The 57671-nt window shown below is 69.6% G+C and carries 35 protein-coding genes and 5 pseudogenes (1 of these 40 running past the window's edge); 19 read left to right on the top strand and 21 right to left on the bottom strand.

Features of this window, described 5'->3' with window-relative positions; genetic code table 11:
• Positions 1 to 269, bottom strand: the 5' end (the start) of a protein-coding gene (locus AB0I22_RS28980; RefSeq protein ID WP_363133897.1) for a TetR/AcrR family transcriptional regulator. Its footprint begins 328 nt before the window's first position; the window shows 269 of its 597 coding nt (coding positions 1–269); its start codon is at positions 267 to 269; its stop codon lies beyond the left edge, outside the window.
• A gap of 85 nt (positions 270 to 354) precedes the next feature.
• Between AB0I22_RS28980 and AB0I22_RS28975 the strand changes: the two genes are divergently transcribed.
• Positions 355 to 1671, top strand: a complete 1317-nt coding sequence (locus tag AB0I22_RS28975) for an MFS transporter (RefSeq protein ID WP_363133896.1) — start codon at positions 355 to 357, stop codon at positions 1669 to 1671.
• Positions 1668 to 2702, top strand: a complete 1035-nt coding sequence (locus tag AB0I22_RS28970; protein WP_363133895.1) for a pyridoxamine 5'-phosphate oxidase family protein — start codon at positions 1668 to 1670, stop codon at positions 2700 to 2702. The genes AB0I22_RS28975 and AB0I22_RS28970 overlap by 4 nt, the downstream gene beginning before the upstream one ends.
• On the opposite strand, the gene AB0I22_RS28965 is transcribed toward AB0I22_RS28970, so the two are convergent.
• Entirely contained in the window at positions 2644 to 3867 is a 1224-nt protein-coding gene (locus tag AB0I22_RS28965) for a LysR substrate-binding domain-containing protein (RefSeq protein WP_363133894.1), read from the bottom strand. The two genes, AB0I22_RS28970 and AB0I22_RS28965, sit on opposite strands and share 59 nt — an antisense overlap.
• A gap of 312 nt (positions 3868 to 4179) precedes the next feature.
• Here AB0I22_RS28965 and AB0I22_RS28960 point away from each other — a divergent pair, with 312 nt between their 5' ends.
• From AB0I22_RS28960 to AB0I22_RS28935, 6 genes are all read left to right on the top strand, one after another.
• Positions 4180 to 5094, top strand: a complete 915-nt coding sequence (locus AB0I22_RS28960) for a diiron oxygenase (RefSeq protein ID WP_363133893.1) — start codon at positions 4180 to 4182, stop codon at positions 5092 to 5094.
• A 187-nt stretch (positions 5095 to 5281) separates the two neighbouring features.
• Positions 5282 to 6136: a hypothetical protein gene (locus AB0I22_RS28955; RefSeq protein ID WP_363133892.1), complete on the top strand. Its 855-nt coding sequence runs from the start codon at positions 5282 to 5284 to the stop codon at positions 6134 to 6136.
• A complete protein-coding gene (gene acpS / locus AB0I22_RS28950) occupies positions 6118 to 6657 on the top strand; it encodes a holo-ACP synthase (protein ID WP_363133891.1) in 540 nt (179 codons plus the stop codon). Before AB0I22_RS28955 ends, acpS begins: the two co-directional genes overlap by 19 nt.
• 106 nt (positions 6658 to 6763) lie before the next feature.
• The gene (locus tag AB0I22_RS28945) at positions 6764 to 7006 is read left to right on the top strand and encodes an acyl carrier protein (protein WP_363133890.1); all 243 of its coding nucleotides are present in this window, start codon (positions 6764 to 6766) and stop codon (positions 7004 to 7006) included.
• A 16-nt stretch (positions 7007 to 7022) separates the two neighbouring features.
• Positions 7023 to 7472, top strand: a complete 450-nt coding sequence (locus tag AB0I22_RS28940) for a MaoC family dehydratase (RefSeq protein WP_363133889.1) — start codon at positions 7023 to 7025, stop codon at positions 7470 to 7472.
• 67 nt (positions 7473 to 7539) lie between these two features.
• Positions 7540 to 8361 carry an SAM-dependent methyltransferase gene (locus AB0I22_RS28935; RefSeq protein ID WP_363133888.1) on the top strand — a complete coding sequence of 274 codons (822 nt, stop codon included), beginning with the start codon at positions 7540 to 7542 and terminating at the stop codon, positions 8359 to 8361.
• Positions 8362 to 8523: 162 nt separating this feature from the next.
• Here the strand turns inward: AB0I22_RS28935 and AB0I22_RS28930 are convergent, their stop codons facing one another.
• A complete protein-coding gene (locus AB0I22_RS28930; RefSeq protein WP_363133887.1) occupies positions 8524 to 9618 on the bottom strand; it encodes a helix-turn-helix domain-containing protein in 1095 nt (364 codons plus the stop codon).
• Between the two features lie 298 nt (positions 9619 to 9916).
• On the opposite strand from AB0I22_RS28930, the gene AB0I22_RS28925 reads away from it, so the two are divergent.
• The 3 genes from AB0I22_RS28925 to AB0I22_RS28915 all read left to right on the top strand — a co-directional run bounded on the left by AB0I22_RS28925 (position 9917) and on the right by AB0I22_RS28915 (position 17934).
• On the top strand, positions 9917 to 10612 hold the full coding sequence (locus AB0I22_RS28925; protein ID WP_363133886.1) for a hypothetical protein: 696 nt from the start codon (positions 9917 to 9919) through the stop codon (positions 10610 to 10612).
• A 65-nt stretch (positions 10613 to 10677) separates the two neighbouring features.
• Positions 10678 to 12747 carry an SPFH domain-containing protein gene (locus tag AB0I22_RS28920; protein WP_363133885.1) on the top strand — a complete coding sequence of 690 codons (2070 nt, stop codon included), beginning with the start codon at positions 10678 to 10680 and terminating at the stop codon, positions 12745 to 12747.
• 213 nt (positions 12748 to 12960) lie between these two features.
• Entirely contained in the window at positions 12961 to 17934 is a 4974-nt protein-coding gene (locus AB0I22_RS28915) for a DNA repair ATPase (protein ID WP_363133959.1), read from the top strand.
• Positions 17935 to 17978: 44 nt separating this feature from the next.
• Here AB0I22_RS28915 and AB0I22_RS28910 read toward each other — a convergent pair whose 3' ends face one another.
• From AB0I22_RS28910 to AB0I22_RS28895, 4 genes are all read right to left on the bottom strand, one after another.
• Positions 17979 to 18605 (bottom strand): hypothetical protein, encoded by a 627-nt coding sequence (locus AB0I22_RS28910; RefSeq protein ID WP_363133884.1) that lies wholly within the window; start codon positions 18603 to 18605, stop codon positions 17979 to 17981.
• Positions 18606 to 19001: 396 nt separating this feature from the next.
• Positions 19002 to 19664 carry a response regulator transcription factor gene (locus tag AB0I22_RS28905; protein ID WP_363133883.1) on the bottom strand — a complete coding sequence of 221 codons (663 nt, stop codon included), beginning with the start codon at positions 19662 to 19664 and terminating at the stop codon, positions 19002 to 19004.
• Positions 19661 to 20755 (bottom strand): histidine kinase, encoded by a 1095-nt coding sequence (locus AB0I22_RS28900; protein ID WP_363133882.1) that lies wholly within the window; start codon positions 20753 to 20755, stop codon positions 19661 to 19663. Before AB0I22_RS28900 ends, AB0I22_RS28905 begins: the two co-directional genes overlap by 4 nt.
• 140 nt (positions 20756 to 20895) lie before the next feature.
• Positions 20896 to 21525, bottom strand: a complete 630-nt coding sequence (locus AB0I22_RS28895) for a DUF1453 domain-containing protein (RefSeq protein WP_363133881.1) — start codon at positions 21523 to 21525, stop codon at positions 20896 to 20898.
• A gap of 1466 nt (positions 21526 to 22991) precedes the next feature.
• Here AB0I22_RS28895 and AB0I22_RS28890 point away from each other — a divergent pair.
• The gene (locus tag AB0I22_RS28890) at positions 22992 to 25583 is read left to right on the top strand and encodes a 2Fe-2S iron-sulfur cluster-binding protein (protein ID WP_363133880.1); all 2592 of its coding nucleotides are present in this window, start codon (positions 22992 to 22994) and stop codon (positions 25581 to 25583) included.
• A 5-nt stretch (positions 25584 to 25588) separates the two neighbouring features.
• On the opposite strand, the pseudogene AB0I22_RS28885 reads toward AB0I22_RS28890, so the two are convergent.
• The 7 genes and pseudogenes from AB0I22_RS28885 to AB0I22_RS28855 all read right to left on the bottom strand — a co-directional run.
• Positions 25589 to 25792, bottom strand: a pseudogene (locus tag AB0I22_RS28885) (hypothetical protein); the annotation flags it as partial.
• Between the two features lie 512 nt (positions 25793 to 26304).
• Positions 26305 to 28446, bottom strand: a complete 2142-nt coding sequence (locus AB0I22_RS28880) for a hypothetical protein (protein WP_363133879.1) — start codon at positions 28444 to 28446, stop codon at positions 26305 to 26307.
• Positions 28447 to 28526: 80 nt separating this feature from the next.
• Positions 28527 to 29216: an ABC transporter ATP-binding protein gene (locus AB0I22_RS28875; protein WP_363133958.1), complete on the bottom strand. Its 690-nt coding sequence runs from the start codon at positions 29214 to 29216 to the stop codon at positions 28527 to 28529.
• Between the two features lie 403 nt (positions 29217 to 29619).
• Positions 29620 to 30630, bottom strand: a complete 1011-nt coding sequence (locus AB0I22_RS28870; RefSeq protein WP_363133878.1) for an AraC family transcriptional regulator — start codon at positions 30628 to 30630, stop codon at positions 29620 to 29622.
• A 39-nt stretch (positions 30631 to 30669) separates the two neighbouring features.
• Complete coding sequence (locus tag AB0I22_RS28865; protein ID WP_363133877.1) at positions 30670 to 31521, bottom strand: NmrA family NAD(P)-binding protein; 852 nt, start codon at positions 31519 to 31521, stop codon at positions 30670 to 30672.
• Between the two features lie 185 nt (positions 31522 to 31706).
• Positions 31707 to 33014, bottom strand: coding sequence for a lanthionine synthetase C family protein (locus AB0I22_RS28860; RefSeq protein WP_363133876.1), 1308 nt, complete (start codon positions 33012 to 33014; stop codon positions 31707 to 31709).
• Positions 33011 to 36391, bottom strand: a complete 3381-nt coding sequence (locus tag AB0I22_RS28855) for a lantibiotic dehydratase (protein ID WP_363133875.1) — start codon at positions 36389 to 36391, stop codon at positions 33011 to 33013. The genes AB0I22_RS28860 and AB0I22_RS28855 overlap by 4 nt, the downstream gene beginning before the upstream one ends.
• 194 nt (positions 36392 to 36585) lie before the next feature.
• On the opposite strand from AB0I22_RS28855, the gene AB0I22_RS28850 reads away from it, so the two are divergent.
• Complete coding sequence (locus AB0I22_RS28850; RefSeq protein ID WP_363133874.1) at positions 36586 to 36729, top strand: hypothetical protein; 144 nt, start codon at positions 36586 to 36588, stop codon at positions 36727 to 36729.
• Positions 36730 to 37315: 586 nt separating this feature from the next.
• Here AB0I22_RS28850 and AB0I22_RS28845 read toward each other — a convergent pair.
• From AB0I22_RS28845 to AB0I22_RS28820, 6 genes and pseudogenes are all read right to left on the bottom strand, one after another.
• Positions 37316 to 37777, bottom strand: coding sequence for an SRPBCC family protein (locus AB0I22_RS28845; protein WP_363133873.1), 462 nt, complete (start codon positions 37775 to 37777; stop codon positions 37316 to 37318).
• 241 nt (positions 37778 to 38018) lie between these two features.
• A pseudogene (locus AB0I22_RS28840) lies at positions 38019 to 38488 on the bottom strand (transposase); the annotation flags it as partial.
• 94 nt (positions 38489 to 38582) lie between these two features.
• On the bottom strand, positions 38583 to 39908 hold the full coding sequence (locus AB0I22_RS28835) for a threonine/serine exporter family protein (protein ID WP_363133872.1): 1326 nt from the start codon (positions 39906 to 39908) through the stop codon (positions 38583 to 38585).
• Entirely contained in the window at positions 39905 to 41155 is a 1251-nt protein-coding gene (locus AB0I22_RS28830; protein ID WP_363133871.1) for an amidohydrolase family protein, read from the bottom strand. Before AB0I22_RS28830 ends, AB0I22_RS28835 begins: the two co-directional genes overlap by 4 nt.
• A 317-nt stretch (positions 41156 to 41472) precedes the next feature.
• The gene (locus AB0I22_RS28825) at positions 41473 to 41922 is read right to left on the bottom strand and encodes a hypothetical protein (protein WP_363133870.1); all 450 of its coding nucleotides are present in this window, start codon (positions 41920 to 41922) and stop codon (positions 41473 to 41475) included.
• Between the two features lie 716 nt (positions 41923 to 42638).
• Entirely contained in the window at positions 42639 to 45512 is a 2874-nt protein-coding gene (locus AB0I22_RS28820; protein ID WP_363133869.1) for an FG-GAP-like repeat-containing protein, read from the bottom strand.
• Positions 45513 to 46299: 787 nt separating this feature from the next.
• Here AB0I22_RS28820 and AB0I22_RS28815 point away from each other — a divergent pair.
• On the top strand, positions 46300 to 52734 hold the full coding sequence (locus AB0I22_RS28815) for a polymorphic toxin-type HINT domain-containing protein (RefSeq protein ID WP_363133868.1): 6435 nt from the start codon (positions 46300 to 46302) through the stop codon (positions 52732 to 52734).
• On the top strand, positions 52734 to 53135 hold the full coding sequence (locus AB0I22_RS28810; RefSeq protein WP_363133867.1) for a hypothetical protein: 402 nt from the start codon (positions 52734 to 52736) through the stop codon (positions 53133 to 53135). The genes AB0I22_RS28815 and AB0I22_RS28810 overlap by 1 nt, the downstream gene beginning before the upstream one ends.
• A gap of 93 nt (positions 53136 to 53228) precedes the next feature.
• Here the strand turns inward: AB0I22_RS28810 and AB0I22_RS28805 are convergent.
• A pseudogene (locus AB0I22_RS28805) lies at positions 53229 to 54368 on the bottom strand (tyrosine-type recombinase/integrase); the annotation flags it as partial.
• 58 nt (positions 54369 to 54426) lie between these two features.
• Here AB0I22_RS28805 and AB0I22_RS28800 point away from each other — a divergent pair.
• The 4 genes and pseudogenes from AB0I22_RS28800 to AB0I22_RS28785 all read left to right on the top strand — a co-directional run.
• Positions 54427 to 54912 (top strand): hypothetical protein, encoded by a 486-nt coding sequence (locus AB0I22_RS28800; RefSeq protein ID WP_363133957.1) that lies wholly within the window; start codon positions 54427 to 54429, stop codon positions 54910 to 54912.
• 2 nt (positions 54913 to 54914) lie between these two features.
• Positions 54915 to 55385: pseudogene (locus AB0I22_RS28795) on the top strand (NUDIX domain-containing protein).
• A gap of 130 nt (positions 55386 to 55515) precedes the next feature.
• Entirely contained in the window at positions 55516 to 55938 is a 423-nt protein-coding gene (locus AB0I22_RS28790; RefSeq protein ID WP_363133866.1) for a hypothetical protein, read from the top strand.
• A gap of 559 nt (positions 55939 to 56497) precedes the next feature.
• Positions 56498 to 57671, top strand: a pseudogene (locus tag AB0I22_RS28785) (IS1380 family transposase); the annotation flags it as partial.

Genomic DNA, 57671 nt, shown 5'->3' with positions numbered 1-57671 from the left:
ACCCGCTCCCGCCCGGCCTCCGTCGCCGCGAGCCGGCCCGAGAGCCAGAGGTGGATGCGGTCGCTGCGGTCCTGGAGCGCCGCTTCGACGAGGCCGTCCTTGGAGCCGAAGTTGCGGTAGATCGTCAGCTTCGAGGCCCCGGCGTGCTGGGCGATCTCGTCGACGCCGACGTCGTGCACGCCCCGCTCGTAGAACAGCTGGACAGCGCTGGCCAGCACGCGGGCGCGGGTGGCGCGCGGGTCGATGGTGGCTCCTGCCTTCACTGGCATACGGACATTCTAGGCGAGGACCGGACGAGAAGGTAACGTACCGTCTCACTTCCCAGAGATGGTCCCGTGCGGTATCTTCTCCCGTATGACGCCTCGCCTACCGGTTCCCGTCCGGCGGCTGTGGGCGGCGGTTCTCTGCGGATACATGGCGCTCGGCGCCACCCTCCAGTCGCTGCCGTCCTACGTCGTCCAGCACTTCCACGGCGGTCCGCTGATCGCCGGTACGGTCGTGGGCATCGCCTTCCTGGCCACCGCCTGCGCTCGGCCCTTCGCCGGCCGGCTCGCCGACGCCGGATTCGCCCGCCCGGTCGTGGCGACCGGCGGTGTGCTCGGCGCGATCGGCGGCGCGGGCCACCTCATCGCCCCCAACCCGGGGAGCCTCATCGCGGCCCGGCTGATCATGGGCGTGGGCGAGGCGGCGCTGTTCTCGGGCGCCATTCCCTGGGTGCTCGCCGACACCCCGCCGCAGCGCCGCGGCCGGGTCGCGGGCTGGTTCGGCCTGTCGATGTGGGGCGGGCTGGCGCTCGGCCCCGTCGTCGCCGTGGGCCTCAACCACCTGAGCGGGTACCGCGGCGTGTGGTGGGGCGTGATCGTGCTGGGCATCGCCTCTGCCGTCCTCGTGCTCACCACCTCCGGCGACAACCGCAACGACGACGGGCTCTCCCCGCTGCCGAAGGGCTTCCGCGAGATCGTGCCCGTCGGCGCCTCGCTGCCGGGTCTGGCCTTCGGCCTCTCCAGCTACGGGTACGGCACCGTCAACGCCCTGCTCGTCCTGCATCTGCACCACGACGGCATCGGCGGCGACAGCGCGGCCCTCGCCGTGTTCGCCGCCGGATTCCTGCTCGCCCGCGCCCTCGGCTCGCCGCTGGTCGACCGCAAGGGCGGCGTGCAGGTGGCGCTCGGCTCCCTCGTCGTGGAAGCCGTCGGCCTGCTGCTCATCGCGGGGACGGGGAACGAGGCGCTGGCGCTCGTCGGCACCGTGCTCACCGGCGCGGGCGTCGCCCTCATGTACCCGGCCACGGTCGCGATGACCCTGCACCGCACCGGAGCGCTGCGGCCGGGCACCTCGGTCGGCGTGATGACCTCGTACTGGGACCTCGGCATCATGGCCGCCGGGCCGGTCGGCGGGCTGATCGCCGCCGACACCGGATACACCACGGCCTTCGCGGTCGCCGCCGCCACGACCGCGCTGAGCCTGCTGGTGGTCGCGACCGTACTGCGCCGCCCGACGCCGGCCGCCCGGCCCGCCGGACAGTCCACCGGGGCATCCACTGGACAGTCCGCCGGGCGGCAGTCAACTGAGCCCTCCGCCGGGCAGGCCGCGCGTGACGGGAAGCGTCCGAGTGGGGGCGACGCGAAGGCGGAGGCGGGCGCGCCGACTTCGGGCCGGGGCCCGGCGTGAGTCCCGCGCCCCGGGGCCGTACGACCTCCCGCGACGCCGTCTACCACGAGGGCGAACGGGCCGTTCAGCGCGCCGCCGGGGTCGAGGCGGAGGCCGAGCGGGTCTCCGTGATCCTCGGTACGCGCGTCGAGTTGATGGCCCAGGCGTTCCTGTCGTCCGTGTCCTGCGTCGCGTTGGGCGCGGCCGACGCGGAGGGTCGGATGTGGGCATCGGTGCTGCTGGGGGAGCCGGGGTTCGTACGCGCCTCGCCGGGCTCGGTGCGCATCGTCGGACGGGCAGGGGCGGACGCCGTCGACCCGGACGCCCTTGACCCGGACGCCCTTGACCCGGACGGCCGCGACACAGGCGCGCCCGGCACCGTCACCCCGAGCGCCAACGCCCCGAGCACTGTCACCCCGAGCACGGGCGACCTGGGCGTCGACGACCCCATCGGACCCCGCCGCCCCGGCGACCGCGTCGGCCTGATCGCCATGGACTTCACCCGGAGACGCCGGCTGCGCGTCAACGGCCGGGTCCGCTCCTGGGGCCCGGGGCTGATCGAACTGGGCGTGGACGAGGCGTACGGGAACTGCCCCCGCTTCATCCACCGCCGCCGGCTCGACCCCGGGCTCCTCTCCCATGGCCGGGAAAGCTCCGTCCACACCGAACTGGGCTACTGGGACACGGAGTTGATCGGCCGGTCCGACACCCTGTTCATCGCGACGAAGCACCCGGAAGCGGGGGCGGACGTCTCCCACCGGGGCGGCCCGCCCGGCTTCCTGCGCGTCGCCGGGCCGAACCGCGTCCAACTCCCGGACTACGCGGGCAACGCCATGTTCAACACCCTCGGGAACCTGTGGAGCGACCCGCGCGTCGGCCTGGTCCTCCGCGACTTCGGCACGGGTGACACGGTCCACCTCACCGGCCGCGCCGCCATCGAACACGAACCTCCGCGCACGGTCTGGGGGTTGGAGGTGGAGCGGGTCGTCGACATCACCGTCGATCGGGTGGTACGGACCCGGAGCGCACGGGCTTCCAGCGCACCGTGGTGAACGTACCGCCGATGGGCGGCCCGGCGCGTCCGGAGTCACGCGCGGCGCTCTTGCGTACGGCGGCTTCCGGCGTTCCCCTGCGTACGGCGGCCTCTGACGTGCTCTTGCGCGCGGCGGCGTCCGAAGCGACTGTCCGTACAGCTGTCTCAGGGGCGCCCTTGCGCACGGCGGAATCCGGCCCGTCGGCCTTCGGCGCGGCCCCCTCCGACACGGCGGTATCCGACGCGCTGGCACCCGGTGCGGCGGAGTCCGCCGTGATCGGGTGCAGCGGGTCGAACACGGGCCCGCCCTCCGTCCGCGAGCGGGCCAGGGCCACGAACCGCGGGGTGAGGGGGTGCGGGCGCACCGCGTCCCAGCAGAGCAGGACCGGCAGCGGCGGCGCGTCCATGACCGGCCGGTACACCACCCAGGGGTGCGGGTGCAGACAGGGCGTCAACGCGCTGGACAGCCCTATCCCGCGCCCGGCGGCGATGGCCTCCAGCCACTCCTCCAGGTTGTGCACGCCGATCACCGGCCGGGTGGCGCTCTCGCTGTCCTTCCAGATGGTGCGCACCGTGGTGCCCGAGATGATGTTGAGTACGAGCGGGTCGTGCCGGATGTCGTCCAGCGTCACCTCGCGCAGCACCGCCGCCGGGTGCCCTTTGGGCAGGGCGGCGACGCGGGACTCCTCGTACAGCAGCACATGTTTGATGCTCGGGTCGGACAGCGTGCCCCGCAGGATCGCGGCGTGGCTGCGGCCGTCCTCCAGGCCGGCGTACGGAACGTCGTCGATGCGGCGCAACTCCACCCGCGCGCCCGGGTTCTGCTCCTCGAACTCCTTGATCAGCGGCGCGGTGTCCCGGCCCAGCGCGTTCCAGGAGAAGCCGACGCGCAGCGTCGAGTGGCGGGAGGCGGTGGCCTTGACGGCGTCGTCGGCGGCTGCCACGGCGCGCGCCGCGTAGGGCAGGAATCGCTCGCCCGCCGCCGATAACGAAACGCCATTATGTCCGCGTTCGATCAGTTTTTGACCGACGATGTGTTCCATTTGCGCAATAGTCCGGCTGAGCGCCGACTGAGAGGCCCAGAGCGCCTCGGCGGCCCCCCGGAAACTGCGGTGCTCGACCAGCGTGAGAAAAGATCGTAAGTGCCTTAGTTCAAGATCAGAACTTCCGCTGAGCTTCGCCATCTTTCGTCTCCCCCGTCTTTCACCTGGGCCGATGCGTCTCGCGCATCACCCTTGCGATCTTGGCACTTCCCGGGTCCGACTCGTCGTGTCTAGTGTGTGGCGCATGGCCGGACAGCCATTAGGACAGGCCTTCCCCACCACGCCTGCAAGGTACTCCCCATAGGTAAGTGCCGCCACCACACATGTATGTCCGCGTTGCGAAGATCGCGTTAAGGGTAATCCGGTTGCCCGGACGCATGCCCAGGTCCGGCCGTCTCCATGCGTTTCTGTTCCGGCATTCGCCGCCGAGTGGCACAGCAAAGGAGAGAGTGTATGGCAGCCGTCGACACCCTGGCCACGGAGAGGTTCGAGAAAATCCTGGCCCGGCTTCAGGAAAAGGCCATTCAGGATTACTACAACCCCTATAAGACATTCGCCTGGCCCGATACGCTGCCCACCGATGCGCCGTGGATGACGCGCGAGCTGACCAGCACCCACGGCACGGCGGCCCGCGAGGAGCTGAACGACGCCCAGTTGACGGAGCTGAGCCGCTGGGAGAGCGTGAACTTCTACAGCCTGAACGTGCACGGCATTCGCGAGCTGCTCACCGAAGTGGTCAACCGCATCCATATGCCGGGCTTCGAGGTGCCCTCGGACTTCTTCCACCACTTCATCGGCGAAGAGAACGAACACATGTGGTTCTTCGCCGAATTCTGCCTGCGCTACGGCGGAAAGCTCTACCCGTCGGCGGTTCCGTTCAAGGCGGCCGGCGGCGGTGCCGGCGACAGCGAAGTGGACGTCGACGTGGAACACTTCCTGGTGTTCTCGCGCATTCTCCTCTTCGAGGAGATCGTCGACCACTACAACTCGACCATGGCGGACGACGAACTCCTCCACGACACGATCCGCCAGGTCAACCGGATACACCACCGGGACGAATCCCGGCACATCGCATTCGGCCGTGAACTGGTCTCGCTGCTCTACGAACCGCTGCGCGAACGGCTGGACGCGGAACAGCGCCGCGAGATCGCGGACTACCTGAAGCGCTATATCGCCTACAGCCTCCAGTCCTTCTACAACCCGCAGGTGTACAAGGACGCCGGTATCGGCGATCCGCTGGGATTCCGCAGGCGAGTCCTGGAGGACCCCGCACGCCGGGCCCACGAGCGACGGGCCGTGCGCAAGCCGATGGGCTTCTTCGCGAAGGCCGGGATATTCGCGGACGAGGAGCTTCCGCTCGTCGCCTGACGCGCATTCGACCGACTTCCGACCGACTTCCGGTCGACCTCGGGCCGACTTCCGGCCAAACTTCCGGCCGCCGACGTCCGGCCCAACTCCCCTCCACCTTCCGGTCCGACGCGATAAACAGGCTTCCGCTTCCTGCCGAACAGAAACACACGAAAAGCACGTCCGCGACAAGGAAAGAGGTGATCTCATGTCCTCGACCGCCCCGACGCAACGACCGGCCCCCGGCCTCGCCGCCCTGGGCCCGGAGGCCACCCAGCTCCTGAACCTCCTGGACGAGACCTTCCGGGGGTGGGGCGAACGGCGCGGCGCGCTGCCGCTCACGATGCCGCCGCTGCTGCCGGTCGCCGACCTGGCCGCCCTCGACTTTTACGAGAACTTTCCACAACTCGCCGTCGTGGCCTCGACCTTGGACGTCGACGACCCCGCCGGTCGCGCGGCCGAGGCCCGTACGGGCTCCTACGCGCCCGACAGCCTGCGGCCCGCCGCCCTCGCCCTGCCGTCGGCGGCCTGCTACGGCGTCTTCCTGCACCACGCCGGCCAGTCGGTCGACGGCGCGCGGACGGTGACGGTACTGGGCCGCTGCTACCGCAACGAGGACCGGTACGAGGGGCTGCGCCGGCTGCTGGGCTTCCACATGCGGGAGATCGTGGCTCTAGGCACGCACGAGCACACCCAGCACCACCTCGCCGTCTACGGGCAGCAGGTGCGGGACTTCGCCGAGGCCGCCGGGCTCCCGGTGGAGAAGGAGGTCGCCTCCGATCCCTTCTACGACAAGGGCGGCTCCCGCGCGGTGCTCCAGCAACTCGCCCCCGTCAAGCACGAGTTCGTGTACGCGGAGACCGCCATCGCGTCGGTCAACGTGCACCGCAACTTCTTCGGGGAGCGGTGCGGCATCCGGATCGGGGAGACGGACGAACCGGTCTTCACGAGCTGTGTGGCCTTCGGCCTGGAGCGCTGGATCTTCGCCCTGGAGCACCGGTACGCCGGCGACTGGGACAAGGCGTTCTCGGCCGTCGAGGACGCGTGCGCGGCCGTCACGTGACGACCGCCGCGCCACGGGCCGCCGCCCCCGCCGCGACGCCGCCCCACCCGGAAGCGCGAGCCCGTCCCGAATCGGTCGCCGAACCGGCCGCCGAAGCGAGAAAGACTCCCGAAACGGCCCCCGGCGTCCTCGGCGGGCTCGCCCTGCGCACAGGCGTGGACATCCTCCCCGTCAGCCGCGTCGAGGGCATGGTGCGCGGCTCCGGCGAGCGCTTCCTCGGTACGCTCCTCACCCCGGGCGAACTGCGCGACTGCGCCACCGACCACGGCACCTTCCTGCCCGCCGTGGCCGGCCGGCTCGCCGCCAAGGAAGCCGTCTTCAAGACGTTCCACACCCCCCTCAGCAGCCTCCCCTGGCTCTCCATCGAGATCCGCAAGGCCCCCGGCGGCTGGCCCGAGGCCGTGCTGCACGGCGCGGCGCGACGGCTCGCCGACGCGGCCGGGCTGGCGGACCTGAGCCTGAGCATCAGCCACGACGGCGGGTTCGCCTTCGCCGTCGCGGTGGCGACCGTACGCCGCTGACGCTGACGCTGACGCTGACGCTGACGCTGACGCCCACGAACCGCACCGCAGCACCGCAGCACCGCAGCACCGAAACCGAAGCGACCTCACGAAGGGACACCCCGACATGGCCCGCCCCATTGACCAGGTCAAGGCATGGATTCTCAAGCGCCACCCGGAGCGCGGTGAGATCGCGTCCGATCTCGACCTCATCGACAACCGGTTGATCGACTCCCTGGCCTTCGCCGAGTTCCTCTTCCTCCTGGAGGAGGTCGGCGGGCAGCCCATCGACCGCGACAACCTCGTCGTCGACGACTTCCGCACGCTGGACCGGATCGAAGCGAAGTACCTCGGCGCGACGGTCAGCTGAGCGGAGGCGAGGAGAGATGCTGCGATACGTCGAGGACTACGAAGAAGGACGGGCGTACGAGCTCGGCACGTACAAGGTCACCGAGCAGGAGATCGTCGAGTTCGGGCGGAAGTTCGACCCCCAGCCGTACCACGTCGACGCGGCGCTGGGGCAGGACTCGCTCTTCCACGGCCTGGTGGCCAGCGGCTGGCACACCTGCGCCATGTTCATGCGGCTCTACGTGGACGCGCTGCTGCCCGGCGCGGCGGTCGAGGGCTCGCCGGGCGTCGACGAGCTCCGCTGGCTGCGGCCGACCCGCCCCGGCGACGTGCTGACCGGGCGGCTCACCGTCACCGGCATCACCCCGTCGATGACCCGCCCGGACTGCGCGACCCTGCACAAGCGGGGTGAACTCACCGACGCCGAGGGGCTGCCCGTCATGCGGCTGACGCTCTACAGCATGTTCCGCCGCCGGCCGCGCGAGTGAGCGCGCCGAGCCCGCTCCCTTCGCCCAGCCCACGCCCGTGACACCGGAGTACGGAGGAAGACGAGAGATGGAAGCTGTTTCGCACACCTCGCAGTGGACCGCGGCGGCCCGCGCCCTGGAGACCGAACGGGACGACGCGCTGTTCCGCGACGACCTGGCCCGCCCGCTCGCCTCGGAGACCGGGTTCGACCTGTTGAAGAAGTACGGCGGGGGCGGCCTCGCGGACTTCGTGTCCATCCGCACCAAGTACCTGGACGACGCCATCGCCACCCATGTGCGCGACGGCGGGATACGCCAGGTCGTTCTCATCGCCGCCGGTATGGACGCGCGGGCCTTCCGGCTCACCTGGCCCACCGACGCGGTCGTCTACGAGGTGGACCACTCGGCGCTCTTCGAGGTCAAGGAGCGGCGGCTGGCCGAGGTGGACGCCAAGCCGTCCGTGGACCGGCGGGTGGTGGGCGCCGACCTCACCAAGCCGTGGCTGTCGTCCCTGTACGAGGCCGGGTTCGACCCCGAGAAGCCGACCCTGTGGGTGGCCGAGGCGCTGCTGTTCTTCCTCACCGACGACCAGGTGCGCTCGCTGCTCGACCTCCTCGCGGAGGGCTCCGCGCCGGGCAGCCACGTGGCGCTGGACGTATTGAGCGAGTCCTTGCTGAAGAACATCGGTACCCAGCTCTTCTTGGGCGCCCTGAAGGCGGACGGCATCCCCTGGCTCTTCGGCACGGATGACCCCGAGGGCTATTTCGCGCTGTCCGGCTGGCAGGTGAACCGGCTGAACGAGCCGGGCGAGGAGGGCATCGGCAAGGGCCGCTGGCCGTACGAGGTGTTCCCGCGCGAGGTTCCGAACATCCCCCGCAACTGGCTGCTGCACGCCGAGTACCAGGGCTGAGCAGCTCTCCCCCCGAGGCCGGCCGTGGCACGCCCCTTCCCCCGTCGCCGCGGCCGGCCCCGGCACGCGCCCGTACGCCCGGCCCCGGCGCGTACGGGCGTCCGCACGTCCCCGGCCCCGGCCCGTAAGCCCCGCCCATAAAGCCACCTACAGCCTCCCGCCCTACAACTCCCGCGTGGGCCAGTCCAGCAGCCGGGCGCCGATGACCGCCGTCTGCAAGGTGTAGCGGTGCATCGGGTCGGCGGGGTCGGACCCCGTCAGCTCGTGGATGCGCTTGAGGCGGTAGGTGAAGGCCCGGACGCTCAGGGCCAGCCGGCGGGCGGCCTCCGCCGCGACGCAGCCGGAGTCGAAGTAGGCGTCGAGCGTAGCCAGCAGCGGCTCCGGCCCGCCGCGGGCCTGCCGCAGCGGGGCCAGTGTGGAGCGCACCAGGTCGGTGAGGGCCTGCCGGTCGCGGGTCAGGACGGGGAAGACGAGGAGGTCGGCGGCGCGCAGGACCGGGGCGTCGAGGGCCATCTTCGAGGCGAGGTCCAGTGCGCCCAGCGCCTCCTCGTAGGAGTGCACGACGCCGCCCGCGCCCTCGTGGGGGCGGCCGATGGCCACCTGGCCGCCGTCGGTGGCGGCGTGCGCCTGCTTGGTGAAGTAGCGGAGCACGTCGTCCTCGTCGCCCGGCGCCACGCAGATCAGCCGGCCGTCCTTGGTGGTCAGCAGGATGCGGCGTTCGCTGAACCGGCCGTTGAGCGCCGTCTCCACCCGCCGCATCGCCGGGTGCGCGTCGTCGTACGGCTCCGGGCCCGTCGCGACGGCGACGGCGTGGGCGTGGGCGAGGCGCAGCCCGAACCGCTCGGCGCGCCCGGAGAGGCGGCCCAGGTCGCTGCGCCCGTACAGCAGGTCGTCGATGAACTCGCGGCGCGCGGCCTCTTCCTGCCGTACGGCCAGCCGCTGCGCGCGCTCGTACCCCTCGGCGAAGGCGTCGATCGCCTGCTCGGTCACGGCAAGGACGGACTCGGCGGTGGCGCGCAGGCCGCGTGTTCCGGTGGGGCCGGTGGTGGCGGGCAGTTCGGACCACAGGGCGCGGGTGGCGGCGAGGTGGCCGACGACGAGGGTGCGCAGCCCGTGGCCGCTCTCCCCGGCGCGTTCGCCGAGGGTGCGGCGCGATTCCAGTTCGGCGCGGTTGAGCCGTCGGCCGGTCGCCGACACCTCGGTGAGCAGCTCGGCGTAGCCGGCCAGGTAGTCCTCGGTCGGCTCCGGCTTTGTCACGTGGTCTCTCCACCTCTTAACGCGCCCTTGACGGTTTCTTAGCGCGTGGTTTCCAGGGTGGCAGACGCGCGAAGGGGCCAGCACCCGGCATCAGGGAACCATAAAGATTGCCGGAACCCGGCAATGCACACACCCGTTCCCGTCTGCCAATATGCATATAGGGGGAACAACGGGGGACGGCCCCGGTGCCAGGTTCCGGAAACGGACCTGGCGCCGAGGCCCGCCGCGACGCCGTCCCCGCCCAGCGGAGGAACTCCTCGGGAGTTCACGAGAGAACAGAACGAAGGGACGGCGCCCGGTGGACGACTTCCTCGCGGCCGCGCTCGGCTTCCCGGCCGTCGTGTTCAGCTTCGCGCTGGTGGTCGTCGTCGCGTACTGGCTGCTCGTCCTCGTCGGCGGCGTCGACTCCGACGGCCACGGCCACCACGACCTCTCCGACGGCCACGGAGACGCCTCCGCCGACGGACACGCCGACGGCTCGGGTCCGGGCGGGCTCACGGGCCTCGTCGCCGCGGCCGGGCTCGGGGGCGTGCCGGTCACCGTCGTCCTGTCGCTGCTGACCGCCTTCGCCTGGTTCCTCGCCCTCGCCGGAACGGTCCTGCTGGAGAAGACCGACGCCCAGGGGCTGACGCGTACGCTCCTGGGCGCGGGCGTCCTGGCCGGCGCCGTCGTGGGCTCCTGGGCCGTCACCTGGGTGCTCCTACGGCCGCTGCGCCGCCTCTTCCCCGACGAACGGCCGCCCTCGCGCCTGGACTTCGTGGGCCGGATCTGCGTGGTGCGCACCGGCCGGGTGGACAGCGGGTTCGGGCAGGCCGAGGTGGCCGCCGAGGACGGCTCGACCGCGATCATCCAGGTGCGTACGGACGAGTCCGGGCTCGCCGCGGGCGCGACGGCGCTGATCTTCGACTACGACGCCGACGGCGAGTTCTTCCGGATCGGGGCCTTCGAGGTGCCGTTCGGCAAAGCGCTCGACCCCGGCAGTCCGGCGTACTGACCGGCCCGGTCCCCCTTTTTATACAGACTTCCCTTTACCGCAACTGATTCGACAGAGGTTCCGCCATGGATACCACCGCCATCGGGATAGGCGTGCTCGTCGCCGTCCTGCTGATCGTCGCCCTCGGGGTGCTGTTCACCGTCAGCCGACTGTTCCGCAAGGTCGAGCAGGGCAGGGCGCTGATCATCTCCAAGACGAAACGGGTCGACGTCACCTTCACCGGCGCCGTGGTGCTGCCGGTGCTGCACAAGGCCGAGTACATGGACATCTCGGTGAAGACCATCGAGATCCGGCGCACCGGCCGCGAGGGCCTGATCTGCCAGGACAACATCCGCGCCGACATCCACATCAATTTCTTCGTGCGCGTCAACAAGACCGTCGAGGACGTCGTCAAGGTGGCCCAGGCCATCGGTACCCAGCGCGCCAGCGACCCGCGCACGCTTCAGGAGTTCTTCGCGGCGAAGTTCTCCGAGGCGCTCAAGACGGTCGGCAAGCAGCTGGACTTCGTCGACCTCTACACCAAGCGCGAGGAGTTCCGGGACCGCATCATCGCGGTCATCGGCACCGACCTCAACGGCTACCACCTCGAAGACGCGGCGATCGACTTCCTTGAGCAGACGCCGATGGCGCAGCTCGACTCCGCGAACATCCTGGACGCCCAGGGCATCCGCAAGATCACCGAGCTGACGGCGATCGAGCACGTGCGCACCAACGAGTACCAGCGCACGGAGGAGAAGGAGATCACCCGGCAGAACGTCGAGGCCCGCGAGGCGGTGCTGGAGCTGGAGCGCCGCCAGGCGGACGCCGAGATCAAGCAGACCCGCGAGATCGAGACCGTACGGGCCAAGGAAGAGGCCGAGACGGCGCGGGTGCAGGCCGAGGAGCGGCTGCGGTCGCACAGCGCGCACATCAAGACCGAGGAAGCGCTCGGCATCCAGGGCGAGAACCGCGACCGCGAGGTCGCCGTGGCGCAGAAGAACCGCGAGCGCGTCATCGCCATCGAGAACGAGCGCATCGAGAAGGACCGGCTGCTGGAGGTCATCGCCCGGGAGCGGGAGACGCAGCTGCGGCGCATCGCCGCCGACAAGGAGGTCGAGGCCGAGAAGCGGGAGATCGCGGACGTCGTCCGGGAGCGGATCGCGGTCGAGAAGACCGTCGCCGCCCAGGAGGAGGAGATCAAGAAGCTCCGTACGGTCGAGGAGGCCGAGCGGGAGCGCCAGGCGCTGATCATCCGGGCCGAGGCCGAGGCGCAGGAGCGGCTGGTCAAGGACATCAAGGCGGCCGAGGCCGCCGAGCAGGCGGCCGGTCACCGGGCCGCCGAGACGCTGGCCCTGGCCGAGGCCCGGCGCAAGGCCGCCGACCTCGACGCGCAGGCCGCCGTGCAGCTGGCGGAGGGCAAGCGGGCGGACGCCGCGGCCGTCGGGCTCGCCGAGGCGGAGGTGCGCGAGCGCAACGCCGAGGCCATCGCGAAGGTCGGCCGCGCCGAGGCGGAAGTGTCCAAGGAGAAGGCGTTCGCGAGCGCCGAGGGGCTGAAGCAGAAGCTGAAGGCCGAGGCCGAGGGGCTCACGGAGAAGGCGGCGGCGATGGCCGCGCTGGACGCGGCGAGCCGCGGGCACGAGGAGTTCCGGCTCCGTCTGGAGGCCGAGAAGGACATCCGGCTGGCCGGCATCGACGTGCACCGGCAGGTCGCCGAGGCGCAGGCCACGGTGCTCGCCACCGGCCTGGAGAACGCGAAGATCGACATCGTCGGCGGGGAGAGCGTCTTCTTCGACCGCCTCGTGAACTCCATCGCCCTGGGCAAGGGCGTGGACGCCTTCGTCGGCAACTCCGAAGCGGTCCGCACCATGGCCGGCCCGTGGCTGGACAAGGACGGTTCGACCTTCACGCAGGACCTCGGCGCGATGCTGAGCGGCCTGGGCGCGGACGGCGTGCGCGATCTGACGATCGCCGGGGCGCTGACCAAGCTCATCGCGGGCGGCGGCCCCCAGGCGGGCGCCCTCAAGGGCCTGCTGGAGTCCGCGAAGGCGGGCGGCCTCGCCGATGTGAAGCTCACGGACCTGGCGGGTCCGGCGCGGCTCAATGGCGGACAGCCGGGCGGCGCGCAGCTCAACGGCGCGGCGGCCGGGGCGAAGTAGCCCCCGATCGCGGGCCGGGCCCGCCGCGCCCCAGGGGCGGCGGCCCGGCCCGCGCGTGGCCGAGGCGGAACGGAACGACGGGCCCAGGCCCGCCGCGCACAGCGGAAGTACCAGGGAGTTGGGGTGGACGTGAACACCGAGGGCCGGGACGGGCGCGCGGAGCGTGAGGACGGCGCGGGGGCGGCCGGTGGGCTCGACGCCGGTACGTACGAGGTGCTGCGCGACCGGCTGGCCGCGCAGGCCGCCGAGCTGGCCCGCGGCGCGGAGGCGCTGAACGCGCGGCGCGTGGAGACCTTCGGCTCCACCGAGCTGCGGCTCCTCGGCACCGAGCAGGTGCGCACCGAGCAGCGGTGCGTACCGTGCGACGTCGCCGCCGTCGGCGGGCGGCTCCTCCTCGGCTACACCACTCCGGACGGCGCGGGCACCGAGACCGCCGTCGAGGACGTCTTCGCGCTGCACACCCTGCGCCGTGAGGGCGACGGCGTCGCCCTCGAAGAGGCCGACGAGCAGGACCTCCCCGAACTGCTCCACGACTCCGCGTTCCGGCGGGAGTTCGGCGAGCTGCACCGCTACTACCGCGCCGCCGCCCTCCGCCGCCTGCGGCGCGTCGACGGCAAGCTCCTCGCCGTCTTCCGCACCGGCCCGAACCCCGGCGACCTGCGCGTCCTGCGCTGGCAGCTCGCCGCCGACGGCACGCCGCGCTACCTCGACGCGCGCGGCGAGCGCGACCACGCCCTCCCGCAGTCCCAGGACATCGAGTGGACCGCCACCACCCGCGACGACCACGTACTCGGCCGCCACCCGCACGTGGCGGTCGGCGGCGGGATCTACGTCTCCACCGTCGGCGGCGCCCTCACCGTCAAGACCGAGAACACCACCGAGTCCGCCGAGGGCCTCTACAGCGAGCCCGTCGAGGAGCCGCTCCAGTCGCTGGCCGACGCGGACATCGAGCACGCCCGCATCGGCCCGCTCGTGCTGCTGCGCGTACGCCCGTACAACGAGAGCGTTCAGCGCCACCTCGTGTACAACGCCACCACGCGCACCGTCGTACGGCTCGACGGCATCGGCCAGGCGTGCCTGCGCCTCCCCGACGACCAGGGCGTCATCTTCCCCGGCGGCTACTGCCTGGCCACCGGCGCGTCCCGCACCTTCGACGCCCTCGACACCGACGGCCTCGGCTTCGAGGGGGCCACCCCCTCGCCCAACGGCGAGGACGTCCTCTACGCCTTCCGCGACCCCGCCGACGGCCGCACCCTGCTGCTGTCCTACAACCTCATCCGCAAGGAGGTCGCCACCCCGCTGCTCTGCCACGGCTACGCGCTCTTCGACGACGGCACGCTGATCGCGCTGCGCGCCGGCTCCGACGGGCCGTCCCGCGTGCACGCCGTGCAGACCTGGCAGAGCCCGTACGTCTCCGAGACGTACGCCGCCGGGGCCGCGGGCACCGGGCCGCTGGAGCGGGTGGGCAACGCCGACCTGGTGCGCGGCGTCTCCGAGCTGCTGACCGTGGCGCGGACGGCCGCCGAGCCCACCGGCACGCGCGCCGGGTTCGAGGCCATCACCGACGCCTGCTCCCGGCTCACCGACCGCTTCCACTGGCTCGCCGACGACGCGCTGGGCGGCCTCCAGGAGCCCCTGGAGCGGGTGCGGGGCACCGCGGAGCAGGTGCTGGCGGAGTTCGACACCGTACAGAACCTCACCCAGCAGGCCGCCGACGCGCTCGGCGAGGCCGCGGCGCACCTCGCCTCGCTGGTGCGGCGCATCCGTGGCGAGGCGCCCCGCAGCGCCGACGCCTGGGTCGGGCAGCTCACCGAACTCCGGGGCTCCCAGGGCCGGTTGGAGACCCTGCGCGAGCTGCGGTACGCGGACGTCGAGCGGATCGACGCGCTGGCCGCCGAGGTGGCGGACGACATCGACGCCACCGCGCAGCGCGCCGTGGACTTCCTCCAGCAGGACGACGCGTTCGACGGGTACCAGGAGGACGTCGAGCGGCTGACCGCCGACGCGGAGGCCATCACCACCGTCGCCGGGGCCGCCCCGGTCGGCGAGCGCCTCGACGAGCGCACCGAGGGCCTCCAGATCCTCACCGAGGTCGTCGCGGGCCTCGACATCGGCGACGCGACCGTACGCACCTCCATCCTGGAGCGGATCGCCGAGGTGCTCGGCGGCGTCAACCGCGCCCGCGCCACCCTCGCCGCGCGCCGCCGCGAACTCCTCGACCACGAGGGGCGCGCCGAGTTCGCCGCCGAGTTCGCGCTGCTCGGGCAGGCCGTCACGGGCGCGCTGGCCGCCGCCGACACCCCCGAGGCGTGTGAGGAGCAACTGGCGCGCCTGCTCCTCCAGTTGGAGAACCTGGAAGCAAGGTTCGCCGAGTCCGACGACTTCCTCACCGAGCTGTCCGCCAAGCGCACCGACGTCTACGAGGCGTTCTCCTCCCGCAAGCAGACCCTCCAGGACGCCCGCGCCCGGCACGCCGAACGCCTCGCCGACTCCGCGAACCGGGTCCTGGAGACCATCAACCGGCGGGCCGCCACCCTCGCCGACCTCGACGCGGTCAACACCTACTTCGCGTCCGACCCCATGGTCGCCAAGGTCCGCCGCACCGCCGACGAACTGCGCGAACTCGGCGACGGCGTACGGGCCGACGAGCTCGACGGCCGGCTGAAGGCCGCCCGCCAGGAGGCCGGACGCGCCCTGCGCGACCGCGCCGACCTGTACCTCGACGGCGGCGAGACGATCCGGCTCGGCCGCCACCGCTTCGCCGTCAACACCCAGGCCCTCGACCTGACCCTCGTTCCGCACGGCGACACCCTCGCCTTCGCGCTGACCGGCACCGACTACCGCGCGCCGGTCACCGACCCCGGCTTCGCGGACACCCGCCCGTACTGGGACCAGCTCCTCCCCTCGGAGTCCGCCGACGTCTACCGCGCCGAACACCTCGCCGCGAAGATCCTCGCCGACCACGACCCGGCCACCCTGTACGGCGCGGGCCCCGACGAGCTGGCCGCCCTGGTGCGGACCGCCGCCGACGCCGCGTACGACGAGGGGTACGAGCGCGGCGTCCACGACCACGACGCCACCGCGATCCTCGGCGCGCTGCTCGCCCTGCACGCGGACGCGGGGCTGCTGCGCTACCCGGCGGCCGACCGCGCCGCCGCCCAGATCTTCTGGACGCACGGCCTGGACGGCGCGGCGCGCGAGCACTGGACGCTGCGCGTACGGTCGCTGGCGCGGGCCCGGGAGACGTTCGGGCTGGCCCCGGCCATCGCCGACCTGACGGCGGAACTGGCGGCGCAGGTCGACGCGTTCGGAGGGCGGGTCGATGCGTCGGTCGATGCGCACGGAGGGCAGGAAGAGGTTTCCGGCGCGCTCGCCGCCGAATACCTCTTCGAGGAGCTGGCGGCCGGGCCGGAAGGATTCGCGGCGTCCGGCGAGGCGCGGGCCCTGCTGGAGAAGTTCCGCAGGGCGAGCGGCGGCCCGGCGTACGACGAGGAGCTGCGGGCGCTGGCCGTCGCGCCCCTCGACGCCGCGCCCCTCGATGTCGTCTCGCTGGACGCCGCCTCGCTCGGCGCCGCGTCCCTCGACGCCCGGCGTCAGCTCGTAGCGGCGTGGCTGGGCTCGTACCTGGCCGGGAGCGGGGAGGACGTGCCGCCCGGCGTCGTGGCCGAGGCCGTGGCCATCGAGCTCTGCCCCGACGCGGCCCGCTACGACTCCGACGCCCGGCTCACGGCGCGGGTCGACGGCCTGCTCGGCGCCCACCCCCGGATCACCGGCCGCGGCCTCGACCTCCGCATCGACGAACTCCTCGCCCGTACCCGGGCGTTCCGCGACGAGCGGGTGCCCGGCTTCCGCGCGTACCAGCAGCGCCGCAACCGGCTCGTCGAGGCCGAGCGGTCCCGGCTGCGGGTGGACGAGTTCCGCCCCAAGGTGATGAGCGCCTTCGTCCGCAACCGCCTGCTGGACGAGGTCTACCTGCCGCTGATCGGCGGAAACCTCGCCAAGCAGCTCGGCGCGGCGGGCGACGCGAAGCGCACCGACAACAGCGGCCTGCTGCTGCTCATCTCCCCGCCGGGATACGGCAAGACGACCCTCATGGAGTACGTCGCCGACCGCCTCGGCCTGGCCCTCGTCAAGGTCAACGGCCCGTCCCTGGGGCACTCCGTCGCCTCGCTGGACCCGGCGCAGGCGCCCGACGCGACCGCGCGGCAGGAGGTCGAGAAGATCAACTTCGCGCTGGAGGCGGGCAGCAACACCCTCCTCTACCTGGACGATATCCAGCACACCTCGCCCGAACTGCTCCAGAAGTTCATCTCACTGTGCGACGCCCAGCGCCGCGTCGAAGGCGTCTGGAACGGCCGCACGCGCACCTACGACCTGCGCGGCAAGCGGTTCGCGGTGTGCATGGCCGGCAACCCCTACACCGAGTCCGGCGGGCTCTTCCGCATCCCCGACATGCTCGCCAACCGCGCCGACGTATGGAACCTCGGCGACGTGCTGTCCGGCAAGGACGACGTCTTCGCCCTCAGCTTCGTCGAGAACGCCCTGACCTCCAACCCGGTCCTGGCCCCCCTCGCGGCCCGCGAGCGGTCCGACCTCGACCTGCTGATCCGGCTGGCCCAGGGCGACACGGGGGTACGGCCCGACCGGCTGTCCCACCCGTACGCGCCGGCCGAGCTGGACCGCGTCCTCGCCGTACTGCGCCACCTGCTCACCGCCCGGCGCACGGTCCTCGCCGTCAACACCGCGTACATCGCGTCGGCGGCCCGTACGGACGCCAGCCGCACCGAGCCGCCGTTCCAGCTCCAGGGCTCGTACCGCAACATGAACAAGATCGTGGAGCGGATCGCGCCCGTCATGAACGACGCCGAACTGACCGCCGTCATCGACGACCACTACTCCGGCGAGGCCCAGACCCTGACCACCGGCGCCGAGGCGAACCTGTTGAAACTCGCCGAGCTGCGCGGCACCCTCGGCCCCGAACAGGCGGCGCGCTGGGCGGAGATCAAGACCTCGTACGTCCGTACGCAGGCCCTCGGCGGCGCGGACGAGGACCCGCGGGTCCGTACCCTCGCTGCGCTGGGGCTGCTCGCCGACCGCATCGCGGCGGTGGAGTCCGCGATCGTACGCGCGGCCGTTCCCCCGGCGGCGAGGCACCGGGGGAACGGGGCGGGGGAGCAGGGGGCGTAGGGGGCGTAGGGAGGGCCCTGGCAGGGGCCCCGGCCGGCCGCTCGTCACGGCTTGGCGTAGGCGAGGGGCTGGACGGGCTCCGCGGCGGGAGCGGCAGGGGCGGCGGCCTCCATGGCGGCCATCTTGGCGGCGACGCGGGCCCGGACCTTCTTGACGTAGCGGGCCGTGAAGATAGCGGGGACGACGAACCCGGCGGCCTTGCAGAAGATCTGGAGGGCGGACCCGGCGCCGAGCGCGGAGCAGGTGAACTCGCCGGCGGCGGAAAGGGTGAAGCCGACCGTCCACACCATGGTGATGACCGTGTTGATGCGGATGAAGTGCGGGGCGTTCCAGACCTCCTTGGGAGCGCTGCGGCGGGCGATCCCCAGCGTGAAGGGGTTCCGCAGGGCCAGGCTCGCCCAGCCGATGAGCGCCAGCCAGGCCGAGGAGATCGCGCTGTCGTGCTCATGGATCGAGGAGTGCGGGTGGGTGAAGGCGAGGACGGTCAGGCCCAGGGCGTAGAGGAGGGTTCCGAAGTCGAGGATCTGCGCGCTCGCTTCCACACCGGCCCGGCGCGCCTGCACCACCAGGTAGAGCGAGAAGACCAGGGCTGAAAGGGCGCCCAACTGCCAGTTGAAGACGGAGACACCGGCGTAGACGAGCCACGGGGCGAAATTGCGGAGATAGTTCATGAGAACGGGATTTCCTCTCGCGGGGCGGGGCGGGGGCCGGACCGGATACGGAGTGGTTTCTGATTTCCGCTGTTCCGGCTTTTCCTCTGCGGCGATCTCAAAATTACGGAAGCGGGGAAGAACTGTCGTGGGGTCAGCGCCGTATCTTGCGGGTGGAGAAGGCTCTCCACCCGACGTACACCGGGACCGGGACCGGGACCGGGACCGGGATCGGGATCGGGATCGGGATCGGGGCTGAGACCGGAGACGGGGCATGCGAAGAGAGCCGCACCGTCACGGGGACGGGCGGCTCTGGGGCGGTGCTGCGGGCGGGGCCGACGGGGCGGGGCCGGGGGAGTGGGGGCCGGTGGGGGCGGAGGAGTGGAGACCGGCGGGGGCGGGGCTGACGGGGACGCGTCAGCCTTGTCGCGGGGCCCCTTCGGACGGCAGAACGCTCAGCGCGTAGCGCACGGCTTCGGCGCGGGAGTGCAGGTCAGCCTTGGCGAAGAGGTTGTTGATGTGCGTCTTGACGGTGGCCTCGCTGATGACGAGGCGTGCGGCGATCTCGGGGTTGCGCAGCCCGTCGCCGATCAGGCGCAGCACCTCCCGCTCGCGCGCGGTGAGCATGGCGGCCTGCTCGGCGGCGGGCTTGGGCCGCCGGGTGGCGAGGGTGAGCAGCCGGCGCTGCACCTCGGGCGCGAGAACGGCCTGGCCGTGGCTGGCGCTCCGTACGGACTGGAGGATGGTGTCCCGGCCCGCGTCCTTGGTCAGATAGCCGCCGGCGCCGGCCTGTAGCGCGGCCAGAATCGATTCGTCGTCCTCGAAGGTGGTCAGGACGACCACCGTCGACTGCGGATTGGCGGCACGGATGCGTCCGGTGGCCTCGACGCCGTCCATGACCGGCATGTTGAGGTCCATGAGGACGACGTCGGGCCGGTGCTCGGCGACGGCCGCCACCGCCTCCTCGCCGTTGGTCGCCGTCGCCACCACGTCCACGTCGTCGTCGAGGTCGAGCATGACCGCCAACGCCTCGCGGACGGCCGTCTGATCGTCCACGACCACCAACTTGATACTGCTCACCTGGGCACCTCCAGCTTTACGGTCCACCCGCCCTGTGCGGTGTCCTCGATGTTGGGTCCGGCGCGGAGGGTACCGCCCACCAGGGCGGCGCGCTCGCGCATGCCGACCAGCCCCATCCCGGTGCCCTCGGTGCCGGCGCGCGGTACGGGGGCGCTCGCCGGCTCGTTGACGACGGTGAGGGAGACCGCGTCGGCGGTGAATTCGAGCGTCATCGAGCGGGGGGCTCCGGGCGCGTACTTCAAGGCGTTGGTCAGGGCTTCCTGCGCCACGCGCAGCGCCGTCTGCGCGGTTTCGACGGATACGGGCGCGGGCTCGCCGAGAACGTCGAAGGCGACCCCCTCGCCCTCGGCCATCAGCCGCAGGGCCTCCTCCAGCGGGAGGGTGTCCTCGCGCAGGGCGTGCACGGCGTGCCGGGTCTCGGCGATGCTGTCGACGGCCAGCGCCCTGGCCCGGCGGACGGCCACGAGGGCTTCCTCGGTGCGTTCCTTCTGGCTGAGGGCGTCGGCCATGTCGAGCTGGAGGGCGATGCCGGAGAGGGAGTGGCCGAGCACGTCGTGGATCTCGCGGGCTATGCGGCCCCGCTCCATGAGCTTGGCCATACGGGCCTCGGACTCGGTGGCGCGCTGCGCCTCGGCCGCCGCGAGCTGGGCGCTCTCCAGCGCTTCCCGCCGGTCCCGTTTCGAGATGCCCATATAGACGGGCAGGCCCACGGAGAGGGCCAGCCACCAGGGCCAGTAGTCGGGCGACGGGGAGAGCCGCTCGGCGATCCACACCGTCGCCGCGGCGCTGAACGCCCCCGCCAACGCCACACCGACGGCGGCGCGCCGGGAGGCCAGCTTCGCGCCCGCGGTGGCGGCGGCGGAGTAGGCGTAGAAGGGGGCCATGGTGCTGTGCGCGAGGGGGAGGAGCACGGCCGCCAGTACGGCGTACGTGCCCGCGAGCGCGACCTGCGCCCGCTGCGACAGCCGGGACCAGGAGAAGATCGCGGCGATGGAACACACCGCCACCACGACGAAGAGCGCGATGGCGAGGGGCGGGGCGACGAGGTGCACGCCGGGCATCTGGATCGCGGTCAGGATGGTCGCGGTCACGGCGGCGAAGGGCTGGGCGAGGTCGTCGCCGTTACGGGAGCCGAAACGAGAGCTGAAACGAGTGCTGAATCGGGAGCCGGATCGGGGACTCTTGGTCTCTGATCCGGTGCCGGTGGATGACACGAGGTGAACTCCCGACCTCAGCTGCGGCGGTGGTCTTGGCGGGAGTCGGCATCCCGAAGCGCGTCAAGCATAGAGGCGCGCCCTGAACCGCGCCCTGAACCGCGCCCTGAACCGCGGCCTTCGGAAGCGCCGCCGGACACCCCGCTGCCCGCGAAACGCTCCTGAAGGCTGTCGATGAAGGGCGAGGAGGTGTGCGGCTGCCCGTCCTTGCCGGCGGCCCACACGACACGGCTGTCGGTACGCACGGCCCGCCCCAGCACGACAAGGCCCTCGGCGAGCATGCCCACGCCCACCGTCAGCAGCAGACTGTTGCTCGCCGCGTCGGACATGTGCGAGTCGACGGCCCCGAGCACGAGGTTCGCCCCGATCTTCACCACGATATTCAGCACCCACAGCGCCACGGTCACCCAGGTGTAGCGCATGAACACCAGACCGTCCTGATTGGACAGCCGAATACTCATGCCGCGCAGCACCCCGAGAAGAATGCTGACCCCGGTAGTGGCGACCAGGAACACGATGGCGACCATATCGAGGTGGTGCCCCGACAAGTTGGACACCCCGACCAGCGAGAGCACGGCGGGAAGAATCAGCATCCGCTTGGCTTCGGCCGGCTCCCCCATCATCCGGCGAACCATGACGTAGCACACAGCGGCAATAATCAGAACTATCTCAACGGGCCCACTCATGGCGGTGCCTCCCAATGCGATCGATCTCCGTCAGCGACTCCTCAAAGCTAGATTTCAGCCCCTTCTTTTACGTGGGGCGGCTGCCGTAAATGCGGGTGGAGAAATCTCTCCACCCGGGGTGGGGGGAGGGGAGGGGTGCTGCTGGGTGGGGCGGTATTGCGCCCGGCCGGGTGCGGGTCTCGTCTCGGACCCTCCGGGTCCAAGGCGCCACCAGCGGGAGGGGAGGGGGCCGGGCTGCTGTCGGTTCGCGGCCCGTCGCCGTGCGCGTGGCTGAGGTCAGGGATGGCTCGCTGCGCTTTGCCTGCTGGTTGCTGCCGCGAAGTGGTCTCGGTGGGGTTTTCGGGTGGGGGCTGGGGGTGGGTTGCGGCCCAATGATCCGGCAGGGGTGGGGAGTGGGTGGCCTGGGTCCGTTCGCTGACCGTCGCCCGGTTCGGGTCGAGGTCAGGGAGGGCTCCGCTGCGCTGCGCGGCCGGACGCTGCCCCGTCGAGGGGTCTCGTTGGCTACCGGCAAGTAGGTAGGAGTTTCCATCAGGCAAAAGCGCCATACCGGGCGCGGAATCGGATGGAAACCCCAACCGGTTGCCCATTCAACCTGCCAGGCCGGGCATATCGGGCGCGCAGGCGTCGGAGGGGAGTTTCCACACCCTCACACCCCTCCCCTGCCTGCGGAAACCCTCCCCGGACAGCAACCACGACCAAGGCGCAGCGCAGCGAGCCGCACCCCCTGCCCATTGCCGTGGATCACAGGCCCAAGCCAAGAACTCACCCGCACCCGAAGACCCCTGCACCAACCCCATCGCGGCAGCAACCAGCGGGCAAAGCGCAGCAAGCCCTCCCTGACCCCAGCCGAGAACCCGCCCGCAGTCAGCGAACCGAGAGCAGCCCGGCCCCCTCCCCTCCCGCTGGTGGCGCCTTGGACCCGGAGGGTCCGAGACGAAACAAGCACCCACCCACCGGCAATACCGCCCCATCCAGCACCACACGCCCCACCCAGCAGCACCCCTCCCACCACCCCACCCCCCCACCACCAGAACTCCCCGCCCCCCGACCGGACCCGGGCTCGTCGACCGTAGGCCGGGAAAAGGTGAGCAACGGTGGCGCGAGGGCTCGCCGCGCCGGCTCCGGGCGTACCACCCGCAGCCGTCATGGCTGTTCGAGCTATTGCGGCCGACGCTGCGCGTAGGCCATGGCGACCTGCCCTCGGGCGGGCCAAAAGCGAGTACCGAATGATGCGAGTAATTGCTCATAATTATGCCCTGAGCTGCGGTGGAAGTGCCGGGACAGTAGCGCGCGGGCACCAGCCCCAGCCGATGTGCGCCTCGTCGCACAAGACCCGCACCCGCACCAGTACCCGCGCCCGCGCCGTCCCCGTCGGCATCCCGCAAGCTCTCCGCCCACCCACCCGACCCGAGTGAGCGAGCCCGATCATGGCGATTCAGAAACCCGATCCCGCGATTCCGACCCACGCCCCCACCGCTACCCCCACCCCCACCACACCCCCGCACCGCATCACTACCGCCGACGAACTGGAAGCGATCGTCGGGCGGGTGCCGGACATGGCGCGGTTGAAGGAGGTCGACGCACTCGACGACGGTTGTCGGCGCGTACTCGCCGCCTCCCCGATCGCGGGCTTCGGCTATCGCGACCGGCAAGGGCGCCCGCATACGACGATCGTCGGCGGCGCACCAGGGTTCGTCAGCGTCGAGTCGCCGCAGCGGATATCCCTCAACCTCCGGGGCCTCCCCTCCGACGACCAGGACCCCGACCCCGCTGCCAACAGCCCTGTCCCCACCCCCACCCCCACCCCCACCCCCACCCCCGCCCCCGGCAGCGGCGCGTCCTTCGTCTTCTTCCTCCCCGGCGTCGGCGAGACGCTGCGCCTCAACGGTTCCGTATCGACGTGCACCGCCGACAGGCTCGTCATCACCGTCGAAGAGGCGTACGTCCACTGCGCCAAGTCCGTCCTCCGCTCCGGCCTGTGGCGGAACCCGCGTCCGACACCCGCCGCCGAGCCGCCCCCGCAAACCACACCGGCAGCACCAACAGCACCAACAAACGCCCCCACCAAGGAGAACGCCCCACTGACCGACCCCGCCGTCGAAACCCTCCTGGCCTCCGCGCCCTTCCTCGTCGTGTCCTCCTGGGGCACCGGCGGGACGAGCGACACCAGCCCCCGGGGCGACACCCCCGGATTCGCGCACATCCTGGACGGCTCGACCCTGGCCATTCCCGACCGCAAGGGCAATCAGCGCACCGACACCTTCCACAACCTGCTGGCGGACGAGACCGTCTCGGTGGTGGTGCTCGTTCCCGGCCGTTCCGACGTGCTGCACCTGAGCGGCACCGCGTACCTGACCGATGAGCCGTCGCTGCTCGAACGGCTGACGTCCAGTGGCCAAGCCCCGCACGCGGCACTGCTCGTGAACGTCCAGCACGCGCACGTACAGGTGAACGACGCGCTCGAAGCGGCGCAGGTCTGGGAACGTTCCGCGCACGTGGACAGGGCCACGGTCCCCGACCTCATGGGCCTCGCCGCGCAGCACCTGGCCGCCAACCAGAGCGGCGGCGCGAAGGGGACGGTGGCGCGGCTGTTGGGGAAGCCGCTCCTCGCGTTCCCGAACCTGACCCGCCGCATGATCGACCTCGGCTACCGCCGGCAGCTCCGCGACGAGGGGCTCGCCGAAACAGACCAGGGGCAACCAAGCCGCCCCGCGCGCCCGAGCCTTCGGGCCGCCGCGCTCCTCGGCCACCTCCCGCCCGCCCTGGGCCAGGGCGTCCAGCGGCTGAGCCGCGCCCTGTCCGACTCGCTGGCGCGCCTGGCCGACACGCTGGAGGAGGCGGCCCAAGCCAACAGCGCACCGGGCGCAACAGGCACATCGGCCACACCCCGTACACCGAGCACACCGGCGACGAGCCTGAAGACCACCCCACGACACCCCAGGGACGTACGCGTCACCGACGTCATACGCGAGACCGCCGACGCCGTCACGCTGGTCCTGGAGGACGCGACCGGGGCGCCGTTCGAGTTCAAGCCGGGCCAGTACTTCACAGTGGGAGTCCCGGACGTTACGGGCGTGAGCCCCGCCAGCCGTTACGTACGGCGCTCGTACTCGGCATCCTCGGCCCCTGGATCGACCCGCCTCACCCTCACGGTCAAGCGCGTACAGGGCGGCCTGTGCTCGGTCCATCTCAATGAGGCCGCCAAGGTCGGCGACCGGTTCCAACTGCACGGCCCCTCGGGCGACTTCTGCGTGGCGAACCCGGGGTCGGTCGGCCCCGAACTCGTACTCCTCGCAGGCGGCAGCGGCATCACCCCGGTGATGAGCATCATCCGCACCGTACTGGCCACCACCGCGGCCACCCGCCTGACCCTGCTCTACGGCAACCGCGCCGAACCCGACATCATCTTCGCCGAGTCGCTGGCAGCCCTGCGCGCCGAGCACCCCGACAGGCTCACGGTCCGCCACGTACTCGCGGACCCGCCCGAGTCATGGACGGGCGGCACCGGGCTCCTGACCCCGGAGACCCTCCGCCGGGAACTGACCGCCCTGGCCCCGTCCCCGCAGGCCCACTTCTTCACCTGCGGCCCCGAGCCGATGCTGGCGGGCGTACGCGAGACCCTCGCCGCGCTCGGCGTGACACCGGACCGTACGCACGAAGAACGCTTCGCCCAGCCTCCCGCGGCAGCCGAACCGGCGGCCTCCGGCACCGACCACGCCGCCGAGCCCCCCCAACCCACCATGACCGTCCGAAACGGCCCCGAAAACCTCGGCACGGCCGATGCAGCCCCCGGCCAGTCGCTCCTGGAAGCGGGCCTGGACGCCGACCTGCCGATGCCGTTCTCGTGCACGGCCGGCAACTGCGGTGAATGCCGGGTGAAGCTCCTCAGCGGCGACGTGGAAATGTCCCAGCCCAACTGCCTGACCAAGCAGCAACGAGCCCAGGGCTACGTCCTGACCTGCGTATCCCGCTCCCTCGCCCCCACCACCATCGACATCAGCGACCCGGGACCCGCCTGAGGCGGTCACCCGCCGAGCACGACGGTTTCCCCCGAACCCGAACCCATGAACCGCCCCTCCTCAGCAATCCCACACCCCCACCCCCTGTCCCAGACCCCGTTCCGACTACCGCCCCAACTACCGTTCCGAAACTGCTGCGGACTCACCCCCCGAATCCGCTTGAAGGCCGCGCTCAGCGCGAAGGCCCCGCTGTAGCCGACGCGCCGAGCCGCCGTCTCCGGCACCCCATCGAGCGCGCCGCTCCAAGAGGACTTGTCTCCCACACAAAAGGCCGCTCCGCCTTCCCGTTCCCGGCCCGCACACCCCGCCGCCCGCCTTGCCGGTGCTGCCGATGACGAGTGTCTTCTCCGCGTTCTGAGTTATGAGCACAGTCAATTCCGCGCCGTAGAGCTAGAACATGGCCATAAAGCTCAACCCCATACGCACGCGTCTATGCGTGCGTCTCTGCGTACGTCGCGTACGTGTACGCGCTCGTCCAGAATGCCGCCGAGGGCCGGGCGTAGCGTCCAGGAACGTGCTCGGCACCTGTCAACGTGCGTGCACGCGTCCACGCCGCGACGGCGTCGGCGGCACGGGCCCGTGATCGGGAACCGTCCGGCACCAACGCTGTCCTGATGACTTTCCGTGGCCAGGGAGCGAGCCCCGAGCCCCGCACCTCACTGTCATGCATTGGCGCTTCGCCAGATACCTTCCGTGCACTGCTCATAGGTGAGCGATTTCCCTATTCGCCATGAGGCTGCCACTGGATGGACTGGCGAATTGCCGCGCGGGACCCCCACCACCACGTGAGGATGGACAGAACACCCAGAGCTGCCGCGGTGCCGGTGAGCATGCCGCTGGACAGTTCAATTCCATCAGCTGGCTTCTCCTGTGGTACTGCCAGCCATACTGCGGCGATGACGCTGGTGACGATCGCCGCGATCAATGGGGCGAGCAACCCCCAGGCCGCTGTCGAGTAGTAGATCTTCCGTTTCCCGGTGAGCACACTCAGCGGTGCAATCATGCGGCTGAACCGGAGAAACTCGGCGAGGTTGGCGAGTGCGACAGCCAGAGCGAGGATCAGTACACCCGGAACGCCGAGGAACATCACCCACCTGCCGTGAGCTGCTGAGAGGTTGGCGCCGATCAGCCAGCTCGCCCCGGGAGGATCGACGCTGGCTGTAGCAGCCGGCAACTCGTTCCGAAGCAATTGCTTGATTTGGTCTACGGGCAAGCTCTTGCCGTCAGCGGAGAACAGAAGGAAAGTGCCCTCCTTGCCGGCTGTCTTGTCCGAGAGCACCGTACCCTGCCGCACGTCGAAGCGGCCTGCGACGGGGCTGGTCCAGCGAACGGCTTCTGCTATCCGCTTGTCTGCGCCGTTCGACGTCGCTCTGGTGGTGCCCGAGGCACAGGGCAGTTTGACCGCCTGCAAGGCATGACACGGGCCTTGTAGTAGGACTGGGTCGTTGGAGCGCGGGTCTCTCGGTTGCTGCAAGGAAAGCGTTACGGCGATCGGTGGAAGGCGGTGGAGTACGGTCGATATCTGATTCCAAGTCAACCGGTCCGGACGTATATCCAATATCAGCACGGTGGTGCCGACTCGATTGGCCGTGGCCTGGGCGGCCCGGGCGGTCTCGCCGAACTGGAGTGAGGTTAGCTGTAATTGGCTCACCACCACCATGGCTATCCCTACACCCGCGACCAGGCGAGCTGTGACGCCTGGGTGGGTCGCAGCGTGCCGGCCGGCAACGAGTGTTCCGACACTGCCTGTGCGCCTTGTCGACTGTGCAAGTCGCCCTCCAATGGCGGCTGTGGCGACGGCTACGGCGCACGGTAGCGTTACCAGCACTGCAACCACACCTGTGTTGTAGAGCTTCATCCTGAGGTCGGAATGCTGAGCAGGATCCAGTTGAGCCGGGCCCCAAACGGTCGCGAAGACCAGCAATGGGGAGGCTAGGGCCGCCCAGCGGATGGCTTGACTGCTGCGGGCAGCCAGTCGGGTAGATCTCGTCTTCCGCCCTCTGCCTGTGCGGTGCAGCAGGCATACGAACAACAGGAGGGCAATGGCTGCCGCGACGCCGGTGAGCACCAACGCCCACCACCAGCGTTGCAGGTCTGCCGAGGAAATCCAGTAGTCGATCCAAGGGAGTCGGACATCCCCGGTGAACGCCACCAGGAGACCAGGGAACGTTCCTAGAACTGCACCAGCGCATACCGGAATTGCCGATTCACCGATGTTCAGCCATGCCCGGGCGCCCCAGCCGCCGCCGAGGGCACTGACCAAGGCCGTGCGTTTGTCCCTGCCGGTCGACCCCATCCGCACAGCAACCAGGGCTAGTACGCCGGCCGGCAGCAAGATCAGATATAGCGCGGGAAGGAGGCGTCCGCGGTCCTTGATGAACAGCAGATCACCGGAGGGAGCCGACTTCGGTCCACCGAAGCCGACAACCGGCAGCGCCGACTTCTTGTTCAGTCGCCCGTCACGAGGGTTGACGTAGGCATAGCGCTCACCTGGACTGGCCAGCCCCTCATCGCGGATCGAGCCGGCCACTCTGCCGAAACGGTCCGCCGCTCCCTCGGCCTTGAGAGTGCGTAACAACGCCGGCGAGAGCACAGCCTCGCCTGGAGCGGGCCAACGGTCGATCCCCGGAGGCAGCGGCGCCTTGTTCGACAGCGGACGGAGGTAGACGACGCTGTGCTGAAGGTCGTCCACTACGTCGAAGCCATTGATCGCCAAGGCAACCGGTTCACGACCGGGGAAGGCCTCCTGGTACTGAAGGCCCCGGGCCTCCGACCGCGAGTGGATGCCGTCGTAGGCAGCGTAGACCGCTGCAACGGATGAAAGTCCCAGAGCCAGGGTCGCTGCCGCCAAAAGTAACGCCACCGTGCGAATTTGACCGCCGCCGACTCGCCGACCCGACGCCCGGCCCATTCGCCAAAGCTGTCGCCGAAGGCTGGATCTGCTCATGCCTGAGCCCCCATGCCGCGCTGCACGAGTGTGGCGCCTACGAGTTCCCAGCACTGATCTGCCCGATCAGCGACTATCGCGTCATGTGTGACGACTACCAGCGCGCACCCCCAGCGCTTTGGTACAGAGAAGAGCAGATCCGCAACGCTGTCCCGGGCAACCGAGTCGAGTGCCCCGGTCGGCTCGTCGGCCAGGAGCACGGTCGGCTCATTGACCAGCGCTCGTGCGACGGCTGCACGCTGGCGTTCGCCGCCGGAGAGGCGCCCGGTCGGTACCCCCTGATACGGCACTCCAAGTTCCTCCAGCAAAGCCTCGGAGCGTGCGTAAGCTTGCTGTGCGTCGATCCCGCCGAGCAGTGCCGCCAATGCGACGTTCTCTACAGGAGTCAGCTCCGGCAGTAGTTCCCCGAACTGGAAAACCACTCCGATGTGACTGCTCCGATGCCGCTCCAGCCGCCGTTGCCTCATGCGGGAAAGATTGGCGCCGGCCACTTCCACCGACCCGGCGGACGGGCGAATGAGCCCCAGAGCGCAACTGAGCAGGGTGCTCTTGCCACTACCGCTCGGCCCCACTACAGCCACGGACTCGCCGGCAGAAACCTGAAGGTTCACAGCCTCCAACAGCACCCGGTCAGCGACCTCATATCCGAGGCCATGAATCGCCAACGCCGGTCTGTCCCCTGACATCTTGCCCATCTCCTGGCCCACCGCACCTTCCCCGCTTGTTCATCCGGCCCGAAACGCGAGTGGAGGGGCGGCAGCTGCGCCACCGCCCCTCCACCGTTCTGATTCTCAGTTGAATCAATCCGGCGGCAGGGATTTCAAGCCGCCAGACGACGCTCTACTGCCGGTAGGCCCAGCTGCCGCACTTGTCATCGTTGTCCGGAACCCAGTTGCAGGACCGGAGCTGGGTGACGGTGCTTCCCACGCCGCTGTACTGGGTCGTACCCGGGCCGCTCGCGTTCCACAGGTGATACGTGTCGCCGCCGCCGGCGGCACGCTTGTAGTCCGCGTGGGACCTGCCGTTGGCCTTCTGGTTCTGCGCGACCTTGGTGTTGGTCCCGTACGAGTAGGTGTAGGCCGCACGCCGTCAGCCGAGCACGACGGTCTGTCCCGATGCGGTGAATTGCTTGGCAGACTGCGCATGACTGCCCTTGCGGTACTGCTGCGGACTCACCCCCCGAATCCGCTTGAAGGCCGCGCTCAGCGCGAAGGCCCCGCTGTAGCCGACGCGCCGAGCCGCCGTCTCAATCGTCGTCTCCGGCTCGCGCAGCAGATCGGCGGCGAGGGAGACCCGCCAGTCGGCGAGGTAGGCCATGGGCGGGCGGCCGACCAACTGAGTGAAACGGCGCGCGAGCCCGGCGCGGGAGACACCGACGGAGTCCGCGAGCGAGGCCACCGTCCATGCGGTGGCGGGCTGTTCGTGCAGCAACCGCAGCGCCGGCCCGACGACAGGATCGGCCTGCGCGCTGTACCAACCGGGCGCCCCCGAACCCGGCGCGGCCAGCCAGGCGCGCAGCACATCGACGAGCAGGAGGTCCAGCAGCCGGTCGAGCACCAGCCCCTGACCGATCTCGTCCTTGCCGATCTCATCGGCGAGAAGCCGCACCAACGGACTGTCCCCTGAGCCCGCCCCCGCCCCCGTTCCCGCAGGCCGTACGAGCAGCGCGGGCAGCGTGCCCAGCAACCGCCGCCCGACCTCGCCGGGCGCCTGGTACGTACCGCTGAGCATGACGGACGACCCCGCCCGCTCCTCCTCTCCCCAGGTCCGTACGCCCAGCGCCGTACTCTCCGTGACGTCCTTCCCATCCACCACGGTGCTGCACCGCTGATCAGGCCCGACGACGATCTGTACGGGCGTCCCAGGCCGGTCGGCGATGGTGTAGGCGTCGGGCCCCCGCAGCAGAGCGACGTCACCGGGGCGCAGCAACTGGGGCGGGGCGTGCTCCGGGGACACCCACGCGTCGCCGCGCACCATGGTCACCACGGAGATCGGTGCGCCGTCCTCGATCCGGATGGACCACGGCGGATTGAGGACCGTCTTCATCATGAACGCGTCGCGGGCTTTGGGTCCGTCGAGCAGGCAGGCCATCGTGTCCACGTCTGCACCTTAGGCATGGGTACGGAGCGGCGGCGGCCGTCATCGTCGCGGGGAGGACCAGGCTCCGCCGGCCGCCGCGTCGCGCGCGTAGTCGGAGAAGTCGCGGGGCGCGCGCCCCAGTACCTCCTCGACGCCGTGCACGAGGTGAGCGTTACGAGCGTCGGTGATCAATGCGAACAGGTCGGCGAACTCGGCAGGGGCCCCGTTCTCCGCCAGGGCGGCGCGGTACTCGTCGAGCGTGACCGGGACGTAGTCGATCCGCCGGCCCGTGGCCTTCGACAATTCGTCGGCCACATCCCGGAAACTCAGCAGCCGGGGCCCGGACAACTCATACGTTTTGCCGACGTGCCGCCCGGTATCGGTGAGCGCGGCCACCACCACGTCGGCGATGTCGTCGGCGTCCACGAACGGTTCGACGGCCTCTCCGGTCGGCAGCACGATCTCGCCGCCGAGCACCGCGTCCAGGAAGAAGCCCTCGTCGAAGTTCTGGTTGAACCAGCCGGCCCGTACGACCGTCCAGTCCGCACCGGACTCCTTGAGCCTCTCCTCACTGACCTGGGCACCCTCCTCGCCCCGCCCGGAAAGCAGCACCAACCGCCGCGCTCCCCGTTCCACCGCGACCCGCGAGAACTCCCCGACGGCCTCGGCCGCCCCCGGAAAGCCGAGGTCCGGGAAGTACGTCACGTAAACGCTCCGCACGCCTTCCAGCGCGGGGCCCCAGGAGGACGGGTCCTCCCACACGAAAGGCCGATCCGCCCTCCGGCTCCCGATCCGCACCTCGCACCCCCGGGCGACCAGCTGCTCCGCGACCCGCCGCCCGGTCTTGCCGGTACCGCCGATGACGAGTGTCTTTCCCTCAACTGCCGGTGTGTTCTCCGCGTTCTGATTCATGAGCCCAGTCAATTCCACCCCGCTGAGCCGGAACATGGCCGCGAAGCTCAATCCCATACGCGTACGTCCACACCCTTGGCGGCCTCCGTGCTCGCGGACCAGGGGGTGTTACTGGCGGTAGCGGAGGGATGTGGCCCCATCGACTGCCTTCCCGGACCCGCGTCCCCCCGGCGACCCGCGCCGCGTCAGCGGAGCAGCAGAGCGGCATCCCACGGCAGCGCGCCGACGGGTGCGGACGGGTTCTGGGCGAAGTGGAGTGCGAGGGCGACGCCTGCCGCCCCGTCGAGGAACCCGGGCCGGTGCACCGTGGCGGGGCCGACGGGAGCGGCCGCCGGCCATAGGAATGGGTGGTCCGGGTCGGCGGCCCGTACCAGGGCGTCGGTCAACTCGCCGACCCGGTCTGCCAGTTCCTCGCCGCCGGGTTCGCGGGCCATCAGGGTGACCACGGTGGTCAGCCCCGCCACACCGTGGCAGAGGGTGGCGTCGCCGTAGCCGAGCGCCCCGAGCGGCTGGTCGCAGGCGGCGGTGATGGCTGCCACTGCCTGCTGGTTCCACTCGGGCTCGGCCAGGGCGAGGGCGGCCAGTTGGAGGGAACGGGCGACGCCGGGCGTCCCGTAGCACCACCCGGCGCGGACCTTGCCCAGGTCGGGGCGGTCTCCGGCGGCCGCCGCCAGTTCCGCGTTGAGGGTGACGATGTTCGGCCAGCCGGTGCCGTCCGCGCTGCGGCGGGCGAGCAGCCATTCGGCGATGTCGCGGATGGCCCGCTCCTGGCCGGGGACTCGTACGCCCGCGTCGTAGGCCACGGACAGCAGGGCGAGCGGCCCGGGGATGCCGTGCGCGAGACCGGTGTTGAAGTGGCCCCCGGGGATGCCGTCCGGTTCGCTGATCAGGATCGGGTCGGCGGTCCACCAGCCGGGCACGCTCCGTCCGTCGGCGTTGGTGACGGGGCGGGTGAGAGCGACGAGGTGGGCGAGGACGAGTTCCGTGGTGGCGCGGTGTTCGGGTCCGGCGGCGAGCAGCACCCTGCCCAGTCCGGAGAGCCCGGCTATGACGTCGTAGCCGGCCATACGGGCCCCCGCCGTCCCGGCCGCGATCCGGGGCGCGTCCTGATCGACCAGCTTCCGGGCGACCACCGCGACCTGCTCGTCGAGCTTGGTGAGGAGCCCCGCGTACTCGCCCGGCCTGGTGACGGCGGTCCGGGCGGCGAACGCGACGGCGGGCAGGCCCAGATACAGACCTTCGTGCGCGGGCCTGCGCACCGCGGTGACCGCCGCTGACAGGTGGGCGTACGCCGTACGCGCGTACTCGGGCGAGCCGTGGGCCAGTGCCGCGAAGAGGAGGCCGACTCCGGCGTGTCCGTCCGCGAGGGACTGCGGGTGCCACAGCGAGCGCGTCTCGTCCAGCTCGGGGTGCTCGGAGGCCGTCACCTGCGCCGCGAGCGCCGCCGGATCGGAGAGTCGCTGTGCGAGGAGTGCGACGACGTCGTCCGTCATGAACGTGCCCTTTCCCGGTCGAGGTGCGCCTGGACGGCGCCGCGGGCCACGGCGAGCGCCTGGGCCTCGGCCGTGCGGTCGGCGCCGAGCCGACGGTTGCAGTGCATGTGGACCAGGGAGGCGAGGACCGTGTCGGGGGAGACGCTCAGGGTGCCCCGCTCCTCCGCTTCCCGTACGAGACGCCCGAATCGCCGCGGCGCCGCCCCGTAGGACGCGCCCGATGTGTCCGTTGAGCCCGGTGCATTCGATAGGTCCAATGGGTCCAATGGGTCCGGGGCGCCGTCGGGCGTGATCCGTGCGAGTGCGGCGGCGCGCCGCGCGGCGAACGCCTTGTGATGCTTTTCGCGCTTGGGGTAGGTGGCGGTGAGCCAGTGCCGCCAGTCGCCGCCGTAGCCGTGGTGGAAGGACCGGACGAGGTGCGCCACGTCGTGCGCCGCCGACAGGATGCGGTCGTCTGCCGGGGCGGCGAGCCGCTCCAGGACCAGCAGGCTGTCCGCGTGGAACACCTCCTCGGCCGCGTTCAGGAGTGCCGTACCGCCGTAGCGTTCCGTCTCGGGGGCGTAGCTGTCGATCCGCAGGCCTCGCGCGAGCCCGGCGTCGGCCAACTCCGCGGCCAGGTCGTGCAGTCGGGGCAGAACGAGTCCGTTGAGCAGTTCCGGTTTCCCGTGCAGCCGTAGCCGCAGATGGGGGTGCGGGTCCGCGTACCGGATGAAGAACCAGCGGTCGACGCCGCCCGGCGTGTCCGGCGACGTCTCCGGCGACATCTCCGGCGACGTGTCCGCCGATGCGGACAGCGATGAGGACAGCGATGAGGACGGTGATCCGGCCAGCGATGAAGGCAGCTCGGTGAGGAAGCGCCGGAGCGGCCCGGTCAGGAGTTCGTCCTGGCGCTCGGCGGAGGAGTAGAGCGTCGCGTAGAGCCAGGGGCCTCCGGGCGGGATCTCGCCGGTTCCGTGGCGGACGGTCGCTCCGGAGGCGCGGGCGATCGTGGCGGCCTTGGCTGGTCGGCGCACGGCGCCCTGAGCTCGACACGGCGTCAGTGTCACGACGGCCTCGACGTCGTGGGCCCCGCCCGGACCGTGCAGCCAGCCGCCGTCCACGTCCTGTCCGGTGGGCGGTTCGTGGACCAGGGCGACGCCCCGACGTTCGCACTCGCGCCGCAGGATCTCCCGGTGCGCGGGGACGGTGAGGTTGAGGGGGATGCGGTGATCGCCGAGGGCGAGCTGGACGTGGTCCGGTACGCCCCACAGCGCGCGCCATTCGTCGAGCGGCGGGTTCGTGGCGTCGAGGCGCCAGCGGGCCGGACTCAGGACCGTGCGGCCGGTACGTACGGCGGGCAGGAACGGCAGGTCGTCGGCGGCGCCCCAGTCCCACATGCGCCACTGCCTGCGGCCGAACGCGGCGGCCTCGATGAGGAAGCGCACGGCGTTGGGCGCGGCCAGCTCGCGGTTGAGTACGTGGAGCGCGGAGGGCGTCACTTCGCGGCCGAGCGCGGCCGAGGCGATCCGGAAGCCCTCGGAGTCGGCCGATACCAGAACGTCGTCGAGCGTGAGGTCCGTGACGCCGGGCGCGGCCGGTCCGGGGTGGGCCCCGACGACGAGCCGGCCGTCCAGCCAGCTCGGCACCTGGGCCACGTTGGCGTGCCGATGGTGCGCCGCCTGGTGGTGGACCTGGACGGGCAGCCGTCCGGTGCCCTCCCGGGCGGCCCGTACGGTCCGGCGCAACGCCTCGGCCTGTGCGGGCGGCAAGAGGTGGGCGAACCGGCCCATGAGCCCGCCGGAAGCGGTGGCCGCTCCGTTCAGGGCCAGGGTGAAGTCGCCCCGGTCCACGGCGGTCGCCGACTCCGCGGCGATCTGCACGGTGAGCTCCAGCGGAGGCGGCACCGTGGTGTCGGTGTCGGAGGTGTCGGCGGTGTCGCGGTCGGCGTCCTCGAACCTGCTCAGCCACTCCTCGCCGAGGACCGCCTCCCGTACGCCGCGCGCCTGCGCTTCGGCGGCGAGCCCGAGGAGCAGGCGCTGCCGTGCCGCGCCGATGGGGAGCGGGTCGGGGGCGGGCCGGTGGCTCGGCGGCAGCCGGTAGCCGGCCGGGGCGCCGAGGCCGATGTCCGGATCGAGGAGTTCCTTGACGGGTACGAAGCGCCCGAGTCCGTAGCGCTCCACGAACTCCTGGTGGTACGCGCTGAGCCGGCCCGGCCCCGGGGGCGAGAGCCGCCACAGCGCGGCGGCGGCCTGCTCGATCTCGCGCGCGACGTCCCGCGACAGTACGACGGTCCCGTCGAGGCGCAGGTCGACCTGGAAGGAGTGGGCGGGCGCCGTCGGCGACGCGGCGGCGCTTCCGGACTGGATGGACGCGGCCGTCCCAAGAGCCGTGCGCCAGGCGGGGGTTCCGGCCCCGAGAGGGGTGTCGCCGTAGTCGGCGAGGGCCGAGCGCAGCGCGGCGACCTGCCCGGCGGCGACCTGCCCGGCGGCGGCCTGTCCGGCGGCGGCCTGTCCGGCGGCGGCCTGTCCGGCGGCGGCCTGTCCGGCGGCGGTCGAACCGGCCGGGAGGAGTCGCTCGACGTGCGCCAGCGGGTCGGTGGTGTCCAGGGGCGGTCGCAGATCCGTCAGCAGTACTTCGGCCGCGATGAGTTGGGCGATGAGGCCGCGTACGGCCCCGTCGGGCGCCCCGGGGAAGTCCGCTTCGACGTGCCGGACGAGTTCGCCGTACGGGAGCGGGCGGGCGGTCGCCTCGACCGCGGACCGTACGACCGGGGTGTACTTGAGGGTTCGCGTCTTCGGGAGGCCGTCGTCGGCCGGGGAGTCGCCTGAGGCGGCGGACTGGAGACGGGCGCCGTCGGGGGCGAACGGCAGCACCAGGCGCCCGCCCCGTACGAAGCAGAGCCCGTTCGCCACGATGCTCAGCCCCGGGAGCACCGCGGGGTCACGTTCCCACGCGGCGACCCGCTGGGAGAGCCAACTCGCGTCGGGCCGGGCCGCCTTGTGCCCCTCGCCGGTCAGTTCGCCCTTGGTGGTGTCGCCGAAGGAGCCCCACAGGACGCCCGCCATGAGACCGAACGGCGTGGGACGGGACGCGGCCCTGAGCCGGTAGCGCGTCACGGCCCGCAGCGCTTTGCGCAGGTCCGAGGCCGCCACCGTACGCCCCGAGAGCGCGGCGTCGGCGGTGCGGGCGAGCGAGGGGCTGGAGACCTCGACCGCTTCCCTGAACCGGTCGTCGGCGAGCGCCCCGACCAGGCGGGCGCGGAGCACCTCAGGGCTCTGCGCGTTGTTCTCGGTGTCCCACCAGGTCGCGCGTACCTCGTCCCGCGCGAGCAGCGGCGCCCGCAGGAGCATTCCGTCCGCGCAGCGGAACAGCGGTTCCGCGCTCTGGCCACCCCGCATGCCTTAACACCCCATTACTGGCTGCACTGTGAAACAAACTGAGGAGCTCTTCGTCGGTCGGATCGCCGAGTAATGCGGTCACAGTAACCGTGCAAGCTCTTTCCCAACACCCCTTGACTCCGTTGGCCGTTCATACCTAGATTCCGCCATGGCCGCCAAAGGGCGGCGTACTTGACAGGCAGGGAGGAATTCTTATGCCCGAGAACCTGGTCCAGGACCTCTTCGACATCGACCTCACCGAGACGGCCATCCAGGACATCGCGCCCGGGTCCGGGGAGATGGCCATATCCGCCGAAGGCACCTGCTTCCGCACCTGCACGACCTGCGCCCTCTGCTGACGCGGGCAGTTTGAAGGGCCGGCCCCGGCGGTGTCACCCGCCGCCGGGGCCGGCCTTGCCGTGCTTCACCGGGCAGCGTTTCTCGGGAGCCCATGGAATCCCGTTTACCAGACCTTTGAATCGCCTTTGAATTCCGACCGGTGGTCGCGGCAGATGAATTGACCCCCCGCCCGCATTGACGTGCTCAATTCAATATTCGGTTTTCTCTCGGTCGAGCTGCCCACCGGTACATCGCACAAACCTGCCCCGCACCGCAATTTCCACGCTTCTCCCGTCGCGGGGACGCGGGGAGCGGAAACCGCTGCGGCGCGGCTCGCCCGTACGGCCCGACCGCTGCGGATACGACCGATTCCTGAACGAGATCATCAAGCGGCCGTCCCGGATGCGCCGGGTACCGGTCCGCCGCTGTGCGACTACAGCGCGGCCGCAGCGGACTCCGGTGCATGGGGGGGCTCCGGTGCGTGGGGGACACATCCACGCCCCAGCGCGACCGCACACGAAGCCGCGGGTTCGGGACGAAGTCCCCGGCGGCGGCGCCGGATTCGACCGCCACAGGGCGTCGGTGCTGCAGTGCTGGGGCAGGCGCCTACGCAGGGCCTTCCGCGGTGCGGCGGAGGCGTTCGAGCCAGGAGTCGAGGGACTGACCGAGCGCCTTCCGCAGGTTCTCCGTGTCGGCATCGACCGGGGCGCCCGCCCAGGACTCCTCGTTGCGCACCTGCGTTTCGTCGCCGTGGGCCTCGAAACGCCACTCGTGGATGGCGGTGATGCCGTGGGCGGTACCGCCCCACAGGATGCGCTCGGGGGCCTCGACGGCGTAGACGGTGGAGCCGATGGTCAGGCCGGCGCTGGTCCAGTGGAAGGTGCTGCCGGGTGCCACGGGGCCGTCGATCCGGGCGGATCCGATGTCGGTCTGCCAGCGAGGCCAGGCGTCGATGTCGGTGTGCAGCTGCCATACCCGCTTGATGGGGGCGGCGATGCGGATGCTGTGCCGGGAGATCACCGGGGCGGTCTCGTCGATACCGCTGGGGGTGGGCTCGGAGTGGGTCATGACTCCTCCTCGGTACTGAAAGTTGGAACCTTAGAGATAAGGTAACGCATTCATTAGAAGCTGTAACACCATCGAAAGGGGGCGTCAAAGGGTCCCCGGCGACTTCGGGCTTCGGGCTGCGCCCCGTCCCGGGCCGGCCTTTGGCGTCAGGCCGCCTCAGCAGGGCTGGACTGCGCGGGAGCGGAACCTTCTGGGCGATGAGCCACGACGCGTGCGTGTGGCGCAGGTCGTGGATGCGCGGCTTTGTGGCGATGCCGCGCCACCCTTCAGGCGGTTGATGCAGCGTTCGACGGTGTTGCGCTGCTTGTCCGCCTCACGGTCGAAGGCCGGTGGTCCGCCGCCCGCCTGTCCGCGCTGCCGCCGGTTGGCCTGCTGGTCGGCCTGCTGGTCGGCGCGTTCCGGGAGCACCGCGCGGATGTCGCGTCTGCGCAGGTGGCCGCGGACCGCGTGGGAGGAGTACGCCTTGTCGCCCAGGCCCAGGCCCAGGCCCAGGACCAGGACCAGGACCAGGACCAGGACCAGGACCAGGACCAGGTCCGGTCTGGTGCGGGGCCGTCCAGAAGGGCGAGGAACGCGCAGGCGGGCCCTGACGTCCGTGAAGGCGGGTGCGTCGCCGGCCTGACCGGCGGTGAGGACGAACGCCAGTGGTCGGCACCGGCCGTCGGCCGCGAGGTGGATCTTCGTGGTCAGTCCACCGCGGGACCGGCCGATGGCGTGATCGTCCGGCTCGCTGGCCGGCGACCCCTTTTTTTGCGGGCTCCGGCCGCGTCCGCAGTGGCGCGTCCGGAGCCGGTACTCGTAGGGGTTAGCGATCCTGCGCCCCTCGCGACATGCCCGGACGCCGGGCGGCTGGGGTGGCTGTCCGGTGGCGGAGTGCTGAGCGGACGGTGTCGGAGGTGAGGGTGGCGAAGAGGATGCCGACGGCCAGGGCGACGATGACCATGCCGGCGATGCCGATCTCGGTGACGGCGTTCAGGTGGTCGCCGGGTTCGCCGAGCTCGACGGCGCCCTGCAAGCCCAGGGCGCCAGGGACGACGATCCAGAGCACGGGGACGAACCCGGCGTACGACGGCAGGGCGCCCGGGACGTGGTCGAGGACGCCGGCGGCGATGACGGTGGCGACTCCGGCGGCGAACCCGCCCAGGATCGGCCCGCCGAGGTCGGTGGCGAAGAACTGGACGGTGAAGGTGGTGTAGGCCACGAGCATCAGGGCGGGCAGGGCTCTGGCCGGTGCCGATTCGGTGAGGAGGGACCCGGCGCAGAAGACGGCGACGCCGAGCCATGGGGCCCAGTCCAGGGTGGTGCCGGTGTGGTGGGGTGCGTCAGGGACGAGCCGGGAGGCGGCGTAGGCGCCGAAGGCGAGCAAGATCATGCGCTGCACGCCGACGGCCAACCGGGCTGTGCCGGAGATCGCCTGCCCGACGGACAGATCGATCACGGCGTAGGTCATGGCGGCGGCGGGCAGCAGCGATGCCAGCGGCGCGATCATGGCCAGGGCGGGGTTCATCCCGATGCGAGGGGCGGCCAGATCGGCCACGGCGGTGACGGCGAACGCGGCGACCACCGGGAACAGGGCCGCACCGGCACGGTTGCGGGCCACCACGCTGTTGGCCCCGCCGACGATCACGGCCAAGCCTGCGGCGAGGACGAGGCCCCACCACGTGGGTTTGAGCAGCATGCCGAATCCGAGGCCGAACAGCGCATGGCCGGCCAGCGTGGCCGCGGTCCCGTAACGGGGCGGGGAGTCCCGCATCGCCTTCAACCGGCGCAGCCCCTCCTCGGGACCGGTGCGGCCGGCTGCCACCGCGTCGAGGAGAGACTGCAGTTCCTGAAGCTGGTCCATGCGCAGCGAGCCGGCCCCGGCCGCGGAGTTGTCGGCGTCGAAGAAGGCGGTGGTCCCGTCGGCGCGATGGACGAGCACCCCAGCGGGCATGGTGTACACCCGGGTACCGGGCAGGCCCAGGGCCGTAGCGATCCGCTGCATGCGCACGGTGACGTGGAAACTCGGCACGCCGGCGTCGGCCTGGGCCACCGCGGCGTCCTCGACGAACTCCAGCGCCGCACGCGGTGCACCGGTCTCCTGACCGGCGGCCGGTGCACCGTCGGCACCGCGTCCGGCTCGGAACCTCATTCGCCGAGGAGGTTCTTGAACACCTGCCCGTCCTTCACGATGACCGCCAGGTTCCGTTCGGGGTCGGTGAGGATGGACGGGTCCTCCAGCGGGTCGCCGTCGACGAGCAGTACGTCGGCCAGCGCTCCGGGCTCGATCACCCCGAGGGCACCGGGGTAGGGATTGCGCGGTCCGGCCAGGGCCAGCATCCTCCCGTTGTTCCCGGTCGCCTGGCGCAGGATCTCGGCCGGGCTGAACCACTGCGTCCGGTGCACGAACTCCTCGTTGATCTTCGCGAGGGTGTCCGGCGCGCTGATGATGTCCGATCCGAAGCCGATGCGCTCGAATCCCGTCTCCTTCGCCAGCTTGAACAGCGTGTCCAGCCCTTCGCGGGCCTGGGTGAACTTCTTCTTCAGCGAGGGATCCAGGCCGTGCGGGTCGTTGACGTAGACGCTGACCTGCGGGCTCAGCCAGGTGCCGCGGTCCTTCATCAGCCGCAAGGTCTCGGGGTCGATCAGGTTGGCGTGCTCGATGGTGCGCACCCCGGCCTCGACGGCACGGCGGATACCGGAGGGGTTGTAGACGTGGGTGGCCACGTAGGTGTTCCAGTCGTCGGCCACCTTCACCGCCGCCCCGATCTCCTCGGCGGTGAACTCGGTGATGTCCAGCGGGTCCCGCTCGGAGGCACAGCCGCCGCTCACGGCCAGCTTGATCTGGGAGGCGCCGCGCCCCAGGACGTAGCGCGCCGCCTGCAGCATCTCCGGCACACCGTCGACCACCAGCAGATGCCCGTCCCTCTGCATGTTGTCGCGATGCCCTCCCACCAGGCGGGATGGTTCGGCCGCCGGGGTGAAGTCCCCGTGCCCGGAGGTCTGGGAGATGATCGGCCCGGACGGGAAGATCCGGGGCCCCTCGGTCATGCCGGCGTCGATCGCCTTCTTCAGAGAGAAGGTGTTGCCGCCGGTGTCCCGGATCGTGGTGTAGCCGCGCGACAGGTAGAGCTTCGCCATGGAAGCGCCGTACAGCGCGTGGTAGGCCAGGTCCGTGTTGGCCGCCTCCGCGAGCGTGGGCTGCAGCATGACGTGCGCGTGGGCGTCGATGAACCCCGGCGTCAGCGTCCGCCCGCCCGCATCGATGACCAGGGCGTCGGACGGCACGTCGCCGCAATCGCCGACCGCGGCGATCTTCCCGTCAGCGATCAGCACACGGGTCGGACCGGTCACCTCGTCCGAACGGCCGTCGAATACCCGGGCGTCGGTGAACAGCACCGCCCGCCGGGAAGGGACCGTCCCGCCAGTGGCAGGCGCCGTTTCCGGTGCTGAATCGGGAGCACTCATGAAAGTCTGCCTTCACGGTCGCAGGGCCACAGCACAGTGCCCACCGTGCTCCCGACGTGGTCCAACCGCCTGGTCACAGGCGCAAACGAGTGACCTGACCGCCTCACGCCGCCCCTGGGCTCCACCCCGGACGGCGCGCAGCCGCATCGGGGCGTGCCCGCCACCACCGCGCGCTGATCCTTGCTCGGGTCCTCCGGTCCGGGGGTGAACGGCACCAGGGCGCTTACGGCCAGCCGCACCCCGTCTGCCTAGGCGACCGGGCCGGGCTCAGTGGCGGGCTGCCAGGTGTGCCCGCTCTCGCCGACGAGTGCGGTCTTCGACGGGGACGAGGACAGGGACAGGGGCGCGGTCACGGGCGTGGCCTGCGTCTTGAAGGACTGGTCCAGTAACGACAGGCCCCAGCAGACCAGGGACGCGGAGGTCACGATCGCCAATATGCCCAGCGTGACGCCGGCTTGGGCCATACCGCCCCCGACTGCCCCGCCGCGTCGCACGCGGTACAGCCCATTGGCGCCCGCGACGATGGCGCCGATCCCCACGAGCGGGGCCACGAACACGAGCGGGATGACCCTGTACCAGGGCACCACCAGCAGAAGACCCAACAGGGCACAGGAGACGATGCCCATGCACAGCGCGACCGACCCGGTCCGCTCTGCGGGCGTAGCGGTATCGGGGCTGGTCAGCTGATCGGCGCTCATGCCGACGACGCTAATCGGAAGCCGGGCACCATGCCTGAGACCACGTACTCAAGGGAGACTGAGTATCCGAGAGGCAGGCAACCCGTCGTCTTGCGGGTTCAACGAAAAACCGCCCCTGACCTGATTTCGCAGGTCAGGGGCGGTTTCCCTAGAGCGGTAGCGGTGGGATTTGAACCCGTCAAGATGATGCTTCTCACCTGCGGTTTTTCCTGAGAAGCAGACAAAGGGGGTCGTTTGGATCCCTCTGAGTCCGGCTCGATCCGCCTGGATCGGGTCTCATGCTGCACGTGCAACACGGATGATCAAGCCTCCACCAATCACGATGAGGGCACCGACCGGGCCCGCAGCACGTCCAGGTTCGTAATGGCCTCGCCCCCGTCGGCAAGCATCACCACGAGATCCCGTCATGATCCGGCCCGGGGCGTGGCCCATCCCGCGCGGCCTCAAAAGGGCAATGTCACGGAGTACGCATCGGTCAGCCAAGTTGCATCGGTGAGATCAGCCAGCAACGGCGATCCAGCATGTCCAATCACCCTCGCCCCGTCAGCGGACACCACGAGCCTGGGACGAGAACCGACACCCTTCGCGCAGAAAGTGCCTTCCTCTGGCGACGATCAAACCCCTGGACAGGGTTCACCGTCCCAGTTCAGGAAGGCACTTTCGCGTATCGGGCCAGCATCCGGGCCAGCGCCAACCGAAACGCCGAGGCTAGCGGCTCAGGTGATCGCCTTGATGCCCGTCCAGCCGCCGGTGCCCACAAGGACGGGCGTGCCGTGGGTGCCGTTCTTGGTGGTGTGGAAGAGCAAGGTGCCGGTGCCCTCCGCCGTTGTGGCCCACAGGTCGGCAGTACCGTCGTTGCTCGCGTCGCCGGGCATCGCGAGCAGCGGGCGGTTGGATGCTTGCCAACCCGCGGTGCCGTAGACCGACGTGCTGCCGTTCACCAGGCTGGCGGGCATGATGCCGCCGGTTTCGGGGTCGAGTGCGCCGTGGTGGGTGATCAGTTGCCCGGTGGCGTTGTCGCGGACCAGAAGGTCGGGTGCGCCGTCGCCGGTGATGTCGCCCGGTGCGACGAGGTCGCGGCCGGACCAGCCGGTTTCGGCCAGGGGGTAGGCGTCGTCGATGTAGTTGCCCGGGTGGCCGGCCAGGAACCAGAGAGTGTCGTCCACGGTGGCGAGGAGGTCGGGAGCGCCGTCGCCGGTGATATCGCCGAGGGAGACGATGCGGGAAATCCTCTCGGTCCGCAGTTCGGGAATGAACTGACGGAGTTCCTGGCGGTTCTCGGAGTCGACGGCTCCGAAGCCTGTGTTGTGGTAGACCCAGAGCTTTCCGTCGGGATGGCGGGCGACAAGGTCGTCGCAACCATCATTGGAGTAGTCGCCGCGGCGTGTGATGAGGCTGTCCTGAAAGCCGCTCTCGGCGGCCACCATCATGGGGCCGAAGGAACCGTCGCCAGTGCCGGCGTACATGCGCAGTTTGCCATCTCCATCTATGGCCCACAGGTCGGGAATTCCGTCGCCGTTGAGGTCGCCGGGCTTGTTCTTGATGCCGGTGCTGGAGGCGTAGAAGAGATAGGTGCCGGTGTCGGAACGGTTTCCGGCGGCGTCCTCGCTGTACGCGTAGAGAATATGGGGCCCGGCGTTTGGCGGTGTGAAGGAGAGCTCGACGGAGCCGCCATGGGAGGTGGGCTTGGCCACGGTGGTCGGATACTTGCGGTCGAAATCATAGACGTACTTCACCACGTCTTTCACGTCGCCGCTGCGAAGGGTGAAGGTGCCTTTGGTACGGGCGGGTGCGCCCTGGGCGCCGTCGTCGCCATTGGGGAACTCTTTGGATTCGGCTACGGGCGGGGTACTGGGGCGGGACTTGTCGACGGTGAATCGGCAGGGCGTGCTTGGGACCCATGACGATGTGGCGCGGCCGTCGTCCGCCCGTACCTGCCATTGATACGTGGTGCCGTCCTTCAACGTGCTCTTGGGCACGGATACCTTGGCGATACTGCCGCTCGTGACGGGGATGGTCTGGTTGAAGACCGCCGGGTCACCGTCCTTGACCCACATGTTGAAGCGGGCCTTGAGCGTGCCGCCGTCGCGGTCTGAGATCTTTGCGAAGAGCTGGAGATCAGTGTTGCCGACCTGGGGCGTGGGACTGGCCGCGCAAGCGACGGAGGGATTGCTGCCGTAGTCCCTGGGGTTGTCGGGGGCGTGGTTGTACTCGACGATCAGCTTTGGGTCACTGCTGAATTTCTTCCAGTCGTAGACGTTCGACTCATTGCTGGCCCGCAGGCCGACGGTCATGTCCGGCCAGCCCTTCCGGGCGGCGTCCTTGGCCATCGAGGTGACGTCGAAGTCCACGCCTTTGTCGGAACAGCCGACATGGTCATTGCCGTGGGCGAAGTTCAGAGTCTGAATCTTTCGTGTCCAGGAGGGCTGGTTGTTCCAGGTGGTGGCCGAGGAGATGCTGCCGGTGTCCCAGATCTCCACAGGGCGGGCGCTGCAGGACCATGAGTGGGTGTTGACAATGTTGAACTGGGCGTTGATGACCTCGGTACCGGCCAGTCCCTTGGAGTTCATGCGGAAGAAGGAGCGGGCGGTGCCGCCGGTTTCGCCTTCGTGCCCGATGCGTGCCTCGGAAGTGCTCTTCCCCTTGCCGCCCCAGCCGGTGCCATTCCAGAAAGACGAGTTCGGGGCGGGCTTGTAGGCGATGGCCCATGCCTGACGCTTTCCTCCGAACTTCGGGTCTATGTAGACCGGGTAGGTAGTGTCTTTACCGTTGAGAACCGATTGGTCAGGCGTCAAGATCAGCTTCCCGTCGGCATAGGAGAGGCCGACGTTCGCATGCTTGACCCCCGGTTCGAGATCGCCGGAGGCCAAGGAGCCGGTGCTTCCGGATGATGCCGGACGTGGGGCAGTTGCCGGCCCAGCTGCGGGGGCCGCTGCGGAACGCTGGTCCTCCGGCCTCACCGAGGAATCCCACATGCGTGGAGTGGACGAGGTGAAGAGTTCCTGGCCGGCAGGGTTGAGCGCGCGTACGGTGCCCAGCGTCTCGTTGACATCCAGCCGCAGTCCTTCGGTCTCCAGGCCGAGCTGAAGACGCTGGAGTTCGGAATTCTTGGCGGCCTCGGCGTTCTTGACGACGAGAACCTGGGCGATGGTCTCGGTTGTCGCGCGGACCTTCAGATCTACTCCGGGAAAGACCTCGGGGTAGGTGGCCTCGTTGGCCTCAAGTGCGGGCACGGGGAGGGGTTTGGGCCACTGGATGGACAGTCGGCGTCCCTGTTCCGTAAGAGTGGCGAGCGTGGTGTCGCCGCCGGGAGAGATGGTGACGTCAAGGGTGGTGGCCTTCGGGGCGATGCGGTCGCCGACGCGCAGCAAGTTGGCATCGACAGGCACCAATTGGCCGTTCTTGCGGGCTCGCACCGGCTGGGCGTACTGGGTGAGCGTGAACGTACCGGACGGGTTGGCCACCACCTCCTGCGTCTCGGTGCGCAGACCGGTGACCTCGACGGGCGCTCCAGTCCGTCGGGCCTCGGCCGAAGCCCCCTGCTCCGTACGCGCGTCCTGAGCGGCGGCAGTGGAGCGGTCGGCGGCCAAGACGGACGCCCCTAACGGGGCGGCGACCAAGGTGGAGACGCCCACAAGGACGGTTGAGATTAGGGCTGTTCGGAAGGGGCCAGGTCTTTTCGGACGGGATGGCCGAGAGCGGCCGGTTGGGCGCTTCACGAGCTTTCCTTCCAGAGCGGAGACAAGTCTGAGGTGAGACGTTGGGTGGAACTTGAGGGGATCTTGGCATATGCCCGGTGGAAAGCTTTACTGATCTGATACATCGGGGGGTTGGTGAGGGGGCGCCTTCCGCTTGTGTTCTTTCACCCTGGCCCTCTCGGCATAGGAGTTCACAGACGTGATCGCACCAGGCGACTGGTGGGCGTTACGGCGACGGTGGAGACCCACTGTCGCCGTCGTCTTCCTGTCCCTCTTGGGCACGCTGCTGGGGACCTCGGTTCCAGCGGCGGCCGAGCAAACCAAGCCGCAACTGATCGAGCTACAGCAAGAAAAGCCTGTCAAAGGCCATGAATTCAGCCGGAAGGACGGGCCGAAGAGGAATGGTGCGGCCAAGTCGTGGGCAGTGCCTGGAAGCACGCGGCTGCCCAGCGGGCGCGCACAGGTGGCTCTCGCGCCGAAGCCGCCCGGAGGCTCATCACTCGCGGACCGTATCGGTGAGAGCAAGCCCGTGAAAGCCGGTGAACTGCCGGTATATGTCAAGTCCGCGACGCCGCCTCCTGCGGAGGAGGCGGGGGAGGAATCAACCCGGCCTGGAGCCGTAGACGTCGAGATGCTCGACGAGAAGGTTCTGAACGGACTGGAGTCCCCGGGACCGGTGGTGAAACTCACGGCAAGCGGAACCGAGCCGCCCGCTGGTCAGAACCCCGGAGCCAAGCCGAGCAGGTCCCTGTCGGCGCGGGGGGAGCGCGGACCACCACATCAGATCGACGTCGAACTCGATTATTCCTCCTTCGCGCAACGCTTCGGTGGAGACTGGGGCGCACGGCTGCGGCTGGTGCAGCTTCCCGACTGCGCCCTCACGAAGCCGGAACGGGCAGAGTGCTCCGCCGGTACCCCGCTGAAGAGTGAGAACGACCGTAAGAAACAGCGTCTGACCGCCCGTGTCGCACTGGCGGCCGGCGCACCCGCCATGCTCGCGGCGGCGTCCGAGGCGTCAAGCCCCACAGGGAACTACGGCGCGTCCTCGCTGGCCCCCTCCGGTTCCTGGGCCGCGGGCGGTCACACCGGCGGATTCTCATGGAACCATCCCATCGACACCCCCGAAGCGCCCGGCGGGGCCGAGCCCGAGATCAAGCTCGGTTACTCCTCGCAGGCCATTGACGGCCGTACCGCCTCGACGAACAACCAGGCGTCATGGGTCGGGGAAGGCTGGGACTATCACCCGGGCTACGTTGAGCGCCGCTACAAGTCCTGCAGCCAGGACATGGCCAATGGCGCGAATAACAAGACCAAGACCGGCGACCTGTGCTGGTTCGGTGACAGCCTCACCCTCTCCCTCGACGGTGCCAGCAACGAACTCGTCCGGGACGACAAGAGCGGCGAGTGGAAGCTCGCCGACGACGACGGCGCCCGCATCGAACTGAAGAAGGGAGCCGCCAACGGCGACAACGACGGTGAGCACTGGGTGCTCACCACCAAGGACGGCACGCAGTACTGGTTCGGATTGAACCGCCTGCCGGGCTGGACCGAGGGCAGGCCCGAGACCAACTCGGCCTTCACCGTGCCCGTCTTCGGCAACCACCCCGGCGAGCCCTGCCACGCCGACAGCTTCGACAAATCCTCCTGCTCTCAAGCCTGGCGCTGGAACCTCGACTACGTCGTCGACCCGCATGGCGACGTCATGAGTCTGTGGTGGGAGAAGGAAACCAACTCCTACGGCCGACTCGGTAAGGCGGACAAGCCCGCCGCGTACGACCGTGGTGGCTATCTCACCCGCATCGACTACGGTCAGCGTGCCGATTCCCTCTTCTCCTCGAAGGCCGCCGCGCGCGTCCATTTCGTCACCGCCGAGCGCTGCGTGGGGTCGAAGGACTTCGACTGCGCGCCGGGCAAGCTCACCAAGGAGAATGCCAAGAACTGGCCCGATGTCCCCTTCGACCTCAAGTGCGAGGGCAAGGGGAAGTGCGACAAGCCGGCGCCGAGCTTCTGGTCCACCAAGCGACTGGTGAAGATCGAGACCGAAGCGCTGGCCGGTGACGCGTACGCCAGGGCCGACACCTACCAGCTCACCCACCAGTTCCCGAACACTGACGCCACGAGTCCGGCCCTATGGCTGGCGTCCATCACCCGCACCGGCCACACCGGGGGCACGGATACCACGCTCCCGTCGGTGACGTTCCGCGGCGAGATGATGGACAACCGCGTCGACGGCTACGAGGGCATCCCGCCATTCACCCGTTACCGCGTCAACGCGGTCGACACCGAGCACGGCTCGACCGTCGGTGTCACGTACTCCCCGGGCGAGTGCTCGACCATGCCGGGGCAGGTGAAACTTCCCACGCCGCACGACAATGGCATGCGCTGCTACCCGACGTACTGGACGCCTCCGGGGGAGAGCAAGCCCGTCCTGGACTGGTTCCACAAGTACGTGGTGACCGAGGTGCGCGAGGAGGACAACGTCACCGACGCACTCCCCAAGGTGACGTCATACCAGTATGTGGGCGCACCGGGCTGGGCCTGGGACGACGGTGAGCTCACGGAGCCCAAGGAACGCACCTGGAACCAGTACCGCGGCTACGCCAAGGTCCGTGAACTGGTCGGCCGCCAAGGCGACGGCAAGCGGTCGATGACCGAGTCCCTCTACTATCAGGGCCTCGACGGTGACCCGCTGCCCGACGGCAAGAGGCGCAGCGCCGAGTTGACCGACTCCGAGGGTGGCAAGGCGCCCGACCTGCCCCAGTTCAGCGGGCAGCTCAGGGAGAAGGTCACCTACGCGGACGAAGACGGCGCGGTGCAGTCCGCGACCAAGCTGACGTCGACCTCGACCGTCACCGCCGGCCGGGCTCGGGCCGGGACCACCGCACTTCAGGCCCGCATGAGTCACCCCGTGAGCAACGAGGAGCGTGAGCGGCAGAGCGACGGCAAATGGTTGCGCAGCAAGGAGACGACGGCCTACGACGAGTACGGGCTCCCGACGCGAACACACGATCTCGGGAATATCGATGACCCGGACGACGATGCGTGCACGACGCTCACCTACGCCCGCAACACCGGCAAGTGGATTCTGGATCTGGAGGCGCAGGAAAAGACCACAACCGGCCCCTGTGGCGCCGAAGGCGGATCGGTCGTCTCCGACACTCGCACCTACTACGACGGCAAGGGCCTCGGCGATGCGCCCACGCGTGGCGATGTCACGTCCGTCGAGGAGATGACGGGCGACGGCAAGGGCTATCAGACCGCCGAGCGCAGCGATTACGACATGCATGGGCGCCCGACCGCGAGCTGGGACGTCGATGGCAACAAGACCACGACCGCGTACTCGCCCGTCACGGGGGCCAACCCGACCAAGGTCGTGATCACCAATCCCCTCGGACACACGGAGACCACCTACGCCGACCCGGCCCGCGGCACCACGACCGCCGTGGTCGACACCAACGACCGCCGGAAGGACATGGCGTACGACGGGCTCGGCAGGCTGACCAAGCTGTGGGACGTCAACCGTGACAAGTCCGCCGGCCAGTCCCCTGGCGCCGAGTTCGACTACAAGGTCACCAAGACCGCGCCGACCACGGTCGTCACCCGGTCGCTGAGCGAGAACGGCTCGTACTCGACAGCGGTGGAGATCTACGACGGCATGCTCCACGAGCGTCAGAACCAGCACCCTGGGATCGGTGGCGGGCGCATCATCAGCGACACCGTCCAGGACACCCACGGGCGGACGGTCAAGAGCAATGACGCCTACTTCGCCGAGGGCGACGTCAGCGAAAACCTTCTGATCGTCGCCGACAACAAGGTGCCGCACCAGTCCGTCGTCACCTACGACGGCCAGGATCGTCAGGTCAAGGAGGTCACCCGCCGCTACGGCGACGAGCAGCAGACGACGACGGCCGAGTACCAGGGCAACGAGACCACGGTCTTCCCGCCCAAGGGCGACACCGTCAGGACGATCTTCACTGACAGCGACGGCCGGCGTACCAAGCTTCGCGAATACCTCGACGAAGAGCGCACGAAGTACAACGACACCGCGTATGGCTACAACCGGAAAGGCCAGCTGACCAAGGTCACGGACCCCGACGGCAACCAGTGGACGTTCGAGTACGACGCTCGCGGCCGCCAGATCAAGGCGTCCGACCCCGACAAGGGCACGACGACCGCGACCTACGACCAGGACGACCGTCCCGTCACCGTGACGGACGCGCGGGGCAAGAAGGTCTCGAAGACCTACGACGCGCTCGACCGCCCCACCTCGCTCCGCGAAGGCGGACCCGACGGGCCCAAGCTCGCCGAGTGGACGTACGACAGCGTCCTGAAGGGCCTGCCGGCCGCTTCCGTTCGTCACAGCGGCGGGCAGGAGTACCGCAACGAGGTCACTGATTACAACCAGGCCTACCAGCCGACCGGTTCCCGTCTGGTGATCCCCGCTTCCGAAGGCAAGCTCGCCGGCACGTACACATACGCACACGGTTACGCGCCCAACACCGGCCTGCCGGAGTGGACGCAGTTCCCGGCCGTCGGCCCGCTCAAGAAGGAACGTCTCGTCACCCGCTATAACAGCGACGGTCTGCCGGTGACGCTGGCCGGAATGACGGTCTACGCCTCCAATCTCCAATACTCCGCCACCGGTGAACTGCTGCGCAGCGAGGCGGGCGTCCAGGGCCGGAAGGTGTACTCGACGTCGTTCTACGACGAGCACACCCGCCGTTTGAGCCGGACCGTGCACGACCGGGACAGCAAGGAGGCTTCCGGCGGCCGGATCGACGACATCACCTACGGCTACGACCCGGCCGGAAACGTCACCAGGATCGCTCGGGCTCCGGGTACGGCCATGCCCGACGGCGGCCAGAGCGACGTCCAGTGCTTCGCCTACGACGCGCTGCGGCGGATGACCGGCGCCTGGACCGCCACTGACGGCTGCCAAGCGGACCCATCCAAGGAGACGGTCGGCGGTCCGCAGGCCTACTGGCAGTCCTACACCTACGACGCGGTCGGCAATCGTACGAAACTCGTCGAGCACGACACGACGGGCGACAGCGGCAAGGACGTCACGCGCACGTACGCCTATCCGGGGCCCGGTAAGGACCAGCCCCGGGCGCTGACGAAGGTGGAGAGCAAGGGCCCCAGCGGCACCTCGGTCAGCACCTACGCCTATGACTCCGCCGGCAACACGACTACCCGCCAGGTCGGCGGGAAGGTACAGACGCTGTCCTATGACGCGGAGGGCAACCTCGCGAAGATCACCGAAGACGGAAAGGGCACCGAGAACCTCTACGACGCGGAGGGCAACCGGCTCATCCACCGCGCGGCAGACGGCGAGGCCACGCTCTACCTCGGCGACGGCGAACTGACCGTCGACGCCGCGGGCAAGCTCTCGGCCACCCGCTACTACGAGCACCCGGGCGGCGCCACCACCGTCCGCACGGCGGAGGACGGCGACGGGACCAAGGGCGAAGGCAAGCTGAACCTGCTCCTCACGGATCACCACGGGAGCGCCTACAGCTCGGTGGGCCTGGACCAGGAAGGCCTGCCGGTCCAGCGACGTCTGCTGGCCCCCTTCGGCGAGGCGCGGGGGGCCAAACCCAGCCTCTGGCCGGGGAAACGGGGCTTCGTCGGCGGCCGAACCGACGACAACACCGGGCTCACCCAACTCGGCGCTCGCGAGTACGACCCGCTCACCGGTCGCTTCGTCTCGGTGGACCCGGTCATCGACTTCGGGATTCCGCAGCAGATGAACCCGTACGCCTACGCGAACAACGCACCGGCGACGGAGGCCGACCCCGACGGCGAGTTCTTCCCCATCCTGATCGCTATCGCCGCCCGCGTCGCCCTCCAGGTCGCGATCCGCGCGGCAGCACGGGAAGCGGCCCGTCGCGCGGCAATCGCCGCTGCCCGGGAGGCCGCCAAACGCGCCGCCATCGCCCTCGCCAAACGGCGTGCCGCTGCCGAGGCAGCCAAGCGCGCCGCCGCCGAGGCCCTGAAGAAGAAGGCGGCGCAGGCCGCCGCCGCCAAGGCCAGGGCTGAAGCGGCCAGAAAGGCGGCAGCGAAGGCCGCGGCCAAGGCCAGACAGCGCGTGGCCGCCAAGGCGGCGCCCAAACGCGCAGCCAAATACCGCGAGGCCCCGAAGCAACGGCCCAGACCACGCCCCAAACCGCAGCCGAGACCCAAACCGAACCCGAAGCCGAAACAGGCGAAACCACAGGGTTCGCAGAGCATCAAGCAAGAGATCAAGAAGGAAGTCAAGGAAGAGGTCAAGGAGCAGGCGAAGGAGGCAGCACAGCCGCAGAGCTGTGAGGCCAACAGTTTCGTCCCCGGCACGACCGTGCTCATGGCCGATGGCAGCCGCAAGCCCATCGAGCAGATCAAGACCGGCGACAAGGTCCTGGCCACCGACCCGGAAACCGGCGAGTCCAAGCCCGAACCCGTCGTCGCCACCATCATCGGCAACGGCAGCAAGGACCTCGTCAAACTGACAGTCAGCGGCGACGACCACGCCACCACCGGAGCGCTCATCGCCACGGAAGGCCACCCCTTCTGGGTCCCCGACCTGAAGAAATGGGTCGACGCCGGCGACCTGAAGCCCGGCCAATGGCTCCGGACCAGCGCCGGCACCTGGGTCCAGGTCACAGCGGTCCAGGCATGGACGCAGAACGCGACGGTCCACAACCTCACGGTTGAGATTGTCCACACGTACTATGTGCTGGCCGGGACCACCCCGGTACTCGTTCACAACTGCAATAATGCGGCGACTCATGACGTCGGGAACGTTGTCGATAATCTCGATGACAATGTCTACTTCCACTACACGAGCGAGGGAGGGCACAGTGGGATTTTGGCCGATGGCGGCAGTCTCAGGATTGGCGCCAACTCCGCCGGAAAGGTCCATGTGACCCAGGAAATTGGAAGCCCGGCAGAGATCGAACAGAACATCTTCATTGGTAACCCGATGTATGCAGGAAAGGCTGACTACATGTTCGCCTTCCGAATGCCTGAAGGTGTCGAGCTTGGGCCGGGATCTCAGCCAAATGAGCTGATTACGAGAGGCTCGTTGAAGATCCCGGCGGGGAACGTTCTCTTCCACGGAAGGAACCCCTTCTGATGTCAGAACTGGTCGAGTTCGACAACTTTGCCCAGGTGGAGATGCTGCTCCGTGCCGGTATGGAGCTCAAATTTGAGCTCTCCGATGACACGGACGTGCTCAACGGGAGTCCGGTCTATGCGTCGGCACTGAATCGCCTTCGCGAAGGTCTGATCTCGGGATTGCGTTCGAGCTCAACGCCAGGACGAGCGCAGAAACAGGCTGACTGGTATCGACTCTCGCAGCACCAGCATCGCTGGCGGATCATTGCACACAGAGCTGCTATGTATCCGCGTTGGCGAGACCTAACCGAGGCCGAAATGCGGCACTGGGTCGAAACGCTCGCAGCGCCACTCACAGTGGATGATGGGGCGTTGGAAGCAATCAAGGCGGCAGTCGAAAAGATGCTTGATGGTGACTGACGAATATTCTCGCCAATAGCTCGGTAGAGGCCCCACCGGATCTATTTCCGGTGGGGCCTCTGGAGCGTCTGACGGCAGTAGTTGACGGCAACGTCAGCGGACAGGTGCGGCACAGAGGGGCGGTCCGTCGCCGTCGTCTTCGGGCTTGCCGGTGATCTCGGCGGGGTTGCGGAGGGCGTGGCCGAGGAGGTCGATGGCGTCGCGCTGGAGGCGGAGCCGGACGTGGGCGTACACGGTGGCGGTGACGCCGATGTGGGCGTGACCCAACAGCTCCTTGATCACCACGAGTTCCCCTCCTTGTTCCAGGAGGAGGGTGGCCGCCGAGTGTCGGAGATCGTGGAACCGGATGCGGCGGAGCCCGGCCTGGCCGAGCAGGGTGTTGAAGTGCCGGGTGAGGGTGGCCCCTTCGATCGGGGCACCGTCGGGACGGGTGAATACGTAGCCGCTGTCCTTCCAGGCTGTCCCCGCTGCCTCGCGTTCCGTGCGCTGCCGGTCGTGGTGCTGTTCGAGGGAACGCTGGCACGGCGTGGACAGGGCGATGCGGCGTTCGGAGCTCTTGGTCTTGGTGGGGAGGGCGGTCAGGCCGTTGGAGGTGGTGCGTTGGAGGGTGCGGCGGATGCTGGCGGTTCCGCCGGTGAGGTCGAGGTCTTCCCAGCGCAGTCCGAGGAGTTCGCCCTTGCGGAGCCCTGTGTGGAGGGCGAGTTCGAACAGAGCGTGGAGCCGGTGTCCGCGCACGGCGGCAAGGAACTGGCGGGCTTCGTCGGCGGTGAGGGGTCCGAAGCGGCGGGGGCGGGGGGTGCCGGTGCGGACGTTGCGGGCGACGTTGCGCGGGATCTCCTCCTCCCGTACCGCGTGCTCCAGGGCGGACTTGAGGACGGAGTGCACGTAGGACAAGGTCAGCGACGAGAGCCGCTTGGAGCAGCACTTTCCGACAGCGCAGCAGAGGGGCTCGTCGCGGGCGGTGTCGAGGCCGCGGGTGCAGCACTGGCAGGTGGTGCGGAGCTGGTTGAGCCAGGTGCGTACGTCCTTGGCGGTGAGCTTGGCGAGCTTCTTCCGTCCGAGGCCGGGGATGAGATAGAGCCGGGTGACGGCGGTGTAGCGGGTGTGGGTGTTCTCGCGGAGCTGGTAGACGGCGACAGCGTCGAGCCAGTACGTCAGGTACGCGGCCACGCTGCCCTGCGCAGACGGGACGGGGACGCCACGGTTGCTGGCGGCGATCTTCTCCGTGATCTTCTAGTGCCGTCCTGAGACGAAGGGGAGACTTGTGCCGAACGAGAGACTACGAGCCGTCATGGCGGCGGGAGGCTGGACGTACGCCGCACTCGCTCAGCAGGTCGAGGTCGACCCCAAGTCGGTCGAGCGCTGGGTGGACCTCGGGCGTATCCCACGTCGTGCCACCGCTCTCCAGGCGGCCAAGGCCCTGGGAGAAGACGTGCACGCACTCTGGCCGGCGCTCCGCCAGGCCCGCCCCGCCCGCGCCATCAGCCCCGAACTGGTCGCGCTCTACGAATCCCGCTGCCGCCTCGCGCTCATGCACTACAAGCCGCTTGCCGACACCCCCGGCATCGAAGTCCGCACCCACGGCACCACGCTCTACAACTCCCTCTACCGGGCCGACGACCAGCAACTCGTCAACGCACACATCTGGGGCGTCAACGCCTACGCAGCCCCCGTGTGGCACCTTCGCCGACACCAGGAGAGCGGCATGTTCGACACCTACGCCGACAGCTTCGACGCCGTGTGGGCGACCGCAACCCCCGTACGAGAGGAAGACTGACCGTGGCCCGCACCGAGTACTACGACGACCCCAACGCGCCCAAGCCGAACAGCATGGTCGTCGCCGCTTCCGCCGTCGTCAGTGACGACCACGGGCGCATCCTCCTCCAGCGCCGCCGCGACAACGACCTGTAGGCCCTGCCCGGTGGCGGCATGGACCTCGCCGACTCCCTGCCAGGCACAGTCGTCCGCGAGGTCAAAGAGGAGACCGGCCTCGACGTCGAGATCACCGGCCTGGTCGGCACCTACACCGACCCGGAACACATCATCGCCTACACCGACGGCGAGGTCCGCCGCCAGTTCAACGTCTGCTTCACCGCCCGCATCACCGGCGGCCGGCTGGAGATTTCCGACGAGTCCACCGAGCTCCGGTTCGTGCCGCCGGAAGAGATCGAGCAGCTGCCGATGCACCACACCCAACGACTCAGGCTCCAACACTTCCTGGAACAGCGCGAAAAGCCGTACCTGGGCTGAACCGTCTGACGGCAGTAGCGACGGCAACAACCCCGCACAACCACGAACGCCCACGCACTTCACCGGACCAACAAACTGCGCTTGACCTGCGAAAAAGCAGGTAGAGGGGTCCGCGTAGCACACGTACTATGTGCTGGCGGGCGAGACGCCGGTCCTGGTTCACAATTGCGGCGGCCTCGCCGAAGAGATGGGAAACGGGAACGTTTGGAAGAGCAGCGAAGAGCTCAGTAACGCCACCGGAAAGACGACAGCATCCAGAAATCGCGCCATTGATGCAATCATCATGGAAGATTTCCCGGACCTAAATCTCACCCACCACCCCGTTTACAGTTACGGGGTCAACTCCGGCATGGCGATGCCTAACGTAGGAACGCAAATTGGATTCAAGCGCTTTGCGAGTCGGGCACTCCTTCGCACTACGGTGGTCCATGAAGAACTGCATCACCGTTGGTTCGCACGCGGTCTCACCAACCGTCATCCACGCGACGGCTCCGGGACATCCGGGCGATTTTACGGCATCGTCGACCGCTATATGTCGGTCAGGGGCTGGTAATGACAGAACAGGCAGCCCGGCTACCCGGACCGTGCCGCGATTGCGGCGGGGTCGGCACGGAGTGGCTGGTTCAAACCGCCAACAACGGGCGCCTCGGCTGGGAAGTCGAGTGGGATTGCAACACGTGCGGAATCTCGCACGACTCGGATGAGGGCTGGGCACCATCAAGAGTACGGAACGCGATCCTGGAGCAGCATGGACCCCATTGTCTGAGACGCGTCGATGCCGCAGCGCACGGGGGAGCACTACTGAAGTCCTTCCGGGCAGCCTTCGGCACATCAATTCAAGAAGCGAAGAGATTGTCGGATGAGCTCAAACGGTCTGGCTTCGAAGGCACTCTAGTGGAAACCGTACTCCTCTCCGAATTGTTGGAAAAAGTCGGAATCTCCAGTGTGACGCAGCCTGGTCGCTGCGGCTAGCCAAGAGGGCTCGACCCTGCCAGTAGTCCGACCCTTAACCTCGGCGTTTCAGTTGGGGTCCGTCCGAATCATGGGCGGTAACGCGAAAGTGCCTTCTGAGCTGGGACGATGAACCTTGTCGAGGGGTTCTGTCGGTCCAGGTGGAAGGCACTTTCTGCGTGCAGGGTATCGGTTCTCGTCCCAGGCTTCATGTCTCCGCCGATGGTGCGGGGTGGTCGGGCATGCCGGGGCACGGTTGCTGGCCGATCTCGCCGATGTCACCGGGCTGACCAGCGCGTACTCCACTGTGTTGAGACCGCTTCGGCCACGCGGCACCGGCCATGACCCGGGCCGGATCGCGACCGACCTCGCGGTGATGCTCGCTGACGGCGGCGACACCATCACGGAGCTGGCCGTCCTGCGTGACCAGGGCGAGGTGTTCGGCCCGGTCGCCTCGACGCCGACTGCCTGGCGACTATTGGCCAGCGTCGACGAACGCATGCTGGACCGCCTGCGCTCGGCCCGCGCCCAGGCCCGGGAAGTGGCCTGGCTGCAGGCATCCGAGACCCGCTGCGGCATACCGCCGGCGAAAGCCGGCGGACAGGAACTACCCGGCCTGGTCCTGGACATCGACGCCACATTGATCACCTGCCACTCCGAGAAGGAGGCGGCCGTACCCACCTACAAAGGCGGCTTCGGTTTCCATCCTCTGGTGTGTTTCCTGGCCAACACCGGCGAGGGCCTGTCCGGGCGGCTGCGGCCCGGGAACGCCGGAACCAACACGGCCGCGGACCATATCGCGGTTCTGGACGACGCTCTCGCGCAGATCCCCGACGCCCACCGGCACGGCACTGACATCCTCGTCCGCACCGACAGTGCCGGATCCGCGAAGGTCTTCCTCACCCACGTCCGAAATCTGCGCACACGCGGAATCCGCACCTTCTTCTCGGTCGGATACGCGGTCACCGAGCCGGTCCGCCGCGCGATCCGCGCCCTGCCCGACCAGGTCTGGCACCCCGCCCTGGACCAGGACGGCCCCCTCCGCGAGTCCGCCGAGGCCGCCGAGCCGACCGGCATGACCGACCTTGCCGGCTACCCGGCCGGCACCCGCATCATCGTCCGCCGCGAACGCCCCCACCCCGGAGCCCAGCTCTCGCTCTTCGACCGGGACGAGGGCATGCGGCATCAGGTGTTCCTCACCGACGCCCCGTTCGCCTCCGGCCCGGCCCAGTTCCTGGAGGTCCGCCACCGCGGACACGCCACAGTCGAAGACAACATCCGGTGCGGCAAGACCACCGGTTTCGGCCGCTTCCCCTCCCGCCGCTTCGACGTCAA

Source organism: Streptomyces sp. NPDC050610, assembly GCF_040654875.1.
Lineage (GTDB): Bacteria > Actinomycetota > Actinomycetes > Streptomycetales > Streptomycetaceae > Streptomyces.
Note: the sequence above shows the minus strand (reverse complement) of the source record. Positions and strands in the feature narration are given on the sequence as shown.

What these genes read in the sequence shown, in the direction of transcription:
- AB0I22_RS28975 (WP_363133896.1), top strand. Translation starts at nt 355, where the DNA reads ATGACGCCTCGCCTACCGGTTCCCGTCCGGCGGCTGTGGGCGGCGGTT.
- AB0I22_RS28965 (WP_363133894.1), bottom strand. Translation starts at nt 3,867, where the DNA reads ATGGCGAAGCTCAGCGGAAGTTCTGATCTTGAACTAAGGCACTTACGA.
- AB0I22_RS28960 (WP_363133893.1), top strand. Translation starts at nt 4,180, where the DNA reads ATGGCAGCCGTCGACACCCTGGCCACGGAGAGGTTCGAGAAAATCCTG.
- AB0I22_RS28955 (WP_363133892.1), top strand. Translation starts at nt 5,282, where the DNA reads ATGTCCTCGACCGCCCCGACGCAACGACCGGCCCCCGGCCTCGCCGCC.
- AB0I22_RS28945 (WP_363133890.1), top strand. Translation starts at nt 6,764, where the DNA reads ATGGCCCGCCCCATTGACCAGGTCAAGGCATGGATTCTCAAGCGCCAC.
- AB0I22_RS28940 (WP_363133889.1), top strand. Translation starts at nt 7,023, where the DNA reads ATGCTGCGATACGTCGAGGACTACGAAGAAGGACGGGCGTACGAGCTC.
- AB0I22_RS28935 (WP_363133888.1), top strand. Translation starts at nt 7,540, where the DNA reads ATGGAAGCTGTTTCGCACACCTCGCAGTGGACCGCGGCGGCCCGCGCC.
- AB0I22_RS28920 (WP_363133885.1), top strand. Translation starts at nt 10,678, where the DNA reads ATGGATACCACCGCCATCGGGATAGGCGTGCTCGTCGCCGTCCTGCTG.
- AB0I22_RS28910 (WP_363133884.1), bottom strand. Translation starts at nt 18,605, where the DNA reads ATGAACTATCTCCGCAATTTCGCCCCGTGGCTCGTCTACGCCGGTGTC.
- AB0I22_RS28890 (WP_363133880.1), top strand. Translation starts at nt 22,992, where the DNA reads ATGGCGATTCAGAAACCCGATCCCGCGATTCCGACCCACGCCCCCACC.
- AB0I22_RS28875 (WP_363133958.1), bottom strand. Translation starts at nt 29,216, where the DNA reads ATGTCAGGGGACAGACCGGCGTTGGCGATTCATGGCCTCGGATATGAG.
- AB0I22_RS28865 (WP_363133877.1), bottom strand. Translation starts at nt 31,521, where the DNA reads ATGAATCAGAACGCGGAGAACACACCGGCAGTTGAGGGAAAGACACTC.
- AB0I22_RS28860 (WP_363133876.1), bottom strand. Translation starts at nt 33,014, where the DNA reads ATGACGGACGACGTCGTCGCACTCCTCGCACAGCGACTCTCCGATCCG.
- AB0I22_RS28855 (WP_363133875.1), bottom strand. Translation starts at nt 36,391, where the DNA reads ATGCGGGGTGGCCAGAGCGCGGAACCGCTGTTCCGCTGCGCGGACGGA.
- AB0I22_RS28850 (WP_363133874.1), top strand. Translation starts at nt 36,586, where the DNA reads ATGCCCGAGAACCTGGTCCAGGACCTCTTCGACATCGACCTCACCGAG.
- AB0I22_RS28845 (WP_363133873.1), bottom strand. Translation starts at nt 37,777, where the DNA reads ATGACCCACTCCGAGCCCACCCCCAGCGGTATCGACGAGACCGCCCCG.
- AB0I22_RS28835 (WP_363133872.1), bottom strand. Translation starts at nt 39,908, where the DNA reads ATGAGGTTCCGAGCCGGACGCGGTGCCGACGGTGCACCGGCCGCCGGT.
- AB0I22_RS28825 (WP_363133870.1), bottom strand. Translation starts at nt 41,922, where the DNA reads ATGAGCGCCGATCAGCTGACCAGCCCCGATACCGCTACGCCCGCAGAG.
- AB0I22_RS28810 (WP_363133867.1), top strand. Translation starts at nt 52,734, where the DNA reads ATGTCAGAACTGGTCGAGTTCGACAACTTTGCCCAGGTGGAGATGCTG.
- AB0I22_RS28800 (WP_363133957.1), top strand. Translation starts at nt 54,427, where the DNA reads ATGGCGGCGGGAGGCTGGACGTACGCCGCACTCGCTCAGCAGGTCGAG.